The sequence below is a fragment of the Hydrogenophaga intermedia genome (assembly GCF_000723405.1).
GTDB classification, from domain to species: Bacteria; Pseudomonadota; Gammaproteobacteria; order Burkholderiales; family Burkholderiaceae_C; genus Hydrogenophaga; species Hydrogenophaga intermedia.
On the sequence record NZ_CCAE010000030.1, the window covers coordinates 1 to 55,012 of the forward strand.

Sequence of the window (55,012 nt, forward strand, 5' to 3'; positions counted from 1 at the left end):
CTCCCCGCCCACCCACGCCCACCGGTGCCGAAGCGCCGGACTGGAGCCTGCCTGAGGCAGAACTGCTGAGCCGACACGCCAGCGGCCCCGAGGGCTTGAGCGCAGCCGAAGCGAGCGCCCGTCTGCCACGGTTCGGGCCCAACGCCGTGGCCGAGGCGACCACCGCCACCGTGTGGCGGCTGGTGTGGCGCCAGTTCTCCAGCCCGCTCGTGCTGATCCTGGTCGCGGGGGGGCTTGTGTCGGCGGCGCTCAAGAGTTGGGCGGAGGCGTCCACCATTCTGGCCATCGTGCTGTGCAGCGCGGGCCTGGGTTGGTGGCAGGAGTGGCGGGCGTCGGGCGCCGTGGGGCGCCTGCGCCAGCGGCTGGCCCTGCAGGCGCGCGTGCAGCGCGACGGCGCGTGGCAGACCTTGCCTGCGCGCGATCTGGTGCCGGGCGACGTCATTGAACTCAGCGCGGGCAAGCTGCTGCCGGCCGACGGCGTGGTGCTGCAGGCGCGCGACTTCCTGGTCACCGAGGCCAGCCTCACTGGCGAGTCCTTCCCCGTGGAGAAGCGCCCCGGTGCCCTGGCGGCCGATACGCCATTGCGCGATCGCTGCAACAGCGTCTTTCTCGGCAGCTCGGTGCGCAGCGGCACGGCCACCGTTCTGGTCACGCACACGGGTGGGGCCACCGTGTTCGGCGAACTCGCGGCGGGCCTCAAGCGTCGCCCGCCTGAAACCCGTTTCGCGCTGGGCGCGCGCCGCTTCGGCGACATGCTGATGCGCGTGATGTTCGCGGTGGTGCTCGCGATACTGGTGGTGAACCAGTGGCTGGGCCGGCCATTGATCGATTCGCTGATGTTCTCCGTGGCGCTCGCGGTGGGCCTGTCGCCCGAGCTCCTGCCCGCCATCGTGAGCGTGATGCTGGCGCGCACCACGCGGGCCATGGCCGCGCAGGGCGTGCTGGTGCGCCGGCTGGAAGCGATCGAAGACCTGGGCGGCATGAACGTGCTGTGCACCGACAAGACCGGCACGCTGACCCAGGGAGTCATGACACTGGACGCCGCCGTGGACGCCGACGGCCGGCCCGACGCCCGCGTGCTGCGGTGGGCACACCTGAACGCCGCTTTCGAAAGTGGGATAGAAAACCCGCTGGACGCCGCGCTGGTGGCGGCCGGCGCACAGGCCGGGCTCACGGTGGCGGGCTGGCGCAAGGTGGACGAAATCCCGTACGACTTCGTCCGCAAGCGCCTCACCATCGTGGCGCAACGCGAAGCCGATGGCGTGCGCGCGCTGGTGACGAAGGGCGCGGTGCCGCAGACGCTGGTGGTGTGCGACCGTGTGCGTCGGGCCGATGCCGAAGTGCCGCTGGACGCGGCATTGCGCGCCCGCCTGGACGGGTACATGCACGAGCTGGGGAGCCAAGGTCTGCGGGTGCTCGCGGTGGCCACGCGCACGGTGCAAACCGATCGTGTGGGAGTGCCGGACGAGGCGGGGCTCTGCCTTGAAGGCTTTCTGGCGTTCACCGATCCGCCCAAGCCGGGTGCCGCGCAGGCTGTGCAGGCGCTGCGCGCCCGCCACGTGCGGGTGAAGATGGTCACCGGCGACAGCCGCCACGTCGCTGCGCACGTGGCCCGGCAGGTGGGCCTGGATGACGCCGCCATGCTCACGGGGCCCGAGATCGCCGGCATGCGAGACGAAGCGCTCTGGCACCACGCCCCGCGCACGGATCTCTTCGTCGAGGTGGATCCTTCGCAGAAGGAGCGCATCGTGCGCGCCCTCCAGCGCACGCGGCATGCCGTGGGCTACCTGGGGGATGGCATCAACGATGCCCCTGCCCTGCTCGCAGCAGACGTGGGCATCTCGGTGGACGATGCGGTGGATGTGGCACGCGATAGCGCCGATGTCGTATTGCTCAAGCCCGACCTGGCCGTGCTGTGCCGTGGCGTGGAAGAAGGCCGCCGCACCTTCGCCAACACGCTCAAATACATTGCGCTGACCATCAGTGCCAACTTCGGCAACATGGTGAGCATGGCCATTGCGGCACCGTTCCTGCCCTTTCTGCCGCTCACGCCTACGCAGATCCTGCTGAACAACTTTCTGTCGGATCTGCCGTCGATGGCCCTGACCACCGACCGGGTGGACACGGCCCTTCTGAGCGGGCACAGCACTGGAACCTGCGCAGTCTGCGCCGCTTCATGGTGGCCTTCGGCCTCATCAGTTCGCTGTTCGATCTGCTGACATTCACCTGGCTGCTGTGGGGGCTGCAGGCGGACCAGGCCACCTTCCGCACGGCGTGGTTCCAGGTGTCACTGCTGACCGAGTTGGCCGCGGTGCTGGTGTTGCGCACCCGTGGCCCGGTTTGGCGAAGCCGCCCGGGCGAGCTTCTGTCCTGGGCGCTGGCAGCCATGTCCGTGGTGGCCCTGGCCTTGCCCCACAGCGGCCCGCTGGCAGCGGCGCTGGGCTTTGCGCCGCTGCCGTGGTCCGCCGTCGTCATGGTCGGGGCGGTGGTGCTGGCCTATGCGCTGGCAACCGAGTGGGCCAAGCGCTGGGCGAACTGATCGCGCTGGATCGGCCGGCTCAATCGCCAGGTGCACGCCCCGGCGCATGCCGCGAACGCGCCAGCTTGTGCAGCAACTCCGCCAGCATCATTTGCTCGGCCGCGCTCAGGGTCTTGAAGGCCGCGCGCTCGCTTTCCAGCAGGCGCGCGGTCAGATCCACCACCAGCGCCTCGCCCGGTTTCGTCACATGCAGGTGCTGGCCGCGACGGTCGTTTTCGTTCGCTTCGCGAACGATCAGCCCACGGCGCACCAGCTTGTCCAGGCCGGTGGTGATGTACGGCGCGCTCAAGCCCAGCGCCTTGGCCAATTGCGCGGGTGACACGCCGGGGTTGCCGTGCACCAGGGCGAGCAGCGTGTATTCGACGGTGCGCAGGCCATGGGGGATGCCCGCCACGTCGTCGAAAGCCGCAATGGTCACGATGGACGCCTGCGCGAGCTGGTAGCCCACCAGCCACTGCAGATCGCCTTCGTTCAAGCGGCCCGCAGGCGTGGAGATGTCGGCCGGCCTGGCGTCCTCCGCCCGGGCGCGGACCATTTTCGTGGGGGGCGCGGCGGCTCGGCGCCCGGGCGCTGGCGCAGCAGGCGCCTTGTGTTTCGTTGTGGCGTTGCGCGCCGTCATGAGCACTCACTCCTCAATGCAGGGCACCACCAAGGCCCCTGCCATGCAGCACGGATTCTGCCCGCGCCCGATTCCGGGTCTCCAGGGTATTCACCTATCCAGAAATTTAGTTAAGCAAACTAACCTTTTGTTGAGGCCGCAACCACAAGCGGTCCATTTCGCATCAAACAATCCGAGGAGACAAACATGACTTACTTCTTGCGATCGGCCCTCGCGGTGGCCGGTAGCGCAGCGCTGTTGGCGGCTTGTGGGGGTGGAGGCGGCGATGGAGGGGGGAGCGGCGGACCCGCCGCTCCCCCGCCGACCGAGGCCAGCCTGTCCATTCCCGCACCGGGCTCCCTGTTGCCCGCGGCCAGCGACATCTCGATCGCGCAGGCCGATTGCTCGGCCGCCAAGCTGGGCACGTCCGTTGCGCCGGCCGACATTGGTGAACCCGTGGCCGCGGTGACGCTGAACGCGCCCACCTGGACCGCCGCCGCTGGCGGCAACCAGGCCTATTGCTCCATCACCGGCGCCATTTATGCGGTGGACCCGAGCGCGCCCGTCATCAACTTCCGGGTCTCGCTGCCCGAGAACTGGGCGCGCCGTGCGGTGCACACCGGCGGCGGCGGCATGAACGGCTTCCCGCCGGGCAATCCGTCGGCGGCGATCCTGGGCTTGCGCGCGGCCACCTGGGGCAGCGATTCGGGCCACACGTTCATGGACTCGAACTGGGCCTTGAACGAAGAAGCCATGAAGAACCTGGGCTTCATGCAGATGAAGAAGACCCGCGACGTGGGCGTGATGCTGACGCAGCGCATGTATGGCGAGAAGCCGCGCTTCACCTACTGGCAGGGCGGCTCGCAAGGGGGTCGCGAAGGCCTCACCGTGATGCAGCGCTACCCGCAGGACTACGACGGCGCCGCGCTCACCGTGCCCATCGTCAACTTCTCCACGCTGACGCTGGCGCCGGAGCTGATCCGCATCCAGGAAAAGCCGCTGGCCAACTGGGTGCCGCCGGTGAAGGTGGCCGCCATCCGCGCGGAGTTCATGCGCCAGTGCGACAAGCTTGACGGTCTGGTCGACGGCATCATCAACAACTACACGGCCTGCCGCGACATCTTCAACGTCAAGGCCGGCGCGCCGGGCCGCAACCCCTGGGTGGACAAGCGCTGCCCGGGCAACGTCGACCCCAACCCGACGGACAACACGGCCACCGCCTGCTTCACCGACGGCCAGATCGAGACGCTCAAGTTCATCTACTCGCCCTACGCCTTCGCCACGCCGCTGGCCAACGGCGTCACCTCCTTCGGCATGTGGGCGCCCACCACCGATCCGGGCGGCTCGGGCCTGCTGATCAACACGCGCCACGTGGGGCAGGAAGGGGCCGACCCCGGCGCCACCATCCACAGCCACCTGGGCATCCTGGGCGTCACGGGCTTCCTGTTCAAGGACCTGAACGCCAACCCGCTGGACTACGTGGAGGGCGGCATGCTCAACGCGCGCCGCGTGGAGATCTCCAGGCACCTGGACGCGACCAACCCGGACCTCTCGACCTTCTACAAGCGCGGTGGCAAGGTGCTCATCACCATCGGCAGCAACGACAGCCTGGCCTCTACCGGCGCGCAGCTCGACTACTACCAGTCGGTGCTGGACAAGATGACCCGCCCGGTGGTGGACGCCTTCGCGCGCCTGTGGGTGCTGCCGCAAACAGGCCACGGCCTCAGCGGCACGAACCTGGGTGTCGATGGCGACGGCAACACCATCCCCTCGGTGGCCATTCCCAACAGCTTCAACGGGCTGCAGATGGTGGTGGACTGGGTGGAGCAGAACCAGGCACCCAGCAAGAACCCCACGGTCACGGCCGGTGCCAAGTCCCTGCCCATGTGCTCGTACCCGCAACACCCACAGTACGTGTCCGGCGACGTGGCGCTCGCGGCCTCGTACACCTGCGCTGACTGAAGCCCCCGCGCTTCGCTGGCGTGAAAGCCCCGCGGCAGCGGGGCTTTTTCTTGGGCTGACGCGGCGATCAGGGCTCGATGCGCGTCTGCGACTGCTCCCGCATGTACTGCGGCAAATAGTGGAACGAGGCCAGCGCCTTGCCCGTGCTGCCCGAGCCCTTCCACCCGCCGAAGGGCTGGTACCCCGGCCAGGCGCCGGTGGTGGCACCCAGGGGCCGGTTGACGTAGACGACGCCGGCTTCGATGTTCTCCAGGAACCAGTCCACCTCGTCCTCCGCGCCAAAGAAGCCCGCCGTCAAACCGAAGTCGCTGGCGTTCGCTTCGGCCATGGCCTGTTCGGCGTTGTCCACGCGCCCCAGCATCACCAGCGGCGCGAAGATTTCCTTGCGCCACAGCGGGTGGTCCAGCGGCGCCTCGGCCACCAGGGGCGCGCAGTAGAAGCCCTCGCCCGCGTCGGGCGGCAAGGGCCCTTCGGCCACGATGCGCGCGCCCTCGCCGTCCAGTTGCCGCCGGCAGTCCGCGTGGCGCACTTGCGCGGCGCGCGTGGCCACGGGGCCGGTCCAGCTCGCCTCGCGCTGCGGTTCGCCCACGGCCACCTTCGCCACCGCCGCGCGCAAGCGCTCGATGAGCGCGTCGGCCACCGAGCGGTCCACATACACGCGCGACAGCGCCGAGCACTTCTGCCCCGACAGGCCGAAGGCCGAGCGCACGATGCCCTGCGCCGCCACGTCGAGGTTGGCGCGAGCGGTGACGATGGCCGCGTTCTTGCCGCCCATCTCGGCGATGCAGGGGCGCGGCCAGCGCCGGTTCACCTGCGCGCGCAGGATGTGCATGCCCACCGCGTACGAGCCGGTGAAGGTGATGCCGGCTATGCCATCGTGCTGGATGAGCGCCTCGCCCACGTTCGCGCCATCGCCCGCCAGGCAGTTGAAGGCACCGTCGGGCAACCCCGCGTCTTTCAGGCACTGCGCCAGCAGCAGGCCCGACCACGGCGTCTCCACCGAGCCCTTGAGCACCACGGTGTTGCCGGTGACCAGCGCCGCCGCCGTGGGCCCGCCCGCCAGCGCGAAGGGGAAGTTGAAGGGTGCGACGACGGCCCACACGCCGTAGGGTTTCATCACGCTGCGGTTGCGGCTTTTCATGGTCGGCAACGGGTCGTCGGGCAGGGCGCGGTCGTAGCCGCCGTTCTCTTCCATCTGCCGCGCGTAGATGTCGCAGAAGGCGCTGACCTCGGCCACCTCGCCCAGGGCTTCCATGCGGGTCTTGCCCACCTCCAGCGAGACGGCGGCGGCCATCTCGTAGAGGCGTTCGTCCACCAGGCGCGCGGCGCGGCGCAGCAGGGCCACGCGCTCTGGCCAGGGCGTGCGGCGCCAGGCGGGCAGCGCGCGCCGGGCGGCGGCCACGGCCAGGTCCACGTCGGACACCGAGGCCTGGGCGAAGCGGCCCAGCAACTCGCTCTGGCGCGCGGGGTTGTGCTTGTCCAGCAGCGCAGCGCGCTCGACAAAGGCACCGTCGATGAAGAGGCCGTGGGTCTGCCCCAGGCCGGCGCGCACCCGCTGCAGCGCGGCCTCGAAGCGTTCGTGCAGCGCGCGCGGCGGCGCGAACATCGTGGAATAGGTCAGTTGGAATTCGCTCATCGACAGGCCTCCTCAGGACACGATGTACGCCGCCGCGCCCACCGCCAGCAGCGTGCCGTCCTCGCCGTGGAAAGCCATGCGCGTGCTGGCCACGCGCGAGCCCAGGCGCAGTGCCTCGGCGTGGAGGGTGAAGCGCGCGCTGCCCACGGCCGGGCGCAGGTAGTCGATGCGCAGGTCGATGGTGCCGAGCTTGGCGAAGCGGTGCATGCGCTGCTCCACGCTGTCGTCCATGTGGCGCGCGGCCATGCCGGCCAGCACGGCCAGGCCGCCCATGGCGTCCAGCGCGGCGCTGATGACGCCGCCGTGCAGCCGGTGGTGGGCGTAGTGGCCGATGAGCTCGGGGCGCATGTCGAGGTGGCCGCTCACGCGCTCGGGCAGCACCTCATCGATCTTGAGGCCGATGTGCTGGTTGAAGACGATCTTCTGTTCGAAGAGTTCGGTGATGGCTTGCACGAACTCGGGTTCGAATCGCACGGTGGGAGGCGGGCTGGAGGTGCTCATGGTGTGGGTTGTCGTCGGGTCCGGGCTCAGGCGCCAAACTGGCGCGCGGCCAGGTCCTTCATGATCTCCTCCGCGCCGCCGCCGATCATCATGACCTTCACCTCGCGGTAGATGCGCTCGCAGGCGGTGCCGCGCATGTAGCCCATGCCACCCAGTATCTGCACGGCCGCGTCCGCATTGGCCTGCATGGCCTGGGTGCTGTGGTTCTTGAGCAGGCAGACGTTGCCCACCCAGTCGGGGCCTTCGTCGCCCGCGTCGATGCGCTCGCCGAGCGCGTCCAGCCAGGCCTGCGTTGACGCCACGCGCATGCGCATGTCCATCAACTTGTGGCGGATTACCTGGTGCTGGATGAGCGCCTCGCCGAAGGTCTTGCGCTCGCGCGCCCAGGCCAGGGCCTCGTCGTGGCAGGCCTCGGCGAAGCCCAGGGCCAGCGCGCTCATGGCCAGGCGTTCGCCATTGAAGTTGCCCATGATCATGCGAAAGCCCTTGTGTTCCTCGCCGATGAGGCAGCGCGCCGGCACGCGCACGCCGTCGAAGCGCAGGTGGCCGGTGTCGCTGGCGTGCCAGCCCATCTTGTGCAGCGGCGTGCGGCTGATGCCTTTGGTGTCGCACGGCACGGCGATGAGGCTGATGCCGCTGGCGCCCCGGTTGCCCGGGTCCGTCCGCACGGCGAGGGTGATCCAGTCGCAGCGCACGCCGGAGGTGATGAAGGTCTTCTCGCCGTCGATGACGTAGTCGCCGCCGTCGCGGCGCGCGGTGGTGCGCAGGCTGGCCACGTCGCTACCGCCACCGGGTTCGGTGATGCCGAGCGCGGCGATCCGCTCGCCGCGCAGCACGGGCGGGATCACCTCGGCCTGCAGCTCGGGTGAGCCGTGTTTCAGGATCGGCGGCAGGCCGATGTTGTGGCTGAACAGGCTGGCCAGCAGGCCGCCGCTGGCGGTGCGCCGCGCCAGCAACTGCGACACGGCGTTGCGCGCGCGCCAGGGCGCGGGCGTGCCGCCCAGGTGCTCGGGGTAGCCCAGGCCCGGCAGGCCGATGCGCGCGGCCTCCAGGTAGAGCGCGCGCGGGAAGGTGGCCTGCGCGTCCCAGTCGTTCACGTGCGGCACCAGGGCCTCGTGCGCGAAGCGGTCGACGGTGTCGAGCAGGGCTTCGGTGTCGGCGCGGTCCCAGGTCATGCCGTCACCTCTGGGGAAGCGAAGCTCACCAGCAACTGGCCCGGCGCCACCTGCTGTCCCGCCGAGACGGACACCGCCTGCACCGTGGCGTCGCGTGGCGCGGCGATCTGGTGTTCGATCTTCATGCTCTCGATGGCGAACAGGGTGTCGCCTTTCGCCACGCGCGCGCCGGGCCGGGCGTGCACAGCCACCAGCTTGCCGTTGAAGGGCGCGCGCAGTTCGCTCACCGCGCCACCGGCACCGGCGCTGGCGCGCGCCGCGTGGCTCATGTCGCTCAGCATGAGCGTGTGCGAGCCGACCTGCACGTGCCAGCGGCCTTCACCCAGTGGCACGGCGGTGGTGGTGTGGTGCGCGCCATCGATCGTGACGCCCATGGCATCGAGAACGGCCGTGTGCGGTCGCCCCTCCACGGTGACGTTCAGGCGGCCGTTGCCCTTCTCGAGCACGGCGAGATCAAACAACGCATCACCCAGCGCCCAGCGCAGGGGGCGCGCGAAAGGACATGGCAAGGCACCGGGCGCGGGTTGGCCGGCGTACGCGGCGGCCAGCAAGGCCGCGAGCACCGCGTCGTGCGGCGGACGCAGGGCCGCGCGGATGCCCTCGCCCTGCTCCGCCAGAAAGGGAATGAGCGCCTCGCCCGCGCCGAACACCGGGTGGCGCAGGCAGGCCGCCAGAAAGGCGCGGTTGCTGGGCAGGCCCAGCAGCACGGTCGCGTCCAGCGCGTGCGCAAGGCGTTCGATGGCCTGCTCGCGCGTGGCCGCGTGCGCGATGAGCTTGCCGAGCATGGCGTCGTAGTGCGGCGTGACCTCGGTGCCGGGCTCGATGGCGTGGTCGAAGCGCAGGCCCTCGCCCGGTGGTGGCTCCACGAAGGCGCGCACGGTGCCGGTGTGCGGCGAGAGGCGCTCGTCTTCGGCGCACAGGCGCACCTCGATCGCATGGCCCTGCAGTCGAACCTGGTCCTGCGTCAGCGGCAGCGGTTCGCCGCGCGCCACGCGGATCTGCCACTCCACCAGGTCCAGGCCCGTGAGCATTTCCGTCACCGGGTGCTCCACCTGCAGGCGCGTGTTCATCTCCATCAAGAAAAACTGGTCGCCGTCCAGCAGAAACTCCACCGTGCCCGCCCCCACGTACCCCGCCGCCTGCGCCAGCGCCACCGCGGCCGCGCCCAGTTGTTCGCGCAGCTCAGGCCCCACGGCCGGGCTCGGCGCCTCTTCGATGATCTTCTGGTGCCGCCGCTGCACCGAACAATCGCGTTCGCCCAAGTGGATGCAACGGCCGTGCGCGTCGGCGAAGACCTGCACCTCCACGTGGCGCGGGCGTTGCACGGCGCGTTCGATCAGCAGGTCGGCACTGCCAAAGCCCGCCAGCGCCTCGGCGCGCGCGCTGGCCAGCGCGGCGGGCAACTGCGCGGCCTCGGTGACGAGGCGCATGCCGCGCCCGCCGCCACCGGCCACGGCTTTCACCATCAGCGGGTAGCCGATGCGCGCGGCCTCGGCGATGAAGGTCTCGTCGCGCTGGTCGTCGCCAAAGTAGCCCGGGAGCACTGGCACGCCGTGCCGCTGCGCCAGCGCCTTCGCGGCCGACTTGCTGCCCAGCGCGCGAATGGCCTCGGGCGGTGGCCCCACCCACACCAGGCCGGCGTCCATTACCGCCTGCGCGAATTCCGCGTTCTCGCTGAGGAAGCCGTAGCCGGGGTGCAGCGCGTCGGCGCCCGTGGCGCGCGCCGCGTCGATGAGCCGCTGGATGCGAAGGTACGACTCGGCGGAACTGGCGCCGCCCAGCGCGAAGGCCGTGCTCGCCTCGCGCACGTGCAGCGCATTCGCGTCGGGGTCGCTGTGCACCGCCACGGTGGCGATGCCCATGCGGTGCGCGGTGCGGATCACGCGGCGCGCGATCTCGCCGCGGTTGGCGATCAGCAGGCGTCTCATGAACGGCCCACTTTCGGCGGCTCGGTGCCCGGCGGCTCGGGTGCCCAGGGGGCGGGCCGCTTGTTGGCGAACGCCGCCAGGCCGGCGGCGGCCTCGGGGCCGCGCAGCGCGCTGGCGAACGCGATGGCGGCCTCGTCGCGCAGGTCGGGGCGGTCGTCGCACAGGCGCAGCAGGAGCTGCTTGGTGGCTGCCACCGCGCCAGGCGCGGCGCGGTTCAGCGTGGCGGTGGCCTCGGCCACGGCGGCGTCGATTGCGCCATCGGCCACCACGCGGTTCACCAGGCCCGCGGCTTGCGCTTCGCGCGCACTCCAGCGCGCGCCGCTCAACAGGCACTGGCGCGCCGTGGCGTCGCCCAGCCGGCGCCACACGAAGGGCGCGATCTGCGCGGGCGGCAAACCCAGCGTCACCTCGGGCGTGGCGAAGCTGGCGCGCTCGGTGGCCAGCACGATGTCGGCACAACACACCAGGCCGAAGCCGCCGCCCATGGCCGGGCCGTCCACCGCGCACAGCAGCCATTGCGGCAGGCTGCCCAGGGCGTGCAGCAGGTCACCAAAGCCGCGGTTCACGGCGATCAGCGGATCCGTCTCGCCCGGCTGCAGCGGCTGGCCGATGGCGTGCGCGAAGCCGCCGAGGCTGCCACCGGCACAGAAGGCGCCGCCTGCGCCGCGGAGCACCACGCCGCGCAGCGTGGGGTCGTCCCTGGCGCGCAGGCAGGCGGCGTACAGGCCCACCACCATGGCGTCGCTCAGCGCGTTGCGCGAGGCCGGGTCGTTCAGCGTCCAGCGCTCCACGGCGCCCTCACGATCGACGATCAGCGCGCGGTTCATCGCGGGGGCCTCTTGGCGATGCCCATGATCTTGCTCAGGATGCCAAGCATGACCTCGTCGGCCCCGCCGCCAATGGAGGCCAGGCGCCCGTCGCGGTACATGCGCGCCACCTTGTTCTCCAGCGTGAACCCCATGCCGCCCCAGAACTGCAGGCAGGTATCGGGCACCAGGCGGTTCAGGCGCCCGGCCTTGAGCTTGGCCATGGTGGCCCACTCGGTCACGTCCTCGCCCGCCACGTAGCGGTCGCACGAGAGGTAGGTGAGCGCGCGCAGCGCCTCCACCTCGGTCTTGAGTTCGGCCAGCTTGAACTGCACCCACTGCTGGTCGGCCAGTTGCGCGCCGAAGAGCTTGCGCTCCTGCGCCCATTCGATGGTCCATTCAATGCAATTGTTCAGGCTCACCAGCGTGCTGGCCGCGCACCACAGGCGCTCCTCCTGGAATTGCTGCATCTGGTAGACGAAGCCCGCGCCCTCCTGGCCGATGCGGTAGCGCTGCGGCACGCGCAGCTCGTCGAAATACAGCAGGCCGGTGTCGCTGCTGTGCATGCCGATCTTGCGGATCTTCTTGCCGACCTCGAAGCCCTTCACCGGCTTGCCGTTCTCGCGCAGCGGCACCATGACCAGGCTCTTGTTCTTGTGCGCGGGGCCGTCGCTGGTGTTCACCAGCAGGCAGATCCAGTCGGCTTGCAGGCTGTTGGTGATCCACATCTTCTGGCCGCTGATGACGTAGTCGTCGCCATCCTTGCGGGCGGTGGTCTTGATGGCGGCCACGTCGCTGCCGGCGCCGGGCTCGCTCACGCCGATGCTGCCGACCGTCTCGCCGCGGATCGCCGGCGCCAGGAACTGCGCCTTCAGTTCCTCGCTGCCGAAGCGCGCCAGCGCGGGCGTGGCCATGTCGGTCTGCACGCCGATGGCCATGGGCACGCCGCCGCAGTGGATGTGGCCGAGCGTTTCGGCCATGGCCACGCTGTAGCTGTAGTTCAGGCCCGCGCCACCGTGCGCCTCGGGCTTGGTCAGGCCCAGCAGGCCCAGGTCGCCCAGGCCCTTGAAGACCTCGTGGGCGGGGAACATCTCGGCGGCCTCCCACTCGTCCACGTGGGGGTTGATGTGGTCGTCGATGAAACGCTTGAGCGTTTTCTGGATCTCGCGGTGCTCGTGCGTGAACTGCATGGCTTGTCTCCTCTGTGGGCGTGTGCGTGACGGATCTACATGCGCGCCACCCCGAAGGGCAAGGGGCGTGGGGTGCGCTGCGCGGCCTCGGCGCAGGTGTCGAGGCAGAAGATGAGCACCGCGCGCGTGTCGCGCGGGTCGATCACACCGTCGTCGAGCAGCAGGCCGCTGGTGTGGAAGGCGTCGGCCTGGCTTTCGAAGACCTGCACGATCTGCTCGAACTGCTGCTGCATCTGCACCGGGTCGGGTGTGAGGCCTTTGCGCGCCAGGCCGGCCTCGGCCACGATCTGCATGGTGCGCGCGGCCTGCTCGCCGCCCATCACGGCCGTGCGCGCGTTGGGCCAGCTGAACAGAAAGCGCGGCTCGAAGCCGCGCCCGCACATGCCGTAGTTGCCGGCGCCGAAGGAGGCCCCGCACTGGATGGTGATCTGCGGCACGGTGGCACCCGTCACGGCCTGGATCATCTTGCTGCCGTGCTTGATCATGCCGCCCTGCTCGCTGTCCTTGCCGACCATGTAGCCGGTGGTGTTCTGCAGGTAGATGAGGGGATGGCCGAGCTGGCACATCCACTGGATGAAGTGCGTGGCCTTGTTGGCACCGGCCACGTCGATGGGGCCGTTGTTGCTGATGAGGCCCACGGCGTGGCCGCCGATGCGCGCCTGCGCGCACACGGTGGCCGCGCCGTACAGGGGCTTGAACTCCAGCAGTTCGGAGCCATCGGCGAGGCGGGCCATCACCTCGCGCATGTCCACCGGTTCGCGGTGGTGGGTGGGCATGAGGCTGAGCAGGTCGTCGGCGGGCAGTGGCGGCTCGGGCGCCGCGGGTGCCGCAGGGCGCGCCGCGCCATCGCGCAACTGGTCCACGATGCGCCGCGCCAGCCCCAGCGCCTCGCGGTCGTCCTCCGCCAGGTACTCGCCCAGGCCCGACACGCTGGTGTGCATCTCGGCGCCGCCCAGTTCTTCCTCGGTGGCCACCTCACCCGTGGCGGCCTTCAGCAGCGGCGGCCCCGCCAGGAAGGCGCGCGAGCGCCCGCGCACCATGACCACGATGTCCGACAGCCCCGGCATGTAGGCCCCGCCCGCCGTGCCCGAGCCGTGCTGCACGGTGATGACCGGCAGCCCCGCCGCCGAGTGCCGCGCGAGGTTGCGGAACAGCGAGCCGCCGTGCACGAAGCCCTCCACCTTGTACTTGGTGAGGTTGGCGCCCGCGCTCTCCACCAGGTGCACGAAGGGCAGCTTGTTCTCCAACGCGATGTCCTGCACGCGCAGGATCTTCTCCAGCCCGCGCGGCTGGATGGCGCCGGCCTCGATGCCCGAGTCACTGGCCACCACCATGCAGCGCACGCCGCTGATGAAGCCGATGCCGGCGACCACGCCACCACCGGCCACGGATTGGGTAGGGTCCTTCGTGTCCTGCAGGAAGCCAGCCAGCGTGCACAGCGGCAGCCAGGGCGCGCCCGCGTCCAGCAGCAGCGCGATGCGCTCGCGCGGCAGCAACTGGCCGCGCTTGTCGAACACGGGTTTGGCCTGGGCCGAGGCGGCGGCGGCGCGTTCCTCGAGCGCGCGCAGTTGCGCGATGCGCTCGAGCATGGCCGCGCGGCGCAGTTGCGCGGCCTCGCTGTGCGGGTTGAAGCTGGACGCGAAGCTCATGACTGGAACACCTTGGGCAGCACGTAGCGGTGAAAACCATCGAACGGCCGCACGGCCTCGCGCGACTGCGCCTCCACCGGCGCGGCCACTTGCCCCCAACCCATGCGCACCTGCGGGCGCGCGCCGTCCACGCGCAGCACGCTGCCGCTGATGAAGCTGGCCGCTGGCGACAACAGGAAAGCGATGGCCGCACTGGTCTCGGCCTCATTGCCGAAGCGGCCCAGGGGCACGGTGTCGCGCATCTCGCGCAGCATGGGGCCGGCCTCGGGCGGGTAGTGGTCCATGCCGCTGGAGGCGATGTAGCCCGGCGCCACCGCGTTCACGCGCACGCCGCTTCTGGCCCACTCCAGCGCGGCCGTCTCGGTGAAGCTCACCATGCCCGCGCGCGCCGCGCCGCTGTGGCCCATGCCGGGCATGCTGCCCCACATGTCGGCCACGATGTTCACGATCGATCCACCGTGCGCCTGGAAGCTCTGCAGGTAGCACTCGCGCGCGACGAGGAAGCCACCCATGAGGTTGGTGTCCAGCACGGCCTGCCAGCCCTTGGCGCCGATCTTCTCCAGCGGGCTGATGTACTGGCCGCCCGCGTTGTTGACGAGGCCATGGATGCGGCCGTGCGCGGCCACGATGTCCGCCACCAGCGAACGCACCGCGTCTTCCTGCCGGATATCACCCGCGTGGCCGCTGGCGCGTCCGCCGTCGGCCGTGATTTCGTCGACCACGGCCAGCAGCTTCTCGGGCTTGCGGCCCACCAGCGCCACGTGCGCGCCCAGTGCGGCCAGCTCGTGCGCGGTGCAACGGCCGATGCCCGAGCCACCGCCGGTGACCACGATGACCTGGCCGGCGAACAGGCCGGGGCGAAAGATGGAGCGGTAGCGATCCGGCACCGGCGCGTGGTTCATTCCAGGTCCTTGACGAAGAGTTGCAGCGCGGCTTCGGTGAGGTCATCCAGCGAAGCCGATCCCTCGGCGTCGTACCACTGCGCCGTCCAGTTCAGCGCGCCGAAGATCAGCAGCCGCGCCAGCGCCGTGTCGCCCTTGAGCGCGCCCTCACGCCGCAGCGCCTGCAGCACCGGCACCCACACGGCCTCGTACTCGGCCATCAGCTCGCTCACCACCTGCTTCTGCTGCGGCGCGAGCCAGCGCCATTCGTAGAGCATCACGGGAATGTGGTCGCTCTCAGGCCCCAGCAGGTTGTGAAAGTGGCCGCGCACCAGCACGCGCAGGCACTCGCGGGCCGACAGCGCGTCAGGCGCGGCGGCCACGGCCGCGTCCATGCGCTCGCGCTGGTGCTGCAGCGCGCGCTGCATGCCCTCCTCCATCACGGCGGCGAGCAAGGCCTCCTTGTTCTCGAAGTGATAGAAGGGCGAGCCCGAGCGCATGCCCACGGCCGCGGCGATGTCGCGCGTGCTGGTGGCCGCGAAGCCCTTGCGGCGGAACAGGTGCGCGGCCGCGCGCAGCAGGGCCTGGCGGCGGTTGCCGTCGTCGCGCTCGTCGGCGGTCTTGCGCGGGCGCCCGCGGCTGCGGCGCTGGGGGGCCTCTTCGGCCAGGGTGTCGGTTGGCATCGGCCGCCAACATAGCAGCGCCGGGTAATTTCAGCAAGCGGGTGCTTGGTGAAAATACCGATGCCCGCTGTCGCCTGGCCGACAGGGGCGCACGCAGGTGCCCGGGCTCAGCCGGTGGCGCGGCACACCACCAGCGCGTAGGGCAGCGCCGGGTCCTCGAACCAGGCCTTCACCTCGAAGCCGCTGCCCTGGGCCAGGGCCTCGACGCCCGTGCGCTCGTACTTCTGCGATTGCTCGGTGTAGATGAATTCGCCGGCCCCGAACTCGAAGGCGTGGTCGAGCAGGTGGCTGCGCACGGTCTGGCGCACCTGGCTCACCAGGAAGCTGCGCGCCACGCCCTGCAAGGGGCAGTAGCTCGCGTAGTGGCGAAAGCGCTTGAGGTCGAAGTCCATGCCGAGCTCGCGGTTGAGGCGGCGCAGCAGGTTCAGGTTGAAAGCGGCGGTGACGCCTTCGGGGTCATCGTAGGCGGCCAGCACGGTGTGCGGGTCCTTGCGCAGGTCCAGGCCGAGCAGCAGGCTGTCGCCCACGCGCAGGTGCACGCGCACGCGGCGCAGGAAACGCGCGGCCTCGGTGTCGGTGAAGTTGCCGATGTTGCTGCCCAGGAACAGGGCCACCTGACGGCGGCGCGCACTGGGAATGGGCCAGGTCTGGAAGTAGTCGCCACACAAGGGGTGCACGGTGAGCGCGGGCAACTGTCGCGCCATGCGCGCGCCCAGGTGTTCCAGCGCCTGGGCGGAGATGTCCATCGGCCGGTAGACCAGTTCGGCGCCCGCCTTGAGCCAGGCCCGGCACAGGGCCAGGGTCTTGCGGCCGTCGCCGCTGCCGAGTTCGAGCATCTCGATCGGCGAGCCGCCCGTGTCCAGCGCGTCGAGCAGGTCCTTCGCGTGGCGGCGCAGCATGGCCGCCTCCACGCGCGTGGGGTAGTAGCTCGGCAGCCGCATGATGCGTTCGAACAGGCGCGAGCCGCGGTCGTCGTAGAAGTACTTGGACGAGAGCCGCTTGGGGTTGCCCGACAGACCGGCGAGCACGTCGTCGGCGAAGCCGCGCAGCTCGGGCGCGATGGCCGGACTCGGGGTGGTGTCGCGCGCGGGGCGCATGGCGGGGGCGGTGTGGCGGCGTCGGGTCATGGTTTGACAAGGCGGATGCCGGTGTACTGCCAGCGCAGTGGCGGCTGGAAGAAGTTGCGGTAGGTGAGGCGCTGGTGCCCCGGCGGCGTGGCGAAGGAGGCGCCGCGCAGCACCTGCTGGCTCACCATGAACTTGCCGTTGTATTCGCCGACCGAGCCCTCGGCGCGGTGAAAGCCCGGGTACGGCGCGTAGGCGCTGGCGGTCCATTCCCAGCGCTGGCCCCAGGCCATGCCCCGCGCGGCGGCGGCCTCCCATTCGAATTCGGTGGGCAGGCGCGCGCCGGCCCAGTCGGCGTAGGCGCTGGCCTCGAACCAGCTGATGTGCGTGACGGGCGCGTGCGGTGGCAAAGGCTGCGGGCCGGCCAGCGTCTGGTGCCACCAGGCACCGTCTTCACCGCGGAACCAGTACAGAGGTGCAGCGACGGCGTTCTGTCGCAGCCAGTCCCAGCCGTCGGCGTGCCAGTGGCTCGCCTGCCGGTAGCCACCGGCTTCGATGAACGCGATGTACTCGGCGTTGCTCACCAGGCGATCCGCGATGGCGAAGGGCGCGAGCAGCACGTCGTGGCGCGCGCCCTCGTTGTCGAAGGCGAAGCCGTCGCCCGCGTGGCCGATGGAGGCCACACCACCGGGGTGGTCGATCCACTGCAGCGCGGTGGCTTGCGGCGCGTGCTCGGCCGTCACGGTCACGGCGGCGGTGTCGTCGGTTGAATAGGCGGGCCGCAGGGGGTTGTGGCCCAGGATGTATTTGATGTCGGTGAGCAGCAACTCCTGGTGCTGCTGCTCGTGCTGCAGGCCGAGCTCCAGGCGCTCCAGCCAGTGCGCGGGCGGCTCGGTGGCGAGCCAGGCGTTCACGGCGGCGTCCACGTGCGCGCGGTAGGCCAGCACCTCGGCCACGGTGGGCCGACTAAGCTGGCCGCGCTGCGCGCGCGGCCAGCGCTCGCCCTCGCCTTCGTAGTAGCTGTTGAAGAGGTAGCCGTAGGCCGGGTGGAACGCGGTGTAGCCCGGCGCGGCGTGCGTGAGCAGCATGGCCTCGAAGAACCAGGTGGTGTGCGCCAGGTGCCACTTGGGCGGGCTCACGTCCACCACGGGCTGCACCACGTGGTCCTCGGGCGCCAGCGGGGCGCACAGGGCCACGCTGCGCGCACGCACCTCGGCGAAGCGGGCGGCGGTGTCGGCAATGGCGTCGCGTCGCATGCTCAGTCCACCACCTTCAGTCCACCACCTGCACGCCGCGCCAGAAGGCCACGCGGTCGCGCACCATCTCGGCCTCGGGTTTCGGGTCCGGGTAGAACCAGGCGGCGTCGCGGTTGAGTTCGCCGTCGATGAGCAGGCTGTGGTAACTGGCCTGGCCCTTCCAGGGGCAGTAGGTGTGGTGGTTGCTGTGCTGCAGCAGGTCGGCGCGCACGGCGCTGGCGGGAAAGTAGGCGTTGCCTTCGACCAGCACGATGTCGTCGCTTTCGGCAACGACGGTGCCATTCCAGATCGCCTTCATGCGCGCTCCTCGGGTGTTGTTCGAATGGGGATGGGTCGCATCCTGTGCGTATTTCTTACGTGATGCAAGCCCAGGGATGTGACGAAAGGGCAATCGGCGCGCCTGCACCGTGCGCGCGCCGGATGCAGTAGGCGCTCAGGCGAGGGCCGGTTCGCACGCGAGGTGCCGGGCCACCCGCTCCGCCTGCATCGCGATCGTGCGCAGCAGCCCACCGGGCTGCCGGATGTCGAAGCCCACGAAGTGCAGGCCATCGAGCTCGCCTTCGCCGTGCAGCACCGTGGGCAGGCCGCGCTCGTCCAGCGGCAGCGGGTGGTCGGGGAACAGGCCCTGCAACATGGGCTGGTAGCCGGTGGCGAGCAGGATGGTGTCGAAGGCCTGACCGCGCCCGTCGGTGAAGCGCACGCCGCCGCGCATGAGCGTGGCGATGCCGGGGTACACCGGGATCTCTCCGGCCTTGATGCGGGCGAGCGTGCCGACGTCGATCACCGGCGTCTTGCCCTCATGGCGCAACTGGCGCAGCGGCGAGGCAGCGGGCGTGCGCAGGCCCCAGCGAGAGAGGTCGCCCACGGTGAGGTTGCGCAGCAGCGTGGCGCAGGCGTTGCCGATGGGCTCGGGCAGCCGGGCCAGCGCGATGCTGGAGAGTTGCGTGGGGCGGCCCAGCACGTCGCGCAACACGATGTTGACCGGCGAGCGCACCGACAGCGCCACACCCACGCCCTGCTCGGCCAGGTCGAGCGCGATCTCGGCGCCGGTGTTGCCCATGCCCACCACCAGCACGTTCTGGCCTTTGAAGGGGGCCGCGTTGCGGTAGGCGTGGCTGTGCAGCACGCGGCCGCTGAAGGCGTCCTGCCCCGGCAGCACGGGCGTGCGCGGCTCGCGGTTGGCGCCGGTGGCCAGCACCAGTTGCGTGGCGGTCAACACCCGGCCATTGGCGATGTGCACGCGCCAGCGCGCCACGTGCTCGGCCGTGGAGCTTGCGGTGATGCGCACCGCCGTCTGCCCACCGATGGGTTCGATGCCGTGGTGCCGCGCATAGGCTTCCAGGTAGTCCACCACGCCCTGGCGCGGCACGTAGCGCGGGGCCTCGTCGGGGAACGGCAGGCCCGGCAGGGCCGAGTGCGATTTGACGGTGTGCAGGTGCAGGCGCTCGTAGTGCTCGCGCCAGGACGAGCCGGGCAGCGTGGCCTCGTCGATGACGGTGGCGCCACGTCCCAGCAGCCGCAGGCTGCCGGCCACCGCCAGCCCCGCTGGGCCGGCACCGACGATGAGGATGGGGTGGTGATCGCGTGAAGCGACAGCGGACTCGGACATGGTGCCCGCAGTGTGCCGGGGCGCCGCGCTCCCGCGCCATCGGTGTTCCCCCGTGGCGGCAAGCGCCCGGAATCAGGCCATCATGCCGGGAGCACGAGCCCGAAGGCCAGGCCGCTGGCCACACCCAGGGCAAGGCCGGCGATCACGTCGAGCGGGAAGTGCGCGCCGGTGTGCACGCGCGCCCAGCCGGTGCCCAGGGCCACGACCGCCATGGCGGCGATCATCGCGCCGCTGCCGGTGTGCGGCAGCAGAACGCCGAGCACGGCGCCCATCACCAACGCGTGGCTGCTGGGGAAACCGGCACGGCCACCGTGCCCCAGGTGGTTGGCACACAGGCCCAGGGCGAAGGGCCGTGGTGCCTGCCAGCGCCGCGCCAGGCGCTTGCCCGCGAGCTGCACCAGCCCGGCCCAGGCCAGGCACAGCAAGGCCAGCGCCGGACCCAGCCGGTGCGGGAGCGCCACCAGCACCACAAGCGCCAGCAGCGGCAGCCAGCTCCAGCGCGCCACCAGTCGTGCCAGGGTGAGCCCCAAGGCCGGGCCGCGCCCCGCACGAAGGCGGCGGAACAACCAGATGTCGAATCGGAGCCAGGGGCTGGCAGGGGCAATCGGAAGCGTCTGGTCGGTCATGCGCGCAATGTGCGGCGCGCGTATGACGTGAACATTAAGCGCGGTCGGCGCGCGCCTGGTCCGGCGGGGCGTCGCGCAGCGCGTCGGCACGCTCGCGCATCAGGGCCCGGTCGGCCTCGTTCTCGGTGAGGCTGGCCGCGCGCTCGAAGGCTTCGCGCGCCTCGTCGCGGCGGCCCAGTTGCTGCAGCAGGTCGCCGCGCACCGCGCTGAGCCAGGGGTAGCGCGCGAGCGCGGGCTCGTCGAGCAGGGGCGCGAGCACGGCCAGGCCAGCGGCCGGGCCCGCGTGTCGCGACACGGCCACCGCGCGGTTGAGCTCCACCACGGGCGATGGCGTGAGCCGTGCGAGCTCGGCGTAGAGCGCGGCCATGCGCGCCCAGTCGGTCTCGTCCACCGAGGCGGCGCGCGCGTGGCAGGCGGCGATGGCGGCCTGCAACTGGTAGGGCCCGGGCGATGCCGCGATGAGGTCGGCGCGCGAGAGCGCGTCCAGCCCGCGGCGAATGAGCAGGCGGTCCCAGCGCGCGCGGTCCTGCTGCTCCAGCAGCACGGGGCGGCCCTGCGCGTCGGTGCGCGCGGCGCTGCGCGAGGCCTGGATCTCCAGCAGCGCCTGCAGGCCCAGCACCTCGGGCTCGCGTGGCATCAGGTCGGCCAGCACGCGCACCAGACGCAGGGCCTCGTCGCACAGCGCGGGGCGCATCCAGTCGCTGCCGCGCGTGGCGGTGTAGCCCTCGTTGAAGATGAGGTAGATGACCTCCAGCACCGAGCCCAGGCGCTCGGCCAGCGCGGGGCCGTGCGGCAGCTCGAAGGGCACGCCGGCGTCGCGCAGGGTGCGCTGCGCGCGCACGATGCGCTGCGCCACGGTGGACTCGGTCTGCAACACGGCGCGCGCGATCTCGTGCGTGCTGAGGCCACCCAGCAGCTTGAGCGTGAGCGCGACGCGCGCGTCGGCCGACAGCACCGGGTGGCAGGCGGTGAAGATCAGGCGCAGCAGGTCGTCGCCGATGGGGTCGCGCCGCGCGGCGTCCACCTGATCGGCGACGTCGGGCGCGCGGTCGGCCTGCAGGGCCACCAGGTCGGCGGCGATGTCGGCCTCGTGTCCGTCGCGCGTGGCACGCTGGCGCAGGTGGTCGAGCGCGCGGTTGAGGGCGGTGCGCATCAGCCAGGCCCCGGGCTTGTCGGGAATGCCGTCCTTCGGCCAGTGCTCCAGCGCGGCCACCAGGGCGTCCTGCGCGATGTCCTCGGCCACGCCGAGGTCGCGCACGCGCCGCATGACGGCCGCCACGACCTTGCCGGATTCGAGGCGCCAGGTGGCGGCGATGCGCTGGTGGACCGCACTGTGCATCGGTGCGCCCGCCTCAGGCCTGCTCGTCTTGCCGGGCCTGTTGCGCGAACGCCGCCTCGTCCATGTAGAACACTTCCCACTGGTGGCCGTCCGGGTCGGCGAAGCCGTGCTGGTACATGAAGCCCATGTCCTTGGCCGGGTTGGGCGTGCTGCCGCCGACGGCCAGGGCCTTGGCGACGAAGGACTCGACCTCGGCGCGGTTCTCGCAGGACAGGGCGTTGAGCATGGCCGTGGCCTTGGACGGTTCGGCCACCGGCAGGTGGGTGAAGGTCTGGAAGTACGGGCGCACCAGCAGCATCACGTAGATGTGTTCACTGATGACGATGCACGCGCCCTCGTCGTTGCTGAACTGCGGATTGAGCGTGAAGCCGAGGCCGGTGTAGAAGGCGCGGGCACGCGGCAGGTCGGCGACGGGGAGGTTGACGAAGATCTGGCTGGGCATGGGAGGCTCCTTTTCAGTGAGTGAATGATGAGGGTGGCGAACGGCGAGGCGATCATGCTTGCAGCATCTGGCGGAAGGCCTCGACGCTGGGGCCGTCGGCCTGGATTTCGTCCAGGTCGATGAGCTGGCGCACCTCGACCACGGCGGATTTGCCCAATCCCACGGGGTTGGGAAAGCGGCGCGACCACTCGATGGCCTCGTCGCGGCTGCGCACCTGGATCAGGGTGTAGCCGGCAATGAGTTCCTTGGCCTCGGCGAAGGGGCCGTCGACGATGCGCGGCGCGCCCTGCGGCGCGTGCAGCACCTGCCAGCCCTTGCGGCTGGGGTGCAGGCCCGAGGCGTCGAGCAGCACGCCGGCGCGGGCCAGCTCCTGGTGGAACTGCAGCATGGCGTCAAAGACGGCCGGGTCGGGGCTGGGCGTGGTCTCGGCCTCGAACTCGGGGATGGAGCGGACGATGATCATGAAACGCATGGGGATCTCCTGATCCGGTGCGGACGACCCTTTCGCCCGCTTCATCCCCACGACGGTTCGGCCCGCCGGTTTTCGACAGCCCCGAACTCAGTGAAAACCCTTAGGCGCGACTTTCGTCGAAACAGGGCGCCAGGCCGCGCACCTCCACCGTGGCCCATTCGGCCGCCGGGCACTGGCGGGCGAGTTCGATGGCCTCCTCGCGCGTGACGCCGTCGAGCAGGTAGAAGCCACCCACCATTTCCTTCGCCTCGGCGAAGGGACCGTCGAGCCGGCGCGCCGCGCCGGGCGCCTGGCTCACGCGCACCGCGTTGTTCATGCCCTCCAGCGACTCCACGGCCTTGAGCTTGCCCTGAGCGCGCAGCGTGTCGCCGAAGGCCTGCATGCGGGCGTAGACCTCGCGGCCCTGGGCCTCGGTGCGTTCGGCGCGCTGGCCGGCGGGTTCGATGATGAGCAGCATGTACGACACGAATGGCCTCCGGATGTGAATCAACCGGCATCGTATGCGGGGAACGCGGGCGCGAATTGACGCGGCAGGTCAAGTCGCGCTGAGTGGCGCATCGTGGCCCTGCTGGGGCCGTCGCGCGCGGCGGTGTTCCCCGCGCTGGCGCCGGGCATCGCGGCGCTGATGGCCTGGCCGGTGCTGGGCCACGTGCCGCAGGCCAGCGAATGGCTGGGCCTGGGCATCGTGATGGCGGGCTTGGTGATCACGGTGCGACCGGGGCGTTGAATGCTCAAGCCGCCACGCGCCGCAGCCAGGCGTACCACCCCATCACCGCACGCCCCTGCTCCTCCCGGATCGGCCCGGCCTCGATCGCCTGAACCACCAAACCGTGCGCGGCGGCCAGGCGTTCGATGAGTGGGCGCGAGTGCGCGTAGCGCAGGCTGGGGCGAAGTTGCAGGTCGCGGCCGGCGTCGGCCTGCTCCACGCTGAAGGCGAAGCTGCCACCCGGCGCCAGGCGCGCGGCGGCGGCGGCGAAGACCTCGTCGAGCGGGCCCACGTAGATGAAGACGTCGGCGGCGACGATGAGGTCGGCCGGTGCATCGCTGGCGCGCAGGAACGCCAGCAGATCGCCGTGTGCGACCTCGCGGTAGGTGCCGGAGGCCCGTGCGCGCTCCACCATGGCGCGCGACGCGTCCACGCCATCGACGGCCTCGGCGTGCGGCGCGATGAGCCGACCACACAAGCCCGTGCCGCAGCCCAGGTCCAGCGCCAGTCCCAGGCGAAGGCCGTCCGCCAGCAGCGGCTTGAGCAGGGTCTCGGGCGCGGCGTACTTGAGTTGCGCGAGCAGGTGGTCCTGGAAGTCGTCGGCGTACTGGTCGAACAGCGCGCCCGCGTACACCGGGGGCGGGGCCTGCGGCTCGCGCACGTCTTGCACGGCGGCCAGGTAGTGGCGGTGCAGCGCGGGTTCGGCGCCGTGCTGCAGGGCCTGCTCATAGGAGCGCGCGGCCTCTTTCAGCTGACCGCTCTCGCGCAGCAGGTGGCCCCGCTGGCTCCACACCTCGGGCTCGCGCGGGTCGATCTCCAGCGCATCGTCCAAGGCCTTCAGGGCTTCGCGCCAATGGTCCTGGCGCAGCTCGCAGTGCGACAGGGCCAGGTGCAGGCTGGGCAACAGCGCGCCCAACGCGATGGCCTGGCGCAAGGCGTGTGCGGCACCGGCCCACTGGTTCAAGGCCTCGCGGCACAGGCCCAGCGCGGCCCAGGCGTCGCGGTGGGTGGGGTCGGCCAGCAGCGCGGCGTCCAGGTGTTCGATGGCCGCCGGCCACTGGCCCAGCCGGCACAGCGTGACCCCCAGGTTGGCCAGCACCGAGGGCCGACCGGGCACCAGGGCGAGCGCGGCCTCGTAGTCCGCGCGCGCGGCGTCCAGGCGGCCGGCCTCGAAGTGCGCGTTGCCGGAGAAGAAGTGCGCCTTGGCGCGTTCGGTGGTGTCGTCGGACATGGGAGGGGGGTGTCGTGGCGAGCGCGCATCGTAGGCGATGCGCGAGTGCCCGCCCGCCCGCCATCACCGGCAAGCGCTTACAGACGTCTGCGGACGTGCGCCCTAGAATGCCCGGTTTTCAACGAACGAGACTGCGATGAGCACTGCCAAGAAACAAACCGCCTTCAACCGCGCCCTCAAGCCCAGCCCCGAACTGGCCGCCGTGATCGGCTCCACCCCCCAGCCCCGCACCGAAGTGGTGAAGCTGATGTGGGAGTACATCAAGGCCAACAACCTGCAGAACCCGAAGAACAAGCGCAACATCCTGGCGGATGCCAAGCTCAAGGCCGTCTTCGGCAAGGATGAGGTCAACATGTTCGAGATGACCGGGCTGGTGGGCAAGCACCTCAGCTGACCGCAGCCACGAAGGCCGGGTGAGGCGCCTGCCCCGGGCGCCCGCCTTCCCTCAGACCTTCGAAAAATCCGGCTTGCGGCGCTCCATGAAGGCGCCGAAAGCCTCCTTCGCCGCCGGCTCGCGCAGCATGCGGCCAAAGCTCTCGCCTTCCTCCGCGATGGTCTTGAGCACCAACTCGCCCTGTCCCTTTTTCATGAGCCGCTTGGTCTCCACCAGCGAGCTCAGCGGCTTGGCCGCGAGCTTCTTCGCCACCGACTGGGCGTAGTCGTTGGCCTCGGTGGGCGGCAGCACGCGGTTGACCAGGCCCACCTCCAGCGCGGCCTCGGCCATGAAGGGTTCACCCAGCAGCAGGGCCTCGGCGGCGCGGTGGTAGCCCAGCATCTGCGGCACCAGCAGGCTGCTGGCGGCCTCGGGGCACAGGCCCAGATTGACGAAGGGCATGGAGAAGGCGGCGTTGTCGCCCGCGTAGACCAGGTCGCAGTGGAACAGCAACGTGGTGCCCACGCCCACGGCTGGGCCGCACACCGCCGCCAGCAGCGGCTTGGGGAAGGTGGCAATGCCCTTGAGAAAGCGGAACACCGGCGAGTCCAGGCCGGCCGGGGGGTTGTTGAGGAAGTCGCCGATGTCGTTGCCGGCGGAGAACACGGTCTCATGGCCCTGCAGCAGCACCACGCGCACGGTGGCGTCGTCCACCGCGCTGGCCAGGGCGTCGGCCATGTCGCCGTACATGGCCGAGGTGATGGAGTTCTTCTTGTCGACCCGGTTGAGGGTGACGGTGCGGATGCCGGCTTCGGTGTGGACGAGGATGTCGCTCATGGTCGTTCGCTGGAAGGGGTTGAAAACAGCAGCCGGGCAAGTTACCACGAAGGCCCCCGGCGCACCCTAGACTTGCCTCCCTCGACCTGTCTCTCACACGACGCTCATGCGCCTTCGTCTGCCCCGTCCGTCGCGACCGCTGTTCCTGCTGGTGCTGCCGTTCCTGTTGCCGGGCCTGGGTCTGTCAGCCGCCACGGCCCAGGCGCAGGACAAGCTGCCACAAGCCCAGGCGGCACCGACGGCCCCCACCGCCCAGACGCCCCTGCCCCCGCAACCGCGGCCCCGCGTGGCCCTGGTGCTCTCCGGCGGCGGCGCGCGCGGTTTCGCGCACGTGGGCGTGATCAAGGCACTGGAGGCCGCGCGCGTGCCGGTGGACCTGATCGTGGGCACCTCGATGGGCGCCATCATCGGCGGCCTGTACGCCAGCGGCATGACGGGCGAGCAGCTCGAGCGCGAGATCCTGTCGGTGGAATGGAACGGCCTGTTCAACACGCGCCAGCCGCGCCAGATCCTGTCCCAGCGCCGCAAGGAAGAGGACTTCGAGCTCTCGCCCGTGCTGTTGCTGGGCTTTCGCGACGGGGAGTTCCGCCTGCCCACCGGCGCGGTGTCCTCGCGCTCGCTGGAGATGCTGCTGCGCCGCTACACCCTGCCGACGCGCCACCTGAGCAGCTTCGATGCGCTGCCCACGCGCTTTCGCGCGGTGGCCACCGACATGGAGACCGGCCAGGAGGTGGTGATGGACCGCGGCGACCTGGCCGCCGCGCTGCGCGGCAGCATGTCGGTGCCGGGCGTGTTCTCGCCGCTGGGGCTGGACGGGCGCATCCTGGGCGACGGCGGCCTGGTGAACAACCTGCCGGTGAGCGTGGCGCGCGAGTTGGGCGCCGAGGTGATCATCGCGGTGAACATCGGCACGCCGCTGGCCGGGCGCGAGACGCTGTACTCGCTGGTGGGCATCACCACGCAGATGGTGCACATCCTCACCGAGCAGAACGTCAAGGCCAGCATCGCCATGCTCACGCCGCGCGACCTGCTGCTGACGCCGCCACTGGGCAAGCTGACGTCGGCCGATTTCGACCAGGCGAAGGAACTGGTGCGCCTGGGCAACGAATACGCGCAGACCGTGGTGGCCGCGCTGGAGCGCTTCTCGGTGGGCGAACGCGAGTACGTGGCGTGGACCGCGACGCGGCGCACCCAGAGCGAGCTGAACGCCACGCGCGTGGGCACCATTTCGGGCATCCGCTTCGAGGGCGTGGACGAGGCGCGCGCCGAGCGCCTGGGCGTGGGGCTCGATCACCTGAAGGGCCAGCGCGCGGACGTCAGCGTCATCGAACACGACATGGAGGCCCTGGCCGCGAGCGGCGACTACGAGCGCGTGGACTACCGCCTGGTGCGCGACCCGGACAGCGGTGGCGAGGACCTGGTGGTGGGCCTGCGCGAGAACAACTGGGGCCCCAACTACCTGCGCGTGGGCATCGACCTGCGCACCGACTTCCGCGGCGAGGGCGCGTTCAACCTGCGCATCAGCCACAACCGGCACTGGCTCACGCCCAGCGGCACCGAGTGGCGCAACCGCGTGCAGCTCGGCGAGACGCTGGGCCTGTACTCCGAGATCTACCAGCCGCTGGGCCTGACGGGCAGCACCTTCGTCGCCGGCTACGGCGACATCACCGTGCGCAAGGTGGATCTCTACGACAGCGAAAGCCGCCCGCTGGCCCGCATCCAGCGCGAGTCGCTGCGGCTGGGCGCCGACATCGGCTGGCAGATCGGCCGCCAGGGATCGGTGGGCGAGATGCGCCTGGGCGTGGTCACGAGCGCGCGGCAGTCCGAGCTGGAGCTGGTGCAGCCCGGCTTCGACATCCTGCCTGAGGTGCTGAACGTGCACTGGCGCGAGGCCGGCGTGCGCGCCGCCGTGATGGCCGATCAGCTCGACTTCGCCAACTTCCCCTCGCGCGGCTACCGCGCCTTCGGCGAAGTGGTGGTGGGCCGGCGCCACGTGCGCGACGGTGAGCGCAGCAGCTTCGCGCGCGTGGAGGGCTCGTTCACGGGCGTGCGCAGCATCGGCGAGCACACCTTCAACATGGGCCTGCGTTTCGCGCACGCCAACAACATTCCCATCGGCGCGATCGACGAGTACTCGCTGGGCGGCTTCCAGAACCTCTCGGGCTTCCGTTCGGGCCAGGTGGCGGGCAACTACCTGGCCTTCGGCCGCCTCACGTACTACCGACGCCTGCCCTGGAACGTGGGCGTCGCGCGCGCGCTGTTCGTGGGCGGCTCCATCGAAGCGGGCAATGCCTGGCTGGACCGGCGCGAGGTGTCGTTCAGCAACCTGCTGGCCGGCGGCAGCCTGTTCGTGGGGGCGGACACCGGCATCGGCCCGCTGTACCTGAGCGTGGTGAGCGCGCCGAAGGGGTTCACGGGGCTCTATCTGTTCCTGGGGCGGCCCTGAGCGGCGGCGCTGCGCCGCCGCCCTATTCCTTGTAGTAGACGACCTGGTGCGTGGTCGCCAGCAGCGAGCCCGCCTGGCTCCACACCTGGGCGCGCTGATCGAAGTAGCCGTTGCGAAAGGCACTGGATTCGGCCTGGCCGATGAGCCAGTTGTCACCCACCGCGGCAAGCTCGGCGCTTCCCGCGTGGAAGTACACCGTCATCGACACGGTGCCCGCCGGCACGCGCGTGGCGCGGCGGCGCCAGACGCGCGGGTAGAACACGTCGCACAGCGCGGTGAGGCTGGCAAAGTCCAGCGGACGTGGCGGTTCATCGCGCATCCACACCGTGGTGCGGCTGTTCTCGCCGTCGCCATCCCACACGCGCGGAATCGGTCCTTCGGCGAAGCGCAGGTCGTAGCGTTTCACCCATTCCACGGGAGCCACCACCTGCGGCTTGCCCAGGCCGGCCGGCGACAGCACCTGCGGCGCGCGCACCTCCTGCTTGCTCCAAGTCTCCCGCCTCGTGGCCGTCAGCGCGGTGGCGGTGAGCGCCGTCTCGCCGCCCTGCTCGATGCTCACCGCCCAGTGCTGGGTGGACCGGTTGGTGCGCACCGCCTGCGCCTCCACCTCGAAATCGCCATCGGCCAGCGCGGCGCAGAAGTTGACGGTGAGCGCCACTGGTTCTCCCAGGCGATCGGGGTGCAGGAGGATGGCATTGAGCGCAGTGGCCGCGGTAACGCCGCCGAAGGGCCCCACCATGTTCGCGTAAGCCGGATCGGTGCGGCCGGTGTAGCGGTTGGGTGCCGTGGCGTGAAGTGCGATGGCCTGATCAAGAGCGTGCGGGTTCATCGTCGGCAGTGTGCACCAGCGGCGTGCGCGAGCGGAACTGTCGGCCGGCTGACAGTTGCCAGCTGTTGCCTGTGTGACAGCGCGCACCGCTCAAGCTTGCAGCAGCCTGAATTCCATAGCAGCGCGGTCATGCCCCGTGGGGTTTCCCCTCATCCTTCATGTGGGTGGCATGCCCACAATGCCCCTCCTACATGGCACCGAACACCCCCAACGACTGCATCCTCGAAGCCCGCGGACTGATCAAGGAGTTCAAGGGCTTCGTGGCCGTGAACGACGTGAACCTTCGCGTGCAGCGGGGTCAGATCCACGCGCTCATCGGACCCAACGGCGCGGGCAAGACGACCGTCTTCAACCTGCTCACCAAGTTCCTCATTCCCACGCGCGGACAGATCCTCTACAACGGTGAGGACATCACCGCGCAGAAGTCCGCGCAGGTGGCGCGCCGGGGCATGGTGCGCTCGTTCCAGATCTCGGCCACCTTCCCGCACTTGAGCGTGCGAGAGAACGTGCGCATCGGCCTGCAGCGCGCCACGGGTCAGTCCTTCCACTTCTGGAAAAGCAAAAAGGTGCTCGACCGCCTGGATGCGCGCGCGATGGAGCTGCTCGAGACCGTGGGCCTGGCCGAGTTCGCCGACTGGGTGACGGTGGAGCTGCCCTACGGCCGCAAACGCGCGCTGGAGATCGCCACCACGCTGGCCACAGAGCCGGAGCTGATGCTGCTGGACGAGCCCACGCAGGGCATGGGCCACGAAGACGTGGAACGCGTGACGCAGCTGATCAAGAAGGTGTCGGCCAACCGCACGGTGCTGATGGTGGAACACAACATGAACGTGGTGTCGAGCATTGCCGACACCATCAGCGTGCTGCAGCGCGGCCAGGTGATCGCCGAAGGCAACTACGCCACCGTGTCGGCCAACCCGCAGGTGCTGGAGGCCTACATGGGCAGTGCCGAAGCGCAACTGCAGGGAGCCCACTGATGGCCACCGAGGAACTGCTGAACCTCAGCGGCGTGAACGCCTGGTACGGCGAGTCGCACATCCTGCACGGCGTCGACCTGCGCGTGAACCGCGGCGAGGTGGTGACCCTGCTGGGCCGCAACGGCGCGGGCCGCACCACCACGCTCAAGTCCATCATGGGCATGGTGGGCAAGCGCACCGGCTCCATCCGCCTCTTCGGGCAGGAAACGGTGAACATGTCCACGCACCAGGTCGCGCGCCTGGGCCTGGGTTACTGCCCCGAAGAGCGCGGCATCTTCGCCAGCCTGAGCTGCGAGGAAAACCTGCTGCTGCCACCCGTGGTGGCCGACGGCGGCATGCCGCTCGACGAACTCTACGAGCTGTTCCCCAACCTGAAGGAACGACGCAACAGCCCGGGCACGCGCCTGTCCGGCGGCGAGCAGCAGATGCTCGCGGTCGCGCGCATCCTGCGCACCGGCGCCAAGCTGCTGCTGCTCGACGAGATCTCGGAAGGCCTGGCGCCCGTCATCGTGCAGACCCTGGCGCGCACCATCCGCACCTTGCGCGAGCGCGGCTTCACCATCGTGATGGTCGAACAGAACTTCCGATTCGCGGCGCCACTGGCCGACCGCTTCTACGTCATGGAACATGGCCGCATCGTCGAAGGCTTCACCGCCGCCGAACTCGACGCGAAGATGGGCATGTTGCACGAGTATCTCGGCGTCTGAACAACGCCGGGTGGGTCTTTCCACGTTCACACTGACTGAAGGAGACGACGACATGAAGAGGATGACGACGAAGCTGCTGGCCACCGCCGCCGCGGCGCTGCTGACGGCGGGGGCTGCGCAGGCGCAGATCTCCGACGGGGTGGTCAAGATCGGCGTGATGAACGACATGTCCGGCCTGTACGCCGACATCGGCGGCCCGGGTTCGGTGCTGGCCGCGCGCATGGCCGTGGAAGACTACACGGCCACCAACAAGGGCCTCAAGGTCGAGGTCGTCTCGGCCGACCACCAGAACAAGCCGGACGTGGGCTCCACCGTGGCGCGCACCTGGTACGACGTGGAGAAGGTCGACGCCATCTTCGACGTGCCGACGTCTTCCGTGGCCCTGGCCATCAACCAGGTCACCAAGGAAAAAGGCAAGGCCTTCGTCAACACCGGCGCGGCCACGTCCGACCTGACCGGCAAGCAGTGCAGCCCCAACACCGTGCACTGGCTCTACGACACCTGGATGCTGGCCAACGGCACCGGCAGCGCGATCGTGAAGACCGGCGGCGACACCTGGTTCTTCCTGACCGCCGACTACGCCTTCGGCCACGCGTTGGAGCGCGACACCGAAGCGGTGGTGCTGAAGAACGGCGGCAAGGTGCTGGGTAAGGTACGCACCCCCTTCCCGGGCAGCGACTTCAGTTCCTTCCTGCTGCAGGCCCAGTCGTCCAAGGCCAAGATCATCGGCCTGGCCAACGCGGGTGGCGACACCATCAACAGCATCAAACAGGCGGCCGAATTCGGCATCGTCAAGGGCGGCCAGAACCTGGCCGGCCTGCTGGTGTTCCTGCCCGACATTCACGGCCTGGGCCTGAACACCGCGCAGGGCCTGGTGTTCACCGAAACCTTCTACTGGGACCTGAACGACCAGACCCGCGCCTGGAGCAAGCGCTTCGCCGAGCGCAACGGCGGCAAGTACCCCAGCGCCGACCACGCGGGTGTCTACGCCTCGGTGCTGCACTACTTGAAGGCGGTCGATGCCGGCAAGACCGATGACGGCACCAAGACCATTGCCAAGATGAAGGAACTGCCGACCGACGACCCGCTGTTCGGCAAGGGCACCATCCGTCCCGATGGCCGCAAGATCCACCCGGCCTACCTGTTCGAGGTCAAGAAGCCCTCGGAGTCCAAAGGGCCGTACGACTACTACAAGGTCCGCGCCACCATCCCCGCCGACCAGGCCTTCCGTCCCCTCAAGGACGGCGAGTGCCCGCTGGTGAAGTAAGCGAGAGGATGTTCAGAGCATGACCGAGATCTTCGGCATTCCCACCGCGGCCCTGTTCGGGCAGTTGCTGATCGGGCTGATCAACGGCTCGTTCTACGCCCTGCTCTCGCTGGGGCTGGCCGTGATCTTCGGTCTGCTCAACATCATCAACTTCACGCACGGCGCCCAGTACATGATGGGCGCCTTCGTGGCCTGGCTGCTGCTCAACAAGCTGGGCATCGGCTACTGGTGGGCGCTGCTGATCGCACCCATCGTGGTCGGCACCACCGGTGTGCTGATCGAGCGCTTCATGCTCAAGCGGCTGTACCAGCTCGACCACCTCTACGGCCTGTTGCTCACCTTCGGCGTCGCGCTCATCATCCAGGGCCTGTTCCGCCACGAGTACGGCTCATCGGGCCAGCCCTATGCCATTCCCGAGCAGTTGATGGGCGCGCAGAACCTGGGCTTCATGTTCCTGCCCAATTACCGCGGCTGGGTGGTGGCGGCCTCGCTCATCGTGTGCCTGTCCACCTGGTTCGTCATCGAGCGCACCAAGCTCGGCGCCTACCTGCGCGCGGCCACCGAGAACCCCACGCTGGTGCAGGGCTTCGGCATCAACGTGCCGCGCATGATCACGCTCACCTATGGCTTCGGCGTGGGCCTGGCCGCGCTGGCGGGTGTGATGGCCGCCCCCATCTACCAGGTGAGCCCGCAGATGGGCTCGGACCTCATCATCGTGGTGTTCGCGGTGGTGGTGATCGGCGGCATGGGCTCCATCATGGGCGCCATCCTCACCGGCTTCGGCCTGGGCATCATCGAAGGCCTCACCAAGGTCTTCTACCCCGAGGCCTCCAGCACGGTCATCTTCGTGATCATGGCCATCGTGCTGCTGATCCGGCCCGCCGGATTGTTCGGAACCGAGAAGTGAAGCCGCGATGAGCACCACGACCACCACCATCGCCCACGCGGGCAGCGCCCACAAGGCCCCCGCCAGCAACGCGTCCCTGGCCATCGCCTTCGCCATCATGGCCGCGTTCTTCCTGATCGCGCCCACCGTGGTGTACCCGGTGTTCCTGATGAAGGTGATGTGCTTTGCGCTGTTCGCCTGCGCCTTCAACCTGCTCATCGGCTTCGGCGGGCTGCTGTCCTTCGGGCACGCCATGTTCCTCGGCGGCGCGGGCTATGCCTCAGCGCACGCGGCCAAGGTCTGGGGCTTCACGCCCGAACTGGCCATCCTGTTCGGCACCTGCTGCGCGGTGCTGCTGGGCGTGGTGGTGGGCGCATTGGCCATCCGCCGCCAGGGCATCTACTTCGCCATGATCACGCTCGCGTTGGCGCAGATGGTGTTCTTCTTCAGCCTGCAGGCGAAGTTCACCGGCGGGGAAGACGGCATCCAGGCGGTGCCGCGCGGCCACCTCTTCGGCCTGATCGACCTGAGCCAGCCCCTGGCCATGTACGCCGTCGTCTTCGTCGTCTTCATCGCCGGCTTCCTGCTCATCTGGCGCGTGGTGCACTCGCCCTTCGGCCAGGTGCTGCAGGCCATCCGCGAGAACGAGGCGCGCGCCACCTCGCTGGGCTACGACACCGACCGCTACAAGCACCTGGCCTTCGTGCTGTCGGCCGGCCTGGCCGGTGCGGCCGGCGCCACCAAGGCCATCGTGTTCCAGCTTGCCTCGCTCACCGACGTGCACTGGAGCATGTCGGGCGAGGTGGTGTTGATGACCCTGCTGGGCGGCATGGGCACGCTGTTCGGGCCCGTGGTGGGCGCGGCCATCATCGTGTCGATGCAGAACTACCTGGCCCAGCTCGGCGCCTGGGTGACGGTGGTGCAGGGCGTGATCTTCGTGATCTGCGTGCTGGCGTTCCGCCGCGGGGTGGTGGGCGAGATCGCGAACCTGATCAAGAAGCCGTTGTAAACGGCGCATCCCCCAAAAACAAAGCGCCCCACGGGGCGCTTTGTTTCTTGATCCAGGGCACCGCGGAACCGGCTTCGCCGGGCCGCAGGTGCCGCCCCCCTCTGGGGGGTGACGCGCCGAAGGCGCGGCGCGGGGGGGGCGCGTGGTCACACGCGCTCGAAGATTCCCGCCGCGCCCTGCCCCATGCCCACGCACATGGTCACCATGCCGTACTTCTTCTGGTGCCGCTGCAGCGCGTGCACCACGGTGGCCGAGCGGATGGCGCCCGTGGCACCCAGCGGGTGGCCCAGGGCGATGGCGCCGCCCATGGGGTTGACCTTGGCCGGGTCCAGGCCCAGGGTGTTGATGACCGCGAGCGACTGGGCCGCGAAGGCCTCGTTGAGCTCGATCCAGTCCATGTCGTCCTGCTTGAGGCCGGCGTATTTCAACGCCGCGGGAATGGCCTCCACCGGGCCGATGCCCATGATGTGCGGCGGCACACCGCGGCTGGCGTAGCTGACGAAGCGCGCCAGCGGCTTCAAGCCGAAGCGCTTGACCGCCGCCTCGCTGGCCAGGATCAGCGCGCCCGCGCCGTCGCTGGTCTGCGAGCTGTTGCCCGCCGTGACCGAGCCGCGCGCGGCGAACACGGTGCGCAGCTTCGCCAGGCCCTCCAGGCTGGTGTCAGGGCGCGCGCCTTCGTCCAGGCTCACGGTGCGCGTGGTCTTGCTCACCTCGGCCGTCTCCAGGTCCACGTCGCGCTCGGTCACTTCCACGGGCGTGATCTCGTTGGCGAACTCGCCGTTCTTCATGGCGATCACCGCGCGCTGGTGCGACTGCAGCGCGAACTGATCCTGCGCGTCGCGCGAGACCTTCCACTGCTGCGCCACCTTCTCGGCCGTGAGGCCCATGCCGTAGGCGATGCCGTACTGCTCCACGTCCTGCGTGTTGGCGAAGATGGCGGGCGACAGGCTGGGCGAGTTGCCCATCATGGGCACCATGCTCATGCTTTCGGTGCCGGCCGCGATCATCACGTCGGCTTCGCCCACGCGGATGCGGTCGGCCGCCATGGCCACGGCCGACAGGCCCGAGGCGCAGAAGCGGTTGACCGTGATGCCGCCCACGCTGTTGGGCAGGCCCGCGAGGATGGCGCCGATGCGCGCCACGTTCAGGCCCTGCTGGGCCTCGGGAATGGCGCAGCCGCAGATGATGTCTTCGATGGCCTTGGGGTCCAGGCCCGGCGCCTGCGCGAGCGCCGAACGCAGGGCGATGGCGAGCATGTCATCGGGGCGCAGGTGCTTGAACGAGCCCTTGTGCGAGCGGCCGATGGGCGTGCGCGTGGCGGCGACGATGTAGGCGTCTTGAACTTGTTTGCTCATGTCGTGGCTCCTCAGTTGCGGACCGGCTTGCCGGTGTTGAGCATGCCGAGAATCCGTTCCTGGGTTTTCGGGTGCGTGATGAGCGCGCAGAAGGCCTGTCGCTCCAGCGTCATGAGGTACTCCTCGCTCACCAGCGTGCCTGGGTCCACGTCGCCACCGGTGACCACGTTGGCGATCAGGCTGGCGATGTGGAAGTCGTGCTGGCTGATGAAACCGCCGTCGCGCATGTTCACGAGCTGGCCCATGACGGTGGCCTTGCCGTCGCGGCCGGCCACGGGGAACAGGCGCTTGTGCGGCGCGCGGTAGCCGGCGCGGAACATCGCTTTCGCCTCGTTGAGTGCCACGTACAGCAACTCGTCCTTGTGCGGCACGATGAGGTCGGAATCGAGCAGGTAGCCGATGCTGCGCGACTCGATCGCACTGGTGCCGACCTTGGCCATGGCGGCGGCGGTGAAGCCTTCGGTGAGGAAGGGCAGCAGGTCCTTGCCGGTGGAGGCCTGGGCGTTCTCGGCCGCGCGGCGCGCGATGTAGGTGAGGCCGCCGGCGCCGGGGATCAGGCCCACGCCCACTTCCACCAGGCCGACGTAGCTTTCCATGTGGGCCACGCGCTTGCCGCTGTAGACGGCCAACTCGCAACCACCGCCCAGCGCCATGCCGCGAATGGCCGAGACCACCGGCACGCTGGCGTAGCGCAGGCGCAGCATGGTCTGCTGCATGAAGCCTTCGGCGTCTTCGATGGCGGCCACGCCCACGGCCAGGAAGGCCGGCAGCATGGCCTGCAGGTCAGCGCCCACGCTGAAGGGCTCGTCGCCCGACCAGACCACCAGGCCCTGGTACCGCGCCTCGGCCAGTTCCACGGCCTGCATCAGGCCCTCGCAGACCTCGGGGCTGATGGCGTGCATCTTGGTCTTGATGCTGGCGATCAGGACCTCGTTGTCCAGCGTCCAGAGCCGGACCGCATCGGTCTCTTCGATGGTGGTGCCGGCGTCGGCAAAGCGCGGGCCGGCTTCGCCGAGCAGCAGCTCAGGGAAAAGCTGGCGCTCAACCACAGGCAACTGGCGGCGCGGCTCGAACACACCCTTCGTGGGGTTCCACGAGCCTTGCGCGGTGTGCACACCACCGGCACCACCATTCGATTCCACCACCGGGCCCTTGAACACCCAGTCGGGCAAGGGCGCCCTGCTCAGCGCATTGCCGGCATCGATGTCCTCCTGGACCATCTTCGCCACCTCCAGCCAGCCCGCTTCCTGCCACAGCTCGAAGGGTCCCTGCTTCATGCCGAAGCCCCAGCGCATGGCCAGGTCCACGTCGCGCGCGGTGTCGGCGATGGTGGCCAGGTGCACGGCGGCGTAGTGGAAGCTGTTGCGCAGGATCGCCCAAAGGAAGCGGCCTTGCGGGCCGGTGCTGTTTCTCAGCAGCTTCAGGCGCTCACCCGCGGGCTTCTTGAGCATGCGGCCATAGACCTCGTCGGCCTTCTCGCCCGAGGGCACGTACTCGCCGCTCTCCAGATCGAAGCGCAGGATGTCGCGGCCCACCTTCTTGAAGAAACCGGCCTTGGCCTTCTGGCCCAGGTGGCCCTTCTCTAGCAGCGCCTTGAGCACGGGCGGCGTGCCGAAGCTGGCGTAGAACGGGTCGGTCTCGGCGTTCAGGTTGTCCTGCAGCGTCTTGATGACGTGGGCCATGGTGTCCAGGCCCACCACGTCGGCGGTGCGGAAGGTGCCGCTGCTGGCGCGGCCCAGGCGCTTGCCGGTGAGGTCGTCCACCACGTCGAAGGTGAGGCCGAAGTTCTCCACCTCCTTCATCGTGGCCAGCATGCCGGCGATGCCGATGCGGTTGGCGATGAAGTTGGGCGTGTCTTTGGCGCGCACCACGCCCTTGCCGAGGCCGCTGGTGACGAAGGTTTCGAGCTGGTCGAGGATCTCGGGCTGCGTGGTGGGCGTGGCGATCAGCTCCACCAGCGTCATGTAGCGCGGCGGGTTGAAGAAGTGGATGCCGCAGAAGCGCGGCTTGATCGCTTCGGGCAGGGCCTCGCTCAGTTTCGTGATCGACAGGCCCGAGGTGTTGGACGCGACGATGGCGTGCGCGGCCAGGTGCGGTGCGATCTTCTGGTACAGGTCCAGCTTCCAGTCCATGCGCTCGGCGATGGCCTCGATCACGAGGTCGCATTCGCCCAGCAGGGCCATGTGCTCCTCGTAGTTGGCCGCGACGATGAGATCCGCATCGGCGGCCACGCCGATGGGCGAGGGCTTGAGCTTCTTCAGGTTCTCGATCGCCTTGGTGACGATGCCGTTCTTCGGGCCCTCCTTCGCCGGAAGATCGAAGAGGACAACGGGCACCTTGACGTTGACGAGGTGGGCGGCGATCTGCGCGCCCATCACGCCCGCGCCAAGCACGGCGACTTTTCTGACGTTGAATCGGTTCATGTGGTTTCCGTGAATGGCTGACAGGGTCTCACTCGACGCGATGCCAGACTTGCGTTCGGAAGAAGGGGCCGAGGTAGCCGCGCATCTCGAGCTGCGCGCCGCCGTTGACCGGTTTCAGGCGCGCGCGGTAGCTCTTGCCGTTGTTGGGGTCGACGATGCTGCCACCCTCATACACGGCCTTGTCGCTCTCGCCCTGCTTGATGCCGCGCAGGATTTCCAGGCCGAGGATGGGCTTGTCCTTGCGGTCGTCGCTGCACTTGTCGCACACCGCCTTCTGGTCGGTGGCGGGGTCGAGCAGCTTCTCGATGCGCCCGCTGAAGACGCCGTTGCTCTCGGTGATGCGCACCAGCGACTTCTCCTTCTTCGAGTCGTCGTCGATGGTCTTCCACAGGCCCGTGGGCGTCATCTGCGCGTGGGCCAGGCCGGACAGCGCGATCAGGGAGGTGGCAAGCGTCATCTTAAGCAACATGGCGGTCTCCTTGGGTTGAAGCGTTCGATCAGGCCAGCGCCAGATCCGTGTCCATCAAAACCTTGCTCCCCGAACGCGCCAGCCGCATCAGCGTGGCCGTCTCGGGGAACAGCTTGGCGAAGTAGAAGCGCGCGGTCTGCAGCTTGGCGGTGTAGAACGGGTCGGTGCTGCCACCGTCGATGGCGCGCAGCGCGGCCTGGGCCATGCGCGCGAAGAAGTAGGCGAACACCAGGTGGCCGGCCACGCGCAGGTAGGGCACGGCCGCAGCGCCCACCTCGTCGGGGTTCTGCAAGCCCTTGAAGCCGATCTCGGTGGTGAACTTGGTCATCTGCTCGCCCAGGTAGCCCAGCGGGTTGATGAACTCGGCCATCTTCTCGTTCACGCCCTCTTCTTCCACCAGCGCGGCCACCAGCTTGCCGAACTTCTTGAGCGTGGCGCCGTTGTTGCCCAGCACCTTGCGGCCCAGCAGGTCCAGGCTCTGAACCGTGTTGGTGCCTTCGTAGATCATGTTGATGCGGGCATCGCGCACGTACTGCTCCATGCCCCATTCCTTGATGTACCCGTGGCCGCCGAACACCTGCATGCAGTGGTTGGTGGCCTCGAAGCCGTTGTCGGTGAGGAAGGCCTTGGCGATGGGCGTGAGCAGCGCGGCGAGGTCGGCGCTGTCCTTGCGCACCTTCTCGTCGGGGTGGTGCAGTTCTTTCTCGAGCAGCAGGGTGCAGAACATCAGCAGCGCGCGCCCACCTTCGGCGTAGGCCTTGGCGGTGAGCAGCATCTTGCGCACGTCGGGGTGCACGATGATGGGATCGGCCGGCTTGTCCTTGGCCTTCACGCCCGAGAGGCTGCGCATCTGGATGCGGTCCTTGGCGTAGACCAGGGCGTTCTGGTAGGCCACTTCGGTGAGGCCCAGGCTCTGGTTGCCCACGCCCAGGCGGGCGGCGTTCATCATCACGAACATGGCCGGCAGGCCCTTGTTGGGCTCGCCCACCAGGGTACCAACGGCACCGTCCAGCACCATCTGCGCGGTGGCGTTGCCGTGGATGCCCATCTTGTGCTCCAGGCCGCCGCAGTGGATGCCGTTGCGCTCGCCGATGCTGCCGTCGGCCTTCACCTTGTATTTGGGCACCAGGAACAGGCTGATGCCTTTGCTGCCCACGGGCGCGTCGGGCAGGCGCGCGAGCACCAGGTGCAGGATGTTCTCGGCCAGGTCGTGCTCACCGGCGCTGATGAAGATCTTCTGGCCGGTGAGCTTGTAGGTGCCGTCGGCCTGGGGCTCGGCCTTGGTGCGCAGCAGGCCCAGGTCGGTGCCGCAGTGGGGTTCGGTCAGGCACATGGTGCCGGTCCACTCGCCGCTGGTGAGCTTGGGCAGGTACAGCTGCTTCTGCTCGGGCGAACCGTGCGCGTGCAGGCACTCATACGCGCCGTGCGACAGGCCGGGGTACATGGTCCAGGCCTGGTTGGCGCTGTTGAGCATCTCGTAGAGGCACTGGTTCACGATCAGGGGCAGGCCCTGGCCACCGAACTCGGGGTCGCACGACAGCGCGGGCCAGCCGCCTTCCACGTACTGCGCGTAGGCCTCCTTGAAGCCCTTGGGCGCCTTCACCTCGTGCGTGGCCTTGTCGAGCACGCAGCCTTCTTCGTCGCCGCTGATGTTGAGCGGGAAGGTCACCTCGGCCGCGAACTTGCCGCCTTCCTCCAGCACCGCGTTGATGGTGTCGGCGTCGATGTCGGCGTGGTTGGGGCAGGCCTTGAGCTCGTCGACGGCGTTGAAGACCTCGTGCATGACGAACTGCATATCGCGCAGCGGCGGGGTGTAGACGGGCATGGGTGGGTTCTCCTGTGGTTTCGTCGAAGTGAGGAAAGAAAATCAGCTCTTGCGGCTGGCGGGCTGGTGCGCGCCGTTGCGTTCGAGGATGGCGCCGAAACCGCGCCAGGCGCGGTCGATGCAGCCGGGGCTGCGCAGGAAGCGCGCCTCGTAGTGCAGGGCAAGAATCAAACCGTGGATTTCGAAGGCGACCTGTGACGCGTCCGTGTCGGCCGACAGGTGGCCCTCTTCGGCCGCGATCTCGATCGCGCGGCGCAGGGCCTCCTGCCAGGTGCTCACCGAACTGGCCAGCGCGTCGCGCACGGGGCCGGGCCGGTCGTCGAACTCGACGGCGCCACTGATATAGATGCAGCCCGAGTCGATCTCGACCGAGGTGCGCTTCATCCAGTTGTCGAACAGGGCGCGCAGGCGCGGCAGGCCACGCGCGGCGTCCATGGCGGGGTAGAAAACCTCGTCCTCGAAGCGCGTGTGGTACTCGCGCACCACCGAGATCTGCAACTCCTCGCGTGAGCCGAAGTGCGCGAACACGCCGGACTTGCTCATCTGCATGACCTCGGCGAGCGCGCCGATGGACAGGCCTTCCAGACCGATCTGCGTGGCCAGACCCAGCGCCGCGTCGACGATGGCGGCCTTGGTCTGCTGGCCCTTGGGTTGGGGCTTGGCCGCGCCGCCATCGGTGGTGGCGGCGCGGCGGGGGCGGCGGGCGGTGGTGTCGCTCATGCGTGGCCTGGGGTGGATCGGCCGGGGTATCGGCCGAAAGAAACGAACGGTCGTTCTATTTTTACCCGGATTTCGTTGATCCACACAAGCAGGAAGCCGAAATCACACCCTCCGGTTTAGAGCCAAGGCTCTAAGGCCGTCGCAGTAGTCCGATACCGGCAGGTGGTATCCCGCCCTCCTTGGTCAGATATCACGAAAGGATTTTTGCCAAGTCGAACAGCCTTGCGGCCGACGGCGAAACCGCAACAAGCGGGCGCCACGGGGAGCCAACACCAGCCCAGGAGGCGCCATGCGCGTCGGTTCATTCTCCCGCTCGTCATCGACCTCACGACTGTCCACGGACCTGCAGGAGCCGTCGCCCAGCCCTCGCACACGGCTGGAAGAGGCTCGAATCCGCTTCTTGACCCTGGAAGAAAAGCATCTGGCACCAACGACGTTTTACAAGCAGCACGGCGAATTCACCCTCAAGGACAGAGACCTGTGGCATCTGCTGGAGCAATTTGCCTTGCACGGGGGTCGCGTGCTGGATCTCAGCGCACACGACTTCGCATTGGAGCGCGTGCCTCCGGAGGTGATGGAGGCCTTCGGTGACATTTGCCGCGACATCGAGCCACCGCCACAGGAGTTGCTTCTGCCGCCACTGAAAAAACTGCCCCTCTGGGTCAATGGCCTTCCCCTGCAACGGCTGGGCATGCATGGGTTCTTCGGTCAGCGACTGGACGCGCGGTCCCTGCCCCGCCTGCAACATCTGGACCTGGGCACCGTGCCGACCAAGCGCATGACGCTGCGGGTGCCGACCCAATGCGTGGTCGGCGCGGTTCACGCCGATGGCCGTGCCGCGAAGTTCATGTCCCAGGGAGCGGATGGGCATCGCGTGCTTCGACTCCGCCCCCGCGGCCTGAACTTCAATGGCAGGGCAACATTCAAGGGCACCAAGGACGACATCCTCTGCCGGCACCTGTCGCTGGCCATGCTCAGCGCCTGGAAGGAGTTCGAGTGGCGCCCCGCCGTGTTCGACAACCTGGTCAGCCCCTTGCGCTGGCTGGGATCGTTCTCGGCAATCCAGCAGAACGTTTCGCCCGAATCGGATGCCCTCTGTCAGCAGCTGGTCGAGCGCCCGAAAGACGCCCACTTCGTGGCCGAAGAGGAATGGGACCGATTCGTGCACTGGCAGTTCGACCGCATGCGGCGCGAAGGCAAGACCACCGGCTACGCCATGGTCTCGACCAACAACCACGCCATGGCCATCAAGTTCGACGCCAGCACGCCTGGCCAGGAACTCATCGAGTGCTTCGACCCCAACTTCACCACGGAACTCGTGCGCAGCCGGGCACCGTTCGAGATGGACACCTTGTTTCACAAGTCGGCACGCGTGAGGGCGGCCTACCTCGGTGCCGAGGACCAGGCGTTCGGCCCGGCACCCCATCTGCGGGTCACCATGATCGAGAACCCGTTCGACCTGAAGGGCAGCATCGCCGCCAAGCGCAGCCAGCGCTCCTTGACCACCGGGTTCGCGCGCCTCCCGCAGCACTGGCACCCGGCCATCGTGAAGGAATTGGTCGAAGGCGGATTCGTCGAGTCGCTGGACAGCCTGCCGCGTTGGCTGGACAACGCCGATATGACGGCGGAGGAATTCAAGGCGTTCGTCGTCAGCGCCGATGCCCACGGCTATTCGTCGCTGTACCTGGCCTGCGAAGGTGGGCACGCGGAGGTGATGCCCGTGTTGCACGACTGCCTGCTGGTTGGCGCGCGGCGCAAGCTGCTGTCGGAGAAGGACATCGTGGGCATCCTGACCGCGCAGACCCCTTTGGGCAGAACCGCCCTGGAAGCCGGGTTCCGCGACAACCATGCCGAGACAGTGAAGGCGTTCAGCACCCTGGTGCTGGACCTCGCCAAGAAGGACCTTCTCTCCCCCAAGTCCGTGCACCAGTTGATGCGGGCCAAGACACCCACGGGCTTGCCTCAGGTAGTCAACATCCGTTCCAACAAGGTCGCCTGCGCCTACGACACCGCCATCCGCAAGCTGTATGACGCGGATGCGCTGACCAAGGACGCCTACCAGGATCTGCGCGAGGAGCTGAAAAGCGCCCGCGAGGACATCGCCCTCGACAAGGCCAAGCGAAAGCAGGGGAACAAAGCCGCGAAGGCCGCACTCATCTGAACCTTGCGTGGAGGCTGTCTGCGCCAGACTGAATCCCTACTGCCAAGGAAGCCCCCGTCTTCCAGCCATCCGATCCAGGCCGGCAAGGATCGCAGGGGGATGGTGGACCGGATCACCCGGGGTCAAGCTGGCGCCCATGGATTGCCCCCCCAAGCCCACCGCCCCATGACCGCCAGCCACGAGATTCCTGAAGCGACTGCCCGCGACACCTGGCGCAGCCGCTTCCTGACGTTGCAGCTCAGTTGCCTGGACTCGGAAGCTTTCACCCTGGCCGACTTCGCGCTCTGGCACACGCTGGAAGAACACATCTGCCATGGCGGCGACGTGCTGGACCTGAGCGCGCACGAAGAGGCACTGCGCCGCGCGCCCGACGAACTGATGGAGGCTTTCGCCGACGCCTGCCGGCTGTTCCGCCGGCGCGCGAAGGCGCTGCATCTTCCGGCTGGCCTGCCGGCCCTTCCCTCTTGGCTCGGCGCGCTACCCTGGATCGAACACCTCACGGCGCCGGGACTTGCCGGCGCGACGGCGGTACAAGCCGCCTGAGCCGTCCGCTCAGCCCCGCCCGCCGGGCAGCAGCAGCGCCAGGCTGTGCTCCAGACTTTCGTTGGGCGAGCGCTTGAAGCCGCTGCGCGCGAAGCGCTGAAGCCGGCCCACGCAGAAGGCCGTGATGACCGAAGCGTCGGCCTGCGCGTCCACCGTGGGGGTGGCGGCGCCGCCCAGCGAGGCGGCTTCGCGCAGGTTCTGGCGCAGGGTGGCCTCGATCTTGTCGAAGAAGAGGTTCATGCGCTGCTGCAGGCGCTCGTTCTCGAAGACCAGGGCATCACCGACCATGACGCGCGTCATGCCGGGGTTCTTCTCGCCGAACTGCAGCAGCAGGGCCACGAGCTTGCGGCAGCGCACCAGGCTGTCGGACTCGCGCTCGTCGAGCTGGCTGATCAGGCCGAAGACGGTCTGCTCGATGAACTCGATCAGACCCTCGAACATCTGGGCCTTGCTCGCGAAGTGGCGGTACAGCGCGGCTTCGCTCACCTCGAGCCGCGCCGCCAGGGCCGCGGTGGTGATGCGCTCCGCACCGGGTTGCTCGAGCATGGTGGCCAGGGCCTGCAGGATCTGCACGCGCCGTTCACCGGGCTTGGGCCGCTTGCGACCGGGGACGTCGGCCGCTGCTGCCGCCGGCGCGGTGTCAAGCGTGTCCTCAGGCATGGGCATGTCGGGCGCGGCAGCAGTGGTCATGGTCGATGGTCCGTGAGGTGGCTGTCAGTCCGGTGGACTCGGGGCACCCAATGGGGCCCGGGGTATTCCCCGCGGCATTCTCGCACAGCCGGCAACATCTCGTTACCCAGCATCGGCGCGGCCCGCACGGCTAGTGGGCGACCGCATCGAAGACCACGCGCACCCGCAGGCCGCGCCGGGACGCGCCTGTGTCGAGTTGCAGTTGCGTGCGGTGCACGCGCGCGATGCCGTCGGCGATGGCCAGGCCCAGGCCGTGCCCGCTGCCGCTGGTGCCGGGCACACGGTAGAAGCGCTGCAACACGCGCTCGCGCTCGGCCGGCGCGATGCCCGGGCCGTCGTCCTCCACCTCGATCCAGGCCGCTGCGGCCCCCCCGCCCTGGCCACAGCGCAGGGTGACACTGCCCTGCGCCGGCGTGTACTTGATGGCGTTGTCCACCAGGTTGATCAGCAGCTCGCGCAGCAGCCAGGTGTGGCCTCGCACCTGGGCGGGGGCGGCTTCGAGGCCGAGGTCGATGCGGCGGGCGCTGGCGGCGTCCAGGAAATGGGCGAGCACGGTTTCGCAGAGTTCGGCGAGGTCCACCGTCTCCAGGGCCGCATGGTCGTCGCGCAGCGCGTCGGCGCGCGACAGGGCCAGCAACTGGTTGGCGAGCTGGGTGGTGTTGCGCGTGGCGTCGCGCAGGCGCAGCACCTGCTCGGCGCGCAGGCTGAGCAGGTCGCCCGCGCCCATGCTGCGCGCTGCCTGGGCCCAGGCCTCCACCTGGGCCTGCAGGCCGGCCAGGGGCGTGCGCAACTGGTGCGCGGCATCGGCCACGAAGCGCCGTTGCGTGTCGCTCTGTTCATTGACGCGCGCGAACAGGCGGTTGAGCGCGTCCACCAGCGGGCGCACCTCGGCCGGGGTCTGGCGTTCGTCGATGGGGCTCAGGTCGCGCGGCGAACGGCGCTCCACCGCCTGCTTCAGGTCCATTAGCGGGCGCAGCGCGCGCGTGACGCCCCAGCCCAGCACGCCGGCCGCCACCGCGAAGAGCGCGAGGTTGGGCAGCAGCACGCGCAGCAGCACGTTGCGCAGCCAGTGCTGGCGCGCGTCGCTGCCGTCGGCCAGCATCAGGATGAGTTCGCCCGCCTCCGTGGCCGCGCGCTGCGCCACCACACGGTGCGTGACGCCGCCTTCGACCACGCTCACGAACTCGGGCGCTTCGGTGGAGGGCAGCAGCACGGGCAGCCACTCGGCGCCGAACAGGCGCTCACCCTGGGCATCGAAGACGCCCACGGCGGTGTGGCCATCGCGGTCGGCCAGGAACTCCTGGATCGGCGGGGCCATGAGCAGGGTGAGGCTGGGCGCTTCGCGGGCGAGGTCGCCGGCCACCGAAGGCGCGTCACGCGGCACCAGCACCGAATCGGCCAGCATGGGCACCAGGCGCAGCAGGCGCTGGTCCTGTTGCAGCGCGGCGGTACCCGCGGTCTGGTAGTGGAAGGCCACCGTGACCGCACCGATCACGGCGATGGTGGCCAGCAGCATCACCAGCAGGCGCCGTCGCAGGCCACCGATCATGTCGCGCGGGGCGCCCGGTTCAGGCGGCGTCGGCGCGGCCGGCGGCATCGGTGCCTTCCAGGCGGTAGCCGAATCCGCGGATGGCGCGCACGGCGATGCCTGCGGGCTCGAGCTTGGCCCGCAGCCGCGACACGTAGACCTCGATTGCGTTGGGTGTGATCTCCTTGTCCCAGCCGGTGAGCGCGGCCAGCAGCTTGTCCTTGGCCACGGGTTTGGGGGTTTGCATCAGCATGTACTCGAGCACAGTCCACTCGCGCGGACCCACCTCCATCGGCTGGCCCGCGAGCGTGACGCGCCGGTGGGCCGTGTCCATCTCCAGCGCGCCGAAGCTCAGCACGGCGGAGGTGGCGGCCTGCGAGCGGCGCAGCAGCGCGCGCAGGCGCGCGAGCAGCTCGGGCAGTTCATAGGGCTTGACCATGTAGTCGTCGGCGCCGAGGTCCAGGCCCTGCACACGGTCGTGCAGCGCGTCGCGCGCGGTGAGGATCAGCACCGGCAGCGCGAGGCCGAGCGCGCGGATGTGGCGCGTGAGCGCCAGGCCATCGCCGCCGGGCAGGCCGATGTCGAGGATGGCGGCGTCGAAGGCCTCGCGCTCGAGCACCTGCTCGGCGCGCTCGGCGCTGCCCACCCAGTCGACGGTGTAACCGGCGTCGGTGAGGCCCAGCTTGATGCCACTGGCGACCATGACGTCGTCTTCGACGAGGAGCAGGCGCATGGTGTCAATGCGGTGGTTTCGCCGCCACGCAGTGGTGGAGCGTGGGGGCCTTCACCCTTTGATCATGGTGCCGAAGGGCTCATTGCCCAGCACCTCGAGCAGCAACGCGTGCGGCACGCGTCCATCGATGATGTGCACCGCGTTCACACCGCTCTTCGCGGCGTCCAGCGCCCCGGCGATCTTGGGGATCATGCCGCCGGAGATGGTGCCGTCGCGCACCAGCTCGTCGATGCGCTGGGGCGTGAGCTCGGTGAGCAGCTCGCCGCTCTTGTCGAGCACGCCACGGATGTTGGTGAGCATCAACAACTTCTCGGCCTGCAGCACGGTGGCCAGCCGGGCGGCCACCACGTCGGCGTTGATGTTGTAGCTCTCGTTCTGCTCGCCATAGCCGATGGGGCTGACCACGGGGATGAACTGGTCGTCCTGCAGGGCCTTCACCACGGCGGGGTCGATGCCCACGATGTCGCCGACCTGGCCCACGTCGTGCTCGCGCGCCGGGTCGGCCTGGTCGGCCAGGCGCAGCTTGCGCGCGCGGATCATGGCGCCGTCGCGGCCCGTGAGGCCCACGGCCTTGCCGCCGGCCTGGTTGATGAGGCCCACGATGTCCTGCTGCACCTCGCCGGCCAGCACCCACTCGACGACCTCCATGGTCTCGGCGTCGGTGACGCGCATGCCCTGGATGAACTCGCCCTTCTTGCCCAGGCGCTTGAGCAGGGTCTCGATCTGCGGGCCGCCGCCGTGCACCACCACGGGATTGATGCCCACCAGCTTGAGCAGCACCACGTCTTCGGCGAAGTCCTGTTGCAGGGCCGGGTCGGTCATGGCGTTGCCGCCGTATTTGATGACCATGGTCTTGCCGTGGTACTGCCGGATGTAGGGCAGCGCCTGGGCGAGGATCTCCGCGCGGTCGCGCGGGGCAACGGTGGTGATGTCGGGGGCGGTGGACATGCGCGGGCTTCTTCCGTGAGGCACAAAAACCCCGGATTCTAGAGACGCGCCGGCACCGCCCGATGGCGCCTCAGAAGTGAATCCCTCGCATCATCTGCTGCATGGCGATCGCTTCGGGGGACAACTGCGACTTCGCGCCTTTTTCCCCTTTCGCCGCCGCCGAGTCCGGAAACATGCGAAAGCTCGTGTTCATCACGATCTGAGCGATGCGCGGCGCGAGCGCGTGCATCACCTGTCCCGTCAAGCCCAGACGCGTGGCGATGCGCACCGGCTTGTCGATGCAGGCCTGCGCGATCATGTCGGCGGCCTCTTCGGGCGCCAGCGTGGGCACGTTGTTGTAGATCTTGGTGGGCGCGATCATGGGCGTGCGCACCAGGGGCATGTTGATCGTGGTGAAGGTAATGCCCTGGTCGGCGAACTCGCTGCTGGCGCAGCGCGTCCAGGCGTCCAGCGCGGCCTTGCTGGCCACGTAGGCACTGAAGCGCGGCGCGTTGGTGAGCACGCCGATGGAGCTGATGTTGACCACGTGCCCGCGGCGGCGCTGCACCATGCCCGGCAGCAGGCCCATGGTCACGCGCAGGCAGCCGAAGTAGTTGAGCTGCATCGTGCGCTCGAAGTCGTGGAAGCGGTCGTAGCTGCCTTCGATGGCGCGGCGGATGGAACGGCCCGCGTTGTTGATGAGGAAGTCCACGCCGCCGTGGTTGCGCACCAGCAGTTGCGTAAAGCGGTCGCAGTCGGCCATGTCGGCGATGTCGGCCGGGTAGGCGATGAACTCGTAGCCCTTGGCCTTGGCTTCCTTGCAGGCCTCGTCGAGCTTGTCCTGGTCACGGCCGCAGATGATGGTGGTGGCGCCCGCCTCGGCGAAGGTGTGCGCCGCCGCCAGCCCGATGCCGGAGCTACCGCCCGTGACCAGGACCACCTTTCCCGCGACGGTCCCCCTCAGGCTGCGGTCTCGGTGCAGGTCGGGGTCGAGGTGGCGCTCCCAGTAGTCCCACAGGCGCCAGGCGTAGTCCTTCAGGTTCGGGCATTCCACGCCGCTGCCCTTGAGCGCTGCCAGCGTGGCGCGGCAGTCGAAGCGCGTGGGGTAGTTGACGAAGGTGAGCATGTCCTCGGGCAGGCCCAGGTCCTTCATCACCGCGTCGCGCACGCGGCGCACCGGGGCCAGCGCCATCAGGCCCTTCTTCACGCTCTTGGGAATGAAGCCCAGCAACGCCGCGTTGACGAACAGGTTCATCTTGGGCGCGTGCGCGGCCTTGCTGAAGATGTCGAGCACGTCGCCCACGCGGTAGCCCACCGGGTCCACCAGGTGGAAGCACTCGCCGCCCTTGCGTTCGCCGTGGGCGATGTGGTCGAGCGCGCTGACCACGAAGTCCACCGGCACGATGTTGATGCGTCCGCCCTCCAGGCCGATGCTGGGCATCCACGGCGGCAGGATCTGGCGCATGCGCTGGATGAGCTTGAAGAAGTAGTACGGCCCGTCGATCTTGTCCATCTCGCCGCTCTGGCTGTCGCCCACCACCATGGCGGGGCGGTACACGGTCCAGGGCAGCTTGCTCTCGGCGCGCACGAGCTTCTCGCTCTCGTGCTTGGTCATGAAATACGGGTGGTCGATGTTCTCGGCCTCCTCGAACATGTCTTCGCGGAACACGCCTTCGTACAGGCCAGCGGCGGCGATGGAGGAGACGTGGTGGAAGTGGCCCGCGCCGATCGCCTTGGCCAGCTCTAGCGTGTGGCGCGTGCCGTCGATGTTGACGGCCACCTGGCTCTCTTCGTCGGCGCCCAGGTCGTACACCGCGGCCAGGTGGAAGAAGTGGTCGACCTGGCCTTTCAGGGCCTTGATGTCGTCGGCCGAGACGCCGAGCTTCTTCTCGGTGAGGTCGCCGAACACCGGCACCGCGCGCGTGGGCCCCACGCCCCAGTACTCGCGCAGCCCGGCCACCTTGGCCTCGCTCTCGCGGCGGATGAGGAAGTGCACCACCGCCCCCTTGCGCTGCAGCAGCTTGCGGACGAGGCGCTTGCCGATGAAGCCGGTGGCTCCGGTGACGAAGTACTGCATGGGGGCTCCTGTGTGTGGTGGTTCGCGTGCCGCGAAGGGGCATCGTTCGCGATTCTGTTGCACGCAATCGGACGGGCCATTCCGCAGAAACCCGTGGCCGGTTTTAGTCGCCGTACCCTACACAGGCCCGGCACGGGCGTCCACCATGCGCGGCAATGGCGGTGCCCCCGTGCGCCGCCAGCGCATCCGCAGCAACCACCACAGGAGCCCCGAACCATGGTCAAGAAGATCCAGAAGAAGGGCGGCAGCGCCCGCGCATCCGCCGCCAACGGCACCGGCGCTTCGCCGCTGGCGGGCGCCATCAAGGACTCGGCCCAGCAGATCTGGCTGGCCGGCCTGGGCGCATTCTCCAAGGCGCAGGAAGAAGGCGGCAAGGCCTTCGAGACCCTGGTGAAGGAAGGCATGAGCATCCAGCGCAAGACCCAGACGGCGGCAGAGGAGCGCATCAGCGAGGCCACCAGCCGCGTGAGCAGCATGGCCAACGAGATCCAGAGCAAGGCCGCCGGCCAGTGGGACAAGCTGGAGAGCCTGTTCGAGGAGCGCGTGGCCAAGGCCCTGGGCAAACTGGGCGTGCCCTCGGCGCGCGACGTGGAGGCGCTCATGGAGCGCATCGACGCGCTCAACCAGCAGGTGCTCAAACTCGGCGGCGTGGGCGTGTCGGCCGGCAAGCCCGCGCGCAAGGCTGCGGCCAAGTCCGCCCCCGCCAAGGCCGCCCCCCGCAAGGCGCCCGCCAAGCGCGCGCCGGCACGCAAGGCCGTGGCGAAGAAGGGCTCGGCCACCTGATGCGTGCTGCTGCACCGCAGCAGCACTGAGCAGGGCCGCGCCCTACACTCGGCCGAATGGCCCGCACCCGCCCACGCCCCGCCGCCAGCCCGCGCGCGCCGCGCATCGCGCTGGCGCTGGCCGGTGGCGGCCCGCTGGGTGCCATCTACGAGATTGGCGCCCTGTGCGCGCTCGACGATGCACTCGACGGCCTGGACCTCAACGCCTGCGATCACTACGTGGGCGTGTCGGCGGGCGGTTTCATTGCCGCCGCGCTGGCCAACGGCATCAGCCCGCGCGAACTGTGCGAAACCTTCATCGAAGACCGACCCCGGCTCGACGGCTTCGACCCCGCCTGGCTGATGCAGCCCGCCTGGGGCGAGTTCGCGCGACGCCTGCGAACGCTGCCTCGGCTCGCTGGCGAAGCGGCGTGGTCCTGGCTGGTGCAAGGCAAGGCATTGAGCCAGGCGGCCGAGCGACTGGGTGCCGCGCTGCCCGCCGGCGTGCTGGACAACGACATCATCCACCGCGAGATCGCCCGCCTCTTCAGCCTGCCGGGGCGCAGCAACCGCTTTGGCGACCTGCGGTCGCGCCTCACCCTGGTGGCCACCGACCTGGACTCCGGCGAGGCCGCGCCCTTCGGCCAGCCGGGCTGGGACCACGTTCCGATCTCGCTCGCCATCCAGGCCAGCGCCGCCCTGCCCGGCCTGTTCCCGCCGGTCGAGATCGATGGCCGCCATTACGTGGACGGCGCGCTGAAGAAGACGATGCACGCCTCGGTGGCGCTGGACGAAGGCGTGGACCTGCTGCTCTGCATCAACCCCCTGGTGCCCTATCACGCCACACCGGACGCGACGCACGAAGGCCGAATCCCCGCGCTGGTGGAAGGTGGCCTGCCGGTGGTCATGAGCCAGACGTTCCGGTCCATGATCCATTCGCGCCTCGTGCTGGCCTTCGAACGCTACGAGCGCACCTACCCCGACACCGACATCGTGCTGATCGAGCCCGACCAGCGCGACGCCGAGCTTTTCTTCGCCAACACCTTCAGCTACCGCCAGCGCCGCGAAATGGCCGAGCACGCCTACCAGCGCACCCGCGCCTTGCTGAAGTTGCGAGCCGGGCGATTGGAACCGCAGCTGGCGCGCCACGGCATCCGCATCAACCACGCCCTGTTGGCCGACCCGGCACAGCGCTTGATCGACACTCGCTGGCAGCCCGCCGACAGCGCCGTGGCCATGCGGCTGCACCGCGTGCTCGATGAACTGCAGCGTCGACTGCCGACCGCCGCCTAGTCACCGGTGAGAGACACCGCGCGCATGCCCAAGAAAGCCCCCCGCCGCACGGCTGAACGCATCCTGGAAACCACGCTGGAGCTGTTCAACCGCTTTGGCGAACCCAACGTCTCCACCACGCTGATCTCGGCCGAGCTGGGCATCAGCCCCGGCAACCTGTACTACCACTACCCGGCCAAGGACGAGCTCATCAACTCGCTGTTCGAGCGCTATGAGCGGTCATTGAATGAATTGCTGGGCGCGGCCGATGGCGTGCGCCATGTGGAAGACGCCTGGTTCTTCCTGCACTCGCTGTTCGAGCGCATCTGGGAATACCGCTTTCTCTACCGCGACCTGAACGACCTGCTGTCGAAAAACCGCCTGCTGGAGACGCGCTTTCAGGGACTGCTGGCGGCCAAGACACGCGCCGTGCGTGGCCTGCTGGGCGGCCTGGGACGCTCGGGTGCCATACAGATCGACAGCCGGGAAGTGGAGCCCACGGCGGACAGCATGGTGGTGCTGCTGACCTACTGGCTGAGCTTTGAATACGTGCGCGACCCGCGCCGCGCGCTGGAGCCGGACCACGCCCAGGCCGCTCTGCTGCGCGGCGCGCAGCACGTGCTGCACCAACTGGCGCCGTACCTGGAGCCGGCGCAGCGGCAACACCTCATGGCGCTGTCGTCGGCATACCAACGGTGAACGGCATCCCGAGGAAGCGCGCGGCGCTGCGAACCGCCGGTTTCATCTCGCCGATGTGCAACCATAGAAAGTAGTTCGCGGCGTCGAACGGACTGGTGAACACCGCGGGACGCAACCGGCGCCCTCGCTCGGCGTAGTAGACCACCCACACATCGCCCTCGTAGTGCATGCACCAGCCGCCCCGGGGAAATGCATCGGGCACGCCCAGCATCTTCACGTTGACGTCGACCCCCAGGCGCTCCAACTCCTCCGCCAGTTCGTCAAACGCCCAGGTCAGCGGCAACTCCCGTCGGGGCAGGGGCAGTTCGTAGTACGGGTCCCACTCGATGTTCATGATTCCTCCTGGGGTGGTTGGCCTGCACAGCAGGTCGACTTCCATTGAACACGAACACCAACGTCTTCGTGGCTGCTGACGATGGTGGGATCACATCTTGATCACAGTTCTGCCATGCAAGTGCGCGAGCAACGGCCGGACGATCCCTCGTTGATGACGACCTGGGCCTGGATCTCGTCGCTGACCTTCTCCCGGTCAAAGATTGGCGTCAGCCCGGTCTCGGCGTCGCCCGTGCGGGCGTCCTTGTGGCCCGCGATGTTCGAGATGCCCGCCCTTGTGGTGCTGCTGGCCTGGCCATCGTCGGCGCCCACGCCCGCGCCGCTGCTGCCGAGGTGGCCGCCCCCGCCCACCGTCGCGCTGCTGGACTTGGCCTTGTAACGCGCCTCGTTGTGCACGTCCTGCAGCTCCACCCCGCCTTCGCTGTGGAAGTCGTTGCGCTGCTCGTCCATGACCTCCTACGTGCTCGCGATCGCGTCAGCTCGGGCTCAAGATCACCTGTTCGGCAAGCCAGCCAAGTCCCCGCTATTCCTCAACGCCGACACGTTGCATCAAGTCTCCCAACTCTCTAGCGATGTCCGCTGCATGCTCCATCGGCGCGCCGACACGCAGTGGGAAATCACGCTTGTCCAGTGCGGCAAAGGCCTCTCGCAGGCAGGACTTCAAAATCAGAAGCTCCGAATCGCTCAGTTCGAGCGTCAGAGACCCACTACGATTTCGAGACAAGTTCATCGTCAGTGTCTTTCAGTAGGGTGTGGAACGCTGAGGCAGCGCTGATACACATCCTGCCCAGTCCTTGGGCTGAAACGCAGTACTTTCTCCGCTTGACGGGTTTCGGATCACAACAGTCCCCGTGCTTTCTTGCAGATAGATCACCCTGCCATCCTTGTAGTAGCGAACTCCAGACGGGCTGTTGACCACATTCTCAACGTGACCTGCAAACTGCTCGCGCGTCCGAATGCCTAGCCCTTTGAATTCACCTTGCTCCAGGACATGTTTTTCGAATGCCTGAGCGAAGGTGGCGCCGGCGGTGAGCAGGGCCAGGTACTGGGCGTCGTCGCTGGTGTAGTCACCCAGGAAGCGCTGGCCGGTGAGTTGGGCGATCTGCTCGCGCACGAGGCGCTGTTCGAGGAAGCCGTCGCCCAGGCGTTTCTGGAGGGTGTTGGGGTCCAGGGCCAGCAGGGCGAGCTGGGCGCCGGCGTCGGTCCACCGGCGCTGCTGGGTGAAGTTCGGATCGGTCTGGAAGAGCACGCCAGACGCCGGATCGGCAACCGGCTGGAACAGCGCGCTGCCCAGGTTCACCGAGGGCCCTGACGACACGGAGGGCGCGTCGCTGGCGTGCTGCTCGTGGCGAAGTTCGCTCACCTGCAGGGTGGTGGGGATGCGCTGGTCGACGGCGGATTCGAGCCAGCCGTACTTGGGGCTGCAGTCGAAGTTGCCCAGGAGGCAGTCCTCCCCGATGACCCCCCAGGTGTAGGCCGTGCCCGTGCGGGTGATGTCGGCCTGCACCTGCGTGGCCTGGTTGTTGGCGGTCACGCCCAGGGCGCTGAGCGTGCCGCCGGCGATGACTTCGCTGTCCTGGTTGGTGAACTGTTCGCGGATGTTCAGGCGGGCGTTGCCCCCGGCAAGGATCTGGCCGGGCTCGCTGTGCAGGGTGCTGAGCGCGGGGCGGGTCTCGGTGACGTTCTGGTAGATGTCGAAGGGCTGCAGTTCGGCGTTGATGGCGCTGCGCAGGGTGGTGAGCTTCTCGCCCAGGGCGACCCAGGGGGCGGCTTGGGCCTGCCATTGCTCAAGGGCTTCGCGGTACTGGGGCGTGTCGCCGCTGACCTCGTTGTCGGCGCTGATGGGGCGCGGCATGGGGCCGGGGGCGTCGCCTGCGGGTGGGGTGATGCCCAGGGCGGCCCAGATGGGGTCGTCTCGGGTGTAGGCGAACTGCGCCTCGGCCCAGACCTGCGTCTCGTTGTCTCCGCTGCCCACGGTGACCATGCCGGCGGCCACATACGGTTCGGGGCCGTGGTACCAGGTGGCCAGGCGCGGGTCAACGTAGACAGGGTCGGGGACGGGGCCGGCTTGGGCCAGGGCCTGGGCGCTGGCGTGGGTGAAGAGCCGGGAGCGGCCGTGGGCGCTGTACTCGTCCCACTCCCCGCCGCCGAAGATGGACCCCACGGGCTTGACGGCCATCCAGGCGACGTCGCTCGCATCGACGTCGCCCGAGGGGGTGAAGTACAGGGTGCGGGTGGTGGTGTCGCCGCCATCGCTGATGACTTCGGTCTGCAGGTGCTCGTTGGCGTTGAGGAGCACGCGCGCGCCGATGTCCAGATCGCCCAGGGCCTCGATGCGCGCGGAGCGGTTCTCGATGCGATCGGCCGACAGGGCCATGTCGCCCGCGCTCAGGATCAGGGCTCCGCGCTGGTTGACGAGGGCATCACTCGCCTGGATGGACAGATCGCTTCGCGCTGCGATGACGGCGTCTTCGGCGTTGACCACGCTGTCAGCGGCAACGGAGACCTGATCGCCGTAGAGACGACCCGTGTTGTGAACACTGCTGGCCTGGACACTCACGTCGACGCCATCGATCAGGCCCGCGTTGTTGAGGCTGGTGGCCGCCAGGCTTGTCTGGCCTCCACTGATCTGGCCGGCGTTGTTGAGCTCGCCTGGGGTGCTGAGCGAGACGGCTTGCTGGCTGCTGATCCGGGCGTCTGCGCCGTTCTCGATGCCGCTGGCTTGAACGCTCAGGTCCCCGTTGCTCTGCAGGCTGCCCTTGTTGACCAGGCGCCCGTCGGCCAGCAGCACCAGTTCAGCCTGGGCCGAGAGCACGCCCTGGTTGTTCACCCCCAGGCCCTTCTCCGTGCCGACAAGGAAGATGTGGTTGGC

General features: G+C 69.0%; 50 protein-coding genes and 1 pseudogene. 16 read left to right on the plus strand and 35 right to left on the minus strand.

The features are described from left to right. Both mgtA and BN948_RS27065 read left to right on the plus strand, forming a co-directional pair. On the plus strand, positions 1 to 2,219 hold a 2,219-nt coding region (mgtA, locus tag BN948_RS16210), incomplete at its 5' end, for a magnesium-translocating P-type ATPase (protein ID WP_035622586.1). Then, positions 2,177 to 2,539 carry a cation transporting ATPase C-terminal domain-containing protein gene (locus BN948_RS27065; protein WP_009519760.1) on the plus strand — a complete coding sequence of 121 codons (363 nt, stop codon included), beginning with the start codon at positions 2,177 to 2,179 and terminating at the stop codon, positions 2,537 to 2,539. The genes mgtA and BN948_RS27065, both read left to right, overlap by 43 nt. 19 nt (positions 2,540 to 2,558) lie before the next feature. Here the strand turns inward: BN948_RS27065 and BN948_RS16220 are convergent, their stop codons facing one another. Next, positions 2,559 to 3,014 carry a MarR family winged helix-turn-helix transcriptional regulator gene (locus BN948_RS16220; protein WP_035622605.1) on the minus strand — a complete coding sequence of 152 codons (456 nt, stop codon included), beginning with the start codon at positions 3,012 to 3,014 and terminating at the stop codon, positions 2,559 to 2,561. A gap of 330 nt (positions 3,015 to 3,344) precedes the next feature. On the opposite strand from BN948_RS16220, the gene BN948_RS16225 reads away from it, so the two are divergent. Further along, a complete protein-coding gene (locus BN948_RS16225) occupies positions 3,345 to 5,099 on the plus strand; it encodes a tannase/feruloyl esterase family alpha/beta hydrolase (protein WP_009519757.1) in 1,755 nt (584 codons plus the stop codon). Between the two features lie 67 nt (positions 5,100 to 5,166). Here BN948_RS16225 and BN948_RS16230 read toward each other — a convergent pair whose 3' ends face one another. The 18 genes from BN948_RS16230 to BN948_RS16315 form a co-directional block, all read right to left on the minus strand. Then, positions 5,167 to 6,735 (minus strand): aldehyde dehydrogenase family protein, encoded by a 1,569-nt coding sequence (locus tag BN948_RS16230; RefSeq protein WP_009519756.1) that lies wholly within the window; start codon positions 6,733 to 6,735, stop codon positions 5,167 to 5,169. A gap of 12 nt (positions 6,736 to 6,747) precedes the next feature. After that, positions 6,748 to 7,236: a thioesterase family protein gene (locus BN948_RS16235; RefSeq protein ID WP_009519755.1), complete on the minus strand. Its 489-nt coding sequence runs from the start codon at positions 7,234 to 7,236 to the stop codon at positions 6,748 to 6,750. Positions 7,237 to 7,262: 26 nt separating this feature from the next. Continuing rightward, complete coding sequence (locus BN948_RS16240; protein ID WP_009519754.1) at positions 7,263 to 8,411, minus strand: acyl-CoA dehydrogenase family protein; 1,149 nt, start codon at positions 8,409 to 8,411, stop codon at positions 7,263 to 7,265. Next, a complete protein-coding gene (locus tag BN948_RS16245) occupies positions 8,408 to 10,339 on the minus strand; it encodes an ATP-binding protein (protein WP_009519752.1) in 1,932 nt (643 codons plus the stop codon). Before BN948_RS16245 ends, BN948_RS16240 begins: the two co-directional genes overlap by 4 nt. Beyond that, the gene (locus tag BN948_RS16250; protein WP_009519751.1) at positions 10,336 to 11,166 is read right to left on the minus strand and encodes an enoyl-CoA hydratase/isomerase family protein; all 831 of its coding nucleotides are present in this window, start codon (positions 11,164 to 11,166) and stop codon (positions 10,336 to 10,338) included. Before BN948_RS16250 ends, BN948_RS16245 begins: the two co-directional genes overlap by 4 nt. Beyond that, entirely contained in the window at positions 11,163 to 12,335 is a 1,173-nt protein-coding gene (locus BN948_RS16255; protein WP_009519750.1) for an acyl-CoA dehydrogenase family protein, read from the minus strand. Before BN948_RS16255 ends, BN948_RS16250 begins: the two co-directional genes overlap by 4 nt. Before the next feature lie 35 nt (positions 12,336 to 12,370). Next, a complete protein-coding gene (locus BN948_RS16260; RefSeq protein WP_009519749.1) occupies positions 12,371 to 13,984 on the minus strand; it encodes an acyl-CoA carboxylase subunit beta in 1,614 nt (537 codons plus the stop codon). Next, positions 13,981 to 14,886 (minus strand): SDR family oxidoreductase, encoded by a 906-nt coding sequence (locus BN948_RS16265; protein ID WP_009519748.1) that lies wholly within the window; start codon positions 14,884 to 14,886, stop codon positions 13,981 to 13,983. Before BN948_RS16265 ends, BN948_RS16260 begins: the two co-directional genes overlap by 4 nt. Continuing rightward, positions 14,883 to 15,548 (minus strand): TetR/AcrR family transcriptional regulator, encoded by a 666-nt coding sequence (locus BN948_RS16270; RefSeq protein ID WP_009519744.1) that lies wholly within the window; start codon positions 15,546 to 15,548, stop codon positions 14,883 to 14,885. The genes BN948_RS16265 and BN948_RS16270 overlap by 4 nt, the downstream gene beginning before the upstream one ends. A gap of 107 nt (positions 15,549 to 15,655) precedes the next feature. Continuing rightward, entirely contained in the window at positions 15,656 to 16,675 is a 1,020-nt protein-coding gene (gene egtD, locus BN948_RS16275; RefSeq protein WP_009519743.1) for an L-histidine N(alpha)-methyltransferase, read from the minus strand. Continuing rightward, positions 16,672 to 17,868 carry an ergothioneine biosynthesis protein EgtB gene (egtB, locus tag BN948_RS16280; RefSeq protein ID WP_009519742.1) on the minus strand — a complete coding sequence of 399 codons (1,197 nt, stop codon included), beginning with the start codon at positions 17,866 to 17,868 and terminating at the stop codon, positions 16,672 to 16,674. The genes egtD and egtB overlap by 4 nt, the downstream gene beginning before the upstream one ends. 16 nt (positions 17,869 to 17,884) lie before the next feature. Next, entirely contained in the window at positions 17,885 to 18,166 is a 282-nt protein-coding gene (locus BN948_RS16285; protein ID WP_009519741.1) for a DUF427 domain-containing protein, read from the minus strand. Positions 18,167 to 18,301: 135 nt separating this feature from the next. Next, on the minus strand, positions 18,302 to 19,477 hold the full coding sequence (locus tag BN948_RS16290; RefSeq protein WP_009519740.1) for a flavin-containing monooxygenase: 1,176 nt from the start codon (positions 19,475 to 19,477) through the stop codon (positions 18,302 to 18,304). 80 nt (positions 19,478 to 19,557) lie between these two features. Beyond that, entirely contained in the window at positions 19,558 to 20,103 is a 546-nt protein-coding gene (locus tag BN948_RS16295; RefSeq protein ID WP_009519738.1) for a phosphatase PAP2 family protein, read from the minus strand. A gap of 34 nt (positions 20,104 to 20,137) precedes the next feature. Then, the gene (locus tag BN948_RS16300) at positions 20,138 to 21,442 is read right to left on the minus strand and encodes an RNA polymerase sigma factor (protein ID WP_009519737.1); all 1,305 of its coding nucleotides are present in this window, start codon (positions 21,440 to 21,442) and stop codon (positions 20,138 to 20,140) included. Between the two features lie 13 nt (positions 21,443 to 21,455). Beyond that, positions 21,456 to 21,884: a VOC family protein gene (locus BN948_RS16305; RefSeq protein WP_009519736.1), complete on the minus strand. Its 429-nt coding sequence runs from the start codon at positions 21,882 to 21,884 to the stop codon at positions 21,456 to 21,458. Positions 21,885 to 21,936: 52 nt separating this feature from the next. Then, complete coding sequence (locus BN948_RS16310; RefSeq protein WP_009519734.1) at positions 21,937 to 22,356, minus strand: YciI family protein; 420 nt, start codon at positions 22,354 to 22,356, stop codon at positions 21,937 to 21,939. 100 nt (positions 22,357 to 22,456) lie between these two features. Then, positions 22,457 to 22,822: a YciI family protein gene (locus BN948_RS16315; protein WP_035622592.1), complete on the minus strand. Its 366-nt coding sequence runs from the start codon at positions 22,820 to 22,822 to the stop codon at positions 22,457 to 22,459. A 93-nt stretch (positions 22,823 to 22,915) separates the two neighbouring features. Here BN948_RS16315 and BN948_RS26710 point away from each other — a divergent pair, with 93 nt between their 5' ends. Further along, the gene (locus BN948_RS26710; RefSeq protein ID WP_009519729.1) at positions 22,916 to 23,083 is read left to right on the plus strand and encodes an EamA family transporter; all 168 of its coding nucleotides are present in this window, start codon (positions 22,916 to 22,918) and stop codon (positions 23,081 to 23,083) included. 4 nt (positions 23,084 to 23,087) lie between these two features. Here the strand turns inward: BN948_RS26710 and BN948_RS25745 are convergent, their stop codons facing one another. Next, positions 23,088 to 24,293 carry a tetratricopeptide repeat protein gene (locus BN948_RS25745; protein ID WP_009519728.1) on the minus strand — a complete coding sequence of 402 codons (1,206 nt, stop codon included), beginning with the start codon at positions 24,291 to 24,293 and terminating at the stop codon, positions 23,088 to 23,090. 136 nt (positions 24,294 to 24,429) lie between these two features. Between BN948_RS25745 and BN948_RS16325 the strand changes: the two genes are divergently transcribed. Next, complete coding sequence (locus BN948_RS16325) at positions 24,430 to 24,687, plus strand: SWIB/MDM2 domain-containing protein (RefSeq protein ID WP_009519727.1); 258 nt, start codon at positions 24,430 to 24,432, stop codon at positions 24,685 to 24,687. Between the two features lie 51 nt (positions 24,688 to 24,738). On the opposite strand, the gene BN948_RS16330 is transcribed toward BN948_RS16325, so the two are convergent. After that, positions 24,739 to 25,503, minus strand: a complete 765-nt coding sequence (locus BN948_RS16330) for an enoyl-CoA hydratase (RefSeq protein ID WP_009519726.1) — start codon at positions 25,501 to 25,503, stop codon at positions 24,739 to 24,741. A gap of 106 nt (positions 25,504 to 25,609) precedes the next feature. Between BN948_RS16330 and BN948_RS16335 the strand changes: the two genes are divergently transcribed. Further along, a complete protein-coding gene (locus tag BN948_RS16335; protein ID WP_009519725.1) occupies positions 25,610 to 27,949 on the plus strand; it encodes a patatin-like phospholipase family protein in 2,340 nt (779 codons plus the stop codon). A 22-nt stretch (positions 27,950 to 27,971) separates the two neighbouring features. Here BN948_RS16335 and BN948_RS16340 read toward each other — a convergent pair whose 3' ends face one another. Further along, on the minus strand, positions 27,972 to 28,778 hold the full coding sequence (locus BN948_RS16340; RefSeq protein ID WP_009519724.1) for an acyl-CoA thioesterase: 807 nt from the start codon (positions 28,776 to 28,778) through the stop codon (positions 27,972 to 27,974). A gap of 191 nt (positions 28,779 to 28,969) precedes the next feature. Between BN948_RS16340 and BN948_RS16345 the strand changes: the two genes are divergently transcribed. From BN948_RS16345 to BN948_RS16365, 5 genes are all read left to right on the plus strand, one after another. Then, entirely contained in the window at positions 28,970 to 29,755 is a 786-nt protein-coding gene (locus BN948_RS16345) for an ABC transporter ATP-binding protein (RefSeq protein WP_009519723.1), read from the plus strand. Next, on the plus strand, positions 29,755 to 30,462 hold the full coding sequence (locus tag BN948_RS16350) for an ABC transporter ATP-binding protein (protein WP_009519722.1): 708 nt from the start codon (positions 29,755 to 29,757) through the stop codon (positions 30,460 to 30,462). Before BN948_RS16345 ends, BN948_RS16350 begins: the two co-directional genes overlap by 1 nt. A 61-nt stretch (positions 30,463 to 30,523) precedes the next feature. Further along, a complete protein-coding gene (locus BN948_RS16355; RefSeq protein WP_035622618.1) occupies positions 30,524 to 31,729 on the plus strand; it encodes an ABC transporter substrate-binding protein in 1,206 nt (401 codons plus the stop codon). A 19-nt stretch (positions 31,730 to 31,748) separates the two neighbouring features. Beyond that, positions 31,749 to 32,636, plus strand: coding sequence for a branched-chain amino acid ABC transporter permease (locus BN948_RS16360; protein WP_009519719.1), 888 nt, complete (start codon positions 31,749 to 31,751; stop codon positions 32,634 to 32,636). Positions 32,637 to 32,733: 97 nt separating this feature from the next. Beyond that, on the plus strand, positions 32,734 to 33,624 hold the full coding sequence (locus tag BN948_RS16365) for a branched-chain amino acid ABC transporter permease (protein WP_236953967.1): 891 nt from the start codon (positions 32,734 to 32,736) through the stop codon (positions 33,622 to 33,624). Positions 33,625 to 33,770: 146 nt separating this feature from the next. Here the strand turns inward: BN948_RS16365 and BN948_RS16370 are convergent, their stop codons facing one another. The 5 genes from BN948_RS16370 to BN948_RS16390 are packed head-to-tail and all read right to left on the minus strand — an operon-like array spanning position 33,771 to position 40,416. Beyond that, on the minus strand, positions 33,771 to 34,979 hold the full coding sequence (locus BN948_RS16370) for an acetyl-CoA C-acyltransferase (RefSeq protein WP_009519716.1): 1,209 nt from the start codon (positions 34,977 to 34,979) through the stop codon (positions 33,771 to 33,773). 11 nt (positions 34,980 to 34,990) lie between these two features. Next, complete coding sequence (locus tag BN948_RS16375; RefSeq protein ID WP_009519715.1) at positions 34,991 to 37,402, minus strand: 3-hydroxyacyl-CoA dehydrogenase/enoyl-CoA hydratase family protein; 2,412 nt, start codon at positions 37,400 to 37,402, stop codon at positions 34,991 to 34,993. A gap of 28 nt (positions 37,403 to 37,430) precedes the next feature. Then, complete coding sequence (locus BN948_RS16380; protein ID WP_009519714.1) at positions 37,431 to 37,871, minus strand: DUF2147 domain-containing protein; 441 nt, start codon at positions 37,869 to 37,871, stop codon at positions 37,431 to 37,433. 28 nt (positions 37,872 to 37,899) lie between these two features. Next, complete coding sequence (locus tag BN948_RS16385; RefSeq protein ID WP_009519713.1) at positions 37,900 to 39,696, minus strand: acyl-CoA dehydrogenase C-terminal domain-containing protein; 1,797 nt, start codon at positions 39,694 to 39,696, stop codon at positions 37,900 to 37,902. A 42-nt stretch (positions 39,697 to 39,738) separates the two neighbouring features. After that, positions 39,739 to 40,416, minus strand: coding sequence for a TetR/AcrR family transcriptional regulator (locus BN948_RS16390; protein ID WP_009519712.1), 678 nt, complete (start codon positions 40,414 to 40,416; stop codon positions 39,739 to 39,741). 400 nt (positions 40,417 to 40,816) lie between these two features. On the opposite strand from BN948_RS16390, the gene BN948_RS16395 reads away from it, so the two are divergent. Beyond that, positions 40,817 to 42,577 (plus strand): ShET2/EspL2 family type III secretion system effector toxin, encoded by a 1,761-nt coding sequence (locus BN948_RS16395; RefSeq protein ID WP_035622595.1) that lies wholly within the window; start codon positions 40,817 to 40,819, stop codon positions 42,575 to 42,577. Positions 42,578 to 42,742: 165 nt separating this feature from the next. After that, positions 42,743 to 43,120, plus strand: coding sequence for a hypothetical protein (locus BN948_RS16400; protein ID WP_009519709.1), 378 nt, complete (start codon positions 42,743 to 42,745; stop codon positions 43,118 to 43,120). A gap of 9 nt (positions 43,121 to 43,129) precedes the next feature. Here BN948_RS16400 and slmA read toward each other — a convergent pair whose 3' ends face one another. The 5 genes from slmA to BN948_RS16425 form a co-directional block, all read right to left on the minus strand. Continuing rightward, on the minus strand, positions 43,130 to 43,786 hold the full coding sequence (slmA, locus tag BN948_RS16405; protein WP_138819871.1) for a nucleoid occlusion factor SlmA: 657 nt from the start codon (positions 43,784 to 43,786) through the stop codon (positions 43,130 to 43,132). A gap of 154 nt (positions 43,787 to 43,940) precedes the next feature. After that, positions 43,941 to 45,407 carry an ATP-binding protein gene (locus BN948_RS16410; protein WP_009519706.1) on the minus strand — a complete coding sequence of 489 codons (1,467 nt, stop codon included), beginning with the start codon at positions 45,405 to 45,407 and terminating at the stop codon, positions 43,941 to 43,943. Next, positions 45,379 to 46,071, minus strand: a complete 693-nt coding sequence (locus BN948_RS16415; protein ID WP_009519705.1) for a response regulator — start codon at positions 46,069 to 46,071, stop codon at positions 45,379 to 45,381. The genes BN948_RS16410 and BN948_RS16415 overlap by 29 nt, the downstream gene beginning before the upstream one ends. 51 nt (positions 46,072 to 46,122) lie before the next feature. Next, complete coding sequence (gene argB, locus BN948_RS16420) at positions 46,123 to 47,019, minus strand: acetylglutamate kinase (protein ID WP_009519703.1); 897 nt, start codon at positions 47,017 to 47,019, stop codon at positions 46,123 to 46,125. A gap of 70 nt (positions 47,020 to 47,089) precedes the next feature. Then, the gene (locus BN948_RS16425) at positions 47,090 to 49,075 is read right to left on the minus strand and encodes an SDR family oxidoreductase (RefSeq protein WP_009519702.1); all 1,986 of its coding nucleotides are present in this window, start codon (positions 49,073 to 49,075) and stop codon (positions 47,090 to 47,092) included. A gap of 216 nt (positions 49,076 to 49,291) precedes the next feature. Here BN948_RS16425 and BN948_RS16430 point away from each other — a divergent pair, with 216 nt between their 5' ends. From BN948_RS16430 to BN948_RS16440, 3 genes are read left to right on the plus strand one after another with little or no spacing between them, the layout of a single operon-like run. Further along, positions 49,292 to 49,858 carry a phasin family protein gene (locus BN948_RS16430; protein WP_035622598.1) on the plus strand — a complete coding sequence of 189 codons (567 nt, stop codon included), beginning with the start codon at positions 49,292 to 49,294 and terminating at the stop codon, positions 49,856 to 49,858. Between the two features lie 56 nt (positions 49,859 to 49,914). After that, positions 49,915 to 51,129 (plus strand): patatin-like phospholipase family protein, encoded by a 1,215-nt coding sequence (locus BN948_RS16435; protein ID WP_009519700.1) that lies wholly within the window; start codon positions 49,915 to 49,917, stop codon positions 51,127 to 51,129. Positions 51,130 to 51,153: 24 nt separating this feature from the next. Beyond that, positions 51,154 to 51,807: a TetR/AcrR family transcriptional regulator gene (locus tag BN948_RS16440; RefSeq protein WP_009519699.1), complete on the plus strand. Its 654-nt coding sequence runs from the start codon at positions 51,154 to 51,156 to the stop codon at positions 51,805 to 51,807. On the opposite strand, the gene BN948_RS16445 is transcribed toward BN948_RS16440, so the two are convergent. The 3 genes and pseudogenes from BN948_RS16445 to BN948_RS16460 form a co-directional block, all read right to left on the minus strand. Next, entirely contained in the window at positions 51,776 to 52,141 is a 366-nt protein-coding gene (locus BN948_RS16445) for a hypothetical protein (protein ID WP_009519698.1), read from the minus strand. The two genes, BN948_RS16440 and BN948_RS16445, sit on opposite strands and share 32 nt — an antisense overlap. 101 nt (positions 52,142 to 52,242) lie before the next feature. Further along, positions 52,243 to 52,590: a hypothetical protein gene (locus BN948_RS16450; RefSeq protein WP_009519697.1), complete on the minus strand. Its 348-nt coding sequence runs from the start codon at positions 52,588 to 52,590 to the stop codon at positions 52,243 to 52,245. A gap of 292 nt (positions 52,591 to 52,882) precedes the next feature. After that, positions 52,883 to 55,012, minus strand: a pseudogene (locus tag BN948_RS16460) (hypothetical protein); the annotation flags it as partial.

Coding starts and splice junctions, on each gene's coding strand:
- BN948_RS27065 (WP_009519760.1), top strand. CDS start 2,177: ATGGTGGCCTTCGGCCTCATCAGTTCGCTGTTCGATCTGCTGACATTC.
- BN948_RS16225 (WP_009519757.1), top strand. CDS start 3,345: ATGACTTACTTCTTGCGATCGGCCCTCGCGGTGGCCGGTAGCGCAGCG.
- BN948_RS16230 (WP_009519756.1), bottom strand. CDS start 6,735: ATGAGCGAATTCCAACTGACCTATTCCACGATGTTCGCGCCGCCGCGC.
- BN948_RS16235 (WP_009519755.1), bottom strand. CDS start 7,236: ATGAGCACCTCCAGCCCGCCTCCCACCGTGCGATTCGAACCCGAGTTC.
- BN948_RS16240 (WP_009519754.1), bottom strand. CDS start 8,411: ATGACCTGGGACCGCGCCGACACCGAAGCCCTGCTCGACACCGTCGAC.
- BN948_RS16245 (WP_009519752.1), bottom strand. CDS start 10,339: ATGAGACGCCTGCTGATCGCCAACCGCGGCGAGATCGCGCGCCGCGTG.
- BN948_RS16250 (WP_009519751.1), bottom strand. CDS start 11,166: ATGAACCGCGCGCTGATCGTCGATCGTGAGGGCGCCGTGGAGCGCTGG.
- BN948_RS16255 (WP_009519750.1), bottom strand. CDS start 12,335: ATGCAGTTCACGCACGAGCACCGCGAGATCCAGAAAACGCTCAAGCGT.
- BN948_RS16260 (WP_009519749.1), bottom strand. CDS start 13,984: ATGAGCTTCGCGTCCAGCTTCAACCCGCACAGCGAGGCCGCGCAACTG.
- BN948_RS16265 (WP_009519748.1), bottom strand. CDS start 14,886: ATGAACCACGCGCCGGTGCCGGATCGCTACCGCTCCATCTTTCGCCCC.
- BN948_RS16270 (WP_009519744.1), bottom strand. CDS start 15,548: ATGCCAACCGACACCCTGGCCGAAGAGGCCCCCCAGCGCCGCAGCCGC.
- egtD (WP_009519743.1), bottom strand. CDS start 16,675: ATGACCCGACGCCGCCACACCGCCCCCGCCATGCGCCCCGCGCGCGAC.
- egtB (WP_009519742.1), bottom strand. CDS start 17,868: ATGCGACGCGACGCCATTGCCGACACCGCCGCCCGCTTCGCCGAGGTG.
- BN948_RS16285 (WP_009519741.1), bottom strand. CDS start 18,166: ATGAAGGCGATCTGGAATGGCACCGTCGTTGCCGAAAGCGACGACATC.
- BN948_RS16290 (WP_009519740.1), bottom strand. CDS start 19,477: ATGTCCGAGTCCGCTGTCGCTTCACGCGATCACCACCCCATCCTCATC.
- BN948_RS16295 (WP_009519738.1), bottom strand. CDS start 20,103: ATGACCGACCAGACGCTTCCGATTGCCCCTGCCAGCCCCTGGCTCCGA.
- BN948_RS16300 (WP_009519737.1), bottom strand. CDS start 21,442: ATGCACAGTGCGGTCCACCAGCGCATCGCCGCCACCTGGCGCCTCGAA.
- BN948_RS16305 (WP_009519736.1), bottom strand. CDS start 21,884: ATGCCCAGCCAGATCTTCGTCAACCTCCCCGTCGCCGACCTGCCGCGT.
- BN948_RS16310 (WP_009519734.1), bottom strand. CDS start 22,356: ATGCGTTTCATGATCATCGTCCGCTCCATCCCCGAGTTCGAGGCCGAG.
- BN948_RS25745 (WP_009519728.1), bottom strand. CDS start 24,293: ATGTCCGACGACACCACCGAACGCGCCAAGGCGCACTTCTTCTCCGGC.
- BN948_RS16325 (WP_009519727.1), top strand. CDS start 24,430: ATGAGCACTGCCAAGAAACAAACCGCCTTCAACCGCGCCCTCAAGCCC.
- BN948_RS16330 (WP_009519726.1), bottom strand. CDS start 25,503: ATGAGCGACATCCTCGTCCACACCGAAGCCGGCATCCGCACCGTCACC.
- BN948_RS16335 (WP_009519725.1), top strand. CDS start 25,610: ATGCGCCTTCGTCTGCCCCGTCCGTCGCGACCGCTGTTCCTGCTGGTG.
- BN948_RS16340 (WP_009519724.1), bottom strand. CDS start 28,778: ATGAACCCGCACGCTCTTGATCAGGCCATCGCACTTCACGCCACGGCA.
- BN948_RS16345 (WP_009519723.1), top strand. CDS start 28,970: ATGGCACCGAACACCCCCAACGACTGCATCCTCGAAGCCCGCGGACTG.
- BN948_RS16350 (WP_009519722.1), top strand. CDS start 29,755: ATGGCCACCGAGGAACTGCTGAACCTCAGCGGCGTGAACGCCTGGTAC.
- BN948_RS16355 (WP_035622618.1), top strand. CDS start 30,524: ATGACGACGAAGCTGCTGGCCACCGCCGCCGCGGCGCTGCTGACGGCG.
- BN948_RS16360 (WP_009519719.1), top strand. CDS start 31,749: ATGACCGAGATCTTCGGCATTCCCACCGCGGCCCTGTTCGGGCAGTTG.
- BN948_RS16365 (WP_236953967.1), top strand. CDS start 32,734: ATGGCCGCGTTCTTCCTGATCGCGCCCACCGTGGTGTACCCGGTGTTC.
- BN948_RS16370 (WP_009519716.1), bottom strand. CDS start 34,979: ATGAGCAAACAAGTTCAAGACGCCTACATCGTCGCCGCCACGCGCACG.
- BN948_RS16375 (WP_009519715.1), bottom strand. CDS start 37,402: ATGAACCGATTCAACGTCAGAAAAGTCGCCGTGCTTGGCGCGGGCGTG.
- BN948_RS16380 (WP_009519714.1), bottom strand. CDS start 37,871: ATGTTGCTTAAGATGACGCTTGCCACCTCCCTGATCGCGCTGTCCGGC.
- BN948_RS16385 (WP_009519713.1), bottom strand. CDS start 39,696: ATGCCCGTCTACACCCCGCCGCTGCGCGATATGCAGTTCGTCATGCAC.
- BN948_RS16390 (WP_009519712.1), bottom strand. CDS start 40,416: ATGAGCGACACCACCGCCCGCCGCCCCCGCCGCGCCGCCACCACCGAT.
- BN948_RS16400 (WP_009519709.1), top strand. CDS start 42,743: ATGACCGCCAGCCACGAGATTCCTGAAGCGACTGCCCGCGACACCTGG.
- slmA (WP_138819871.1), bottom strand. CDS start 43,786: ATGCCCATGCCTGAGGACACGCTTGACACCGCGCCGGCGGCAGCAGCG.
- BN948_RS16410 (WP_009519706.1), bottom strand. CDS start 45,407: ATGCCGCCGGCCGCGCCGACGCCGCCTGAACCGGGCGCCCCGCGCGAC.
- BN948_RS16415 (WP_009519705.1), bottom strand. CDS start 46,071: ATGCGCCTGCTCCTCGTCGAAGACGACGTCATGGTCGCCAGTGGCATC.
- argB (WP_009519703.1), bottom strand. CDS start 47,019: ATGTCCACCGCCCCCGACATCACCACCGTTGCCCCGCGCGACCGCGCG.
- BN948_RS16425 (WP_009519702.1), bottom strand. CDS start 49,075: ATGCAGTACTTCGTCACCGGAGCCACCGGCTTCATCGGCAAGCGCCTC.
- BN948_RS16430 (WP_035622598.1), top strand. CDS start 49,292: ATGGTCAAGAAGATCCAGAAGAAGGGCGGCAGCGCCCGCGCATCCGCC.
- BN948_RS16435 (WP_009519700.1), top strand. CDS start 49,915: ATGGCCCGCACCCGCCCACGCCCCGCCGCCAGCCCGCGCGCGCCGCGC.
- BN948_RS16440 (WP_009519699.1), top strand. CDS start 51,154: ATGCCCAAGAAAGCCCCCCGCCGCACGGCTGAACGCATCCTGGAAACC.
- BN948_RS16445 (WP_009519698.1), bottom strand. CDS start 52,141: ATGAACATCGAGTGGGACCCGTACTACGAACTGCCCCTGCCCCGACGG.
- BN948_RS16450 (WP_009519697.1), bottom strand. CDS start 52,590: ATGGACGAGCAGCGCAACGACTTCCACAGCGAAGGCGGGGTGGAGCTG.